Origin of the sequence: Vibrio sp. 10N.261.51.C6, assembly GCF_041471785.1 — a bacterium.
Taxonomy (GTDB): Bacteria; Pseudomonadota; Gammaproteobacteria; order Enterobacterales; family Vibrionaceae; genus Vibrio; species Vibrio crassostreae_C.
The window spans coordinates 1-57,671 of sequence record NZ_JBFRPB010000049.1; the positions used below are offsets into that span (position 1 = coordinate 1).

A 57,671-nucleotide genomic window follows, 5' to 3' on the forward strand; every position below is an offset into this window, starting at 1 on the left:
GATATCAGCTTCGATATCTCTGATGGCGCCAATATCGTTCAAGCATCGGCTGACCTAACGGTTAACCCAGTAAACGACCTACCAGTACCTCAAGATCAACAGTTCAGTATTGCAGAAGACGGTACTTTACAGTTCACAGACGCGGATCTGCTTACAGGCGCGACAGACGTTGAAGGTGATAACCTGACGGTTGAGGGCATCACTTATGAAGGCACTGATGGCGTACTGACTGACTTGGGTGAGGGATCATATAGCTTTGCTCCAAACGAAAACTTCAATGGTGATGTGAGCTTTAGCTTCGATGTGTCGGACGGTACCGATACCGTGTCTGCAAACATTGATGTTAGCGTGACTCCTGAGAACGATCCGCCTGTTGCGGGCTCAACGTCCTACACGGTGAATGAAGATAATTCGATTACCATTTCTGATGCACAACTATTGGCAACATCTTCAGATATTGAAGGTGATGTATCGATAGACAGCGTGACTTACTCTGGTAGCGACGGTGTCCTCGAAATCAATGGTAACGGCACTTACACCTTCTCGCCAAATGAGAACTTCAGCGGTGAAATTGCACTGGATGTGGTTGTTGCTGATGAAGATGGTGCGACCGACTCAACGACCGCGGGCATCAATGTTCTTGAAGTGAACGATCCGCCGGTTGCAGGCCCTACGTCTTACACCATTGATGAAGACTCAGTACTTACCTTCAGTGAGTCTCAAGTGTTGCTTAACGCCTCAGATGTAGAAGGGGATGTTGATCTTGTTGGTATTAGCTACGATGGCCCTGAGGGTATCTTCTCAGTAAATGGTGACGGCACTTGCAGCTTCGCTCCAAATGAGAACTTTAATGGCCAAGTTCAGCTTGATGTCACCATTCGTGATGAAGATGGTGCAGAAGTGGAAACCGTCATCAATGTTGACGTATTACCAATCAATGATGCGCCAGTGTCTGGTGATTTGGCTTACAACGTTAACGAAGATGGTTCAATCACACTGAGCCAAGATCAGCTGTTGTCTCAAGCGTCCGATGTAGAAGGCGAAGATCTAACCGCAAGTGACTTAACAGTTGGTGGTGATGCGACGGTTGTAGCTAACGATGACGGCAGTTTCACCATCACACCAGATGCGAACTTCAATGGTGACATTGATATTCAATTCAACATCACTGACGGTACTGACACGGTTCAAGCAACCGCCGATCTTACTGTTAACCCAGTTAATGACTTGCCGGTTCCTCAAGACCAACAATTCAGTATCGCAGAAGACGGTACGCTTCAATTTACAGACGCCGACTTACTTACCGGTGCCACCGATATTGATGGCGACGACTTAACCGTTGAAGGTATTAGCTATACAGGTGGTGATGGCGTACTGACCGACCACGGTGATGGTACTTATACCTTTGCGCCAAATGAAAACTTCAATGGCGATGTGAACTTCAGTTTCGATGTGTCTGATGGCAAAGAAACCGTTAGCGCTAACATTGATGTGAGTGTGACTCCTGAGAACGATCCGCCAGTTGCGGGTTCAACCTCATACATGGTCAATGAAGACAATGCCATCACAATTTCTGATGAACAGTTGCTAGCTAACTCTTCGGATATTGAAGGTGCGGTGTCGGTTGATACTGTGACTTACAGTGGCACTGATGGTGTGTTCCAAGATAACGGCGATGGCAGCTATACCTTCCTTCCTAATGAAAACTTCAGCGGTGATATCAGCCTTGATGTGATTGTTGCAGATGAAGAAGGTGCAATTGATGAAACCACAGCAGGTATTACCGTTCTTGAAGTGAACGATCCACCAGTTGCGGGTCCAACGTCATACACCATTGACGAAGATTCGGTTCTGACGTTCAGTGAATCTCAGATTCTTGTGAATGCTTCGGATATCGAAGGCGATGTAGAACTTGTTGGCATTAACTACGATGGCTCTGACGGTATCTTCACTGTAAATGGTGATGGTACATGCAGCTTTGCACCCAACGAAAACTTCAATGGTCAGGTTCAACTGGGTGTGACCATTCAAGATGAAGATGGCGCAACGGTTGAAACACACATTAACGTTGATGTATTGCCAATCAATGATGCGCCAGTATCGGGCGATTTGGCTTACACCATCAATGAAGATAGCTCCATCACGCTAAGCCAAGAGCAATTGCTAGCAAGAGCAGGTGATATCGATAGCGATAACTTAGAAGCTATCAATCTATCTACTGATGAAAATGCGACCATCCAACACAATGATGATGGCAGCTACACCATCACACCGAACGCAGATTACAACGGTGACCTAGATCTGAACTTCGATATCATCGATAACGATGGTGGTTCAGTTCAAGTTGGCCTAGACATTACCGTGAATCCGGTTAATGACTTGCCACAAGCGCAAGATCAACAGTTCACGATTGAAGAAGACGGTACGTTACTCTTCACCGATGCTGACCTGCTTGCAGGTGCGTCGGATATTGATGGTGATGAACTGTCGATTGAAAACGTACTTTACACAGGTGCAGATGGTGTTCTTAGCGATAATGGCGACGGCACATATAGCTTTGCTCCAAACGAGAACTTCAATGGTGATGTTCAATTCTCATTCGATGTCTCTGACGGTACTGATTCAACATCAGCTGTTATTGATGTCAGCGTAACGCCTGAGAATGATCCACCAGTAGCGGGCTCAACATCGTACACAGTTCAAGAAGATGGCCAAATCACGATCAGTGATGAGCAATTATTGGCAAACTCTTCCGATGTAGAAGGTGATGTTTCACTGTCTGGAGTATCGTACTCCGGTGATGACGGCTCTTTTGTTGATAATGGCAATGGTACTTACACCTTTACGCCAAATGAAAACTTCGATGGTGATATTTCACTAGACGTTGTTGTCGTTGACGAAGACGGTGCAACCGCAACCACAACCGCTGGCATCGATGTTATCGCTGTGAATGACGGACCTGAAACTTCGGGCATTCAGGCTGAAGTCGATGAAGATAATTCAATCACCATTACTCAAGAGCAGTTACTCGCTAATGCGACCGATGTTGAAGGTGATGAGTTAACGGCATCTAACCTACAAACCAACGATCCAGATGCGACAATTGTTACTAATGACGATGGTTCATTCACTATTACGCACACAGAAAACTTCAATGGCGAGTTGGACTTCACATACAGCATCAGTGATGGTGAGAATGAAGTTCTGACGACACTCGACTTGACGGTTAACCCTGTCAACGATGCGCCAGAAGCGGGCGATGAAATCTTCATCCAAGCGCAAGAAGACCAAACAGTTGGTGTGACACTTCGTGAAGAACCAGCACTACGTTTAGACCAAGCGCCAGAAAACGGCATCATTGAAGCAAATGTGAATGACGAATGGGTGGTACTGGAAGTAGGACAAGAAGTTCCTGCAGATACCGAAGTGCGCTTTGTTCCAAGTGAAGATGCTCTTGCTGAAGGTACACACACCACACAAATCGGTACGTTTGACGATAACGCGAGTGTGGATGATTGGGGTACAGAAGTTGACCCTTATACGCGTGAGTTCTCAGATGGTGACTTAACGGTAACTGTTCAAAGTAACGATGACCCTCTTGGTGCCTGGAATGGCAACACCCACATTGGTCATGGTATCGGTGATACTGACCGCCAAGGCTTAAGTGGTGATGAGAAACTGACGGTTTCAGTTGAAGGTCAAGACATCAATGAAATCAGTTTCCACCTAGATGGTTTGGGTGGCTGGTTCATGGAAGAGTCTCGTCACTTTACAGAAGTAGAAATCAAAGCGTTCAATGAGGATGGCGACCTAATTGACTCGATGACTTACCACAAAGAAGACCGTGGTACTTTCGAGACAGATTACACGCTAACGGTTGATCAACCAGTGTCCTACTTTGAGCTCGGTACCGTGCAAGGTAATGGTACTTACGTCGTTCAAAACATGACAGTGTCACAAACTTGTCATGATGAAGCGGTGTTTACATCGATTGGTGTAGATGGCTCAGAGATTACTGAAACGGTTGAGTTGAATATCCATGCGGGTGACAACGAAATCGAGTTAACGGCTGATCTTCCGAATATTACTGTCGATACCGATGGTTCTGCCCAGTTTGCTTCGGTTGTGATTACCGAAGAGCAACTACTGGCGCAAGCATCTGATATTGATGGCGACGACCTTGATATTGAAAATCTAGAGCTAGTGGGTGAAAACTCAGAGCATGCAACACTCACCGATAATGGTGATGGCACTTGGACGGTAACACCGGATGAAAACTTCCATGGTGAAATCGAACTTGGTTACCAAGTTACCGATGGTGAGCTGACAGACAGCAATATCATCAATATCAATTTCGAATCAGTAAATGATGCGCCAATCGTTTCTGGCCCGATTGTTCTATCGACAGATGAAGATGAAGGTATCACGTTCAGTGCCGATGACTTGCTAGCGAACACCACAGATGTCGAAGGCGATACGCTGTCTATTTCTGACATCACTTACGGTGGTGATAACGGTGAGCTAGTTGATAACGGCGATGGTACGTTTACCTTCATGCCGAATGAAAACTTCAATGGTGAAATCGACATCGACTACAAGGTGTTTGATGGAACTGATGAAGTCGCAACGCATCTAGACCTAACGGTCGTACCAGTCAATGATGTGCCGGTTCCGGGTGAACCATTGCACACCCAAATGCTTGAAAACGGCTCCATGATCATCGAAGCGAAAGACCTATTGTCTGGTGCTACCGATGTTGATGGCGACATTCTTCATGTCGAAAACCTATTACTTGCAGACCAAACGCAAGGTACGTTAACGGATAACGGTGATAATACCTTTACCTTCGAACCTGCAGAAGACTTCTACGGTGAAGTGAATCTGACTTTCGATATCAGTGATGGCCAAGCAAGCGCACCAAGTACAGCAAGAGTTGACGTTGAAATTGTCAATGAAGGCCCAGAGGTTGGTGGTCCAATTGAAGCCGCTGTTGATGAAGATGGTTCAATCACTATCACTCAAGAGGATCTGTTAGCGAATGCGACGGATGTCGATGGCGACAACCTTGAAGCCGTTAACTTAGCGACCAACGATCCAAATGCGGTTGTTGTAGAAAACCCAGACGGTAGCTTCACTATTACACCAAGTGCAGATTTCTTTGGTGAGATTGAGTTTACTTATGATGTCACTGACGCGATCGAAACTGTTGCGGCTGACCTCAACCTAACCGTAAACCCTATCAACGATGCTCCAGACGTGCCTGACATGTCTTTCACTACGGAAGACGGTCAAGCGATTACCATTACCGAAGCTGAACTATTAGCACAAGCGACAGACATTGAAGGCGACGAACTGTCAGTTGTGAATGTGACGAGTGCAAGCGACACGGTAGAAGTCACAGACAATGGCGATGGAACATACACATTAACACCAGAGCAGGGCTTCTTCGGTAACGTTGACTTAGCGTTTGATGTGAGCGATGGCACTGATGTGGTTGCCGCAAACATCGACCTAAAAGTTGAGTTCGTCAACGATGCGCCAGAAGCGACGCCAATGGTGGCAGATGTCGACGAAGATGGTTCAATCCTCGTTACACAAGAAATGTTGTTGGAGAACGCGAGCGACCAAGATGGCGATGAGTTGTTTGCAAGCGCGCTTGAAACTAACGATCCAAATGCCAGCATTGTAGACAATGGTGATGGCACGTACACAGTGACACCTTCAGAGAACTTCAATGGCGATATTGCATTCACTTATGAGGTGAGCGACGGTGAGCTGAGCACGTCTAATGATATGACATTGACCGTTAATCCGGTGAATGACATTCCAATTGTTGCTCCAGGAATGTACCACATCGAAGAGGATGGCAGCATCCTGTTCACTCAAGAAGATCTATTGAGTGCTGCAATTGATATTGATGGCGACGACCTAAGCGTTACCAGCATCAATTACTCTGGTGATGAAGGCACAGTAACCGACAACGGCGATGGCACGTTCAGCTTCGTTCCTGAAGAGCACTTCAGTGGTGATCTGCAGTTCAGCTTTACTGTGACAGACGGTACGGATGAAGTTGAACAAGACATTAATGTTCACATTGAAGCAGTTGCTGATGCGCCTGACTTAGTTATCACGGATGGTGATGGTGTTAACGTCGACGACCAGGCGATTTTGGTTGAGCCAGGCGGTATTGTTGAACTGAACATTGCTGCGGCACTTGTCGACCAAGACTTGTCTGAAACACTCACTGTTACAGTAGATGGTGTGCCAGAAGGTTCGGTTATTCAATACGATAACGAAGGCGTTCTGAATGACCAAGAGAACGGTATCACCAGTTACAACGACACTGAAATCACAGTAACGTTTGAAGGTGAGACGGCTGGCTACCAAAACGCTGCGGGTTACTACAAAGTAGACGAAGACGGCAACATCACAGGTGTTGAAGTTGTTTACGAAAACGCATCACAAGTTGGTGGTGGCGGCGACCTTGTTCCAGGGCAAGATCAATTCAGCTTCCAAGTCGAGGAAGGCGAAAGCTTTAACCTGTTCTTAATTCCAAACGGACATCAGCACAACGACTTTGATGCGATGCAAGACGGTCAGTACGAGTTCCGTGCTGAGGATGGTTCGCCTGCGAACATGGATACGGTTGATCCTCAACTTGTCTTTGTGGCTGCTGATGGAACCGAGACAGTGATTCAAGGCCAGAATGGTGACGCGATCTTCCATGGTGGTTCAAGCTCTCAGCTAAACCAAGATGGTATCGAACATACTCGTACTACGGTTAATGAAGACGGCGAGCTGGTTTACGGATTTGAAGATTTGTATGGCGGCGGAGATGCTGACTATTCTGACTTCAACTTCACAATCGATGTCGGTGAAGTGAACAGCCAAATCTACAGCGGTGAAGTAACGGTTGGCCCTGATGGTACGGTGAACTTACCAACAACGGCTATCGAAAATGCGTTACAAATCCAGTTACCAGAAGACTTCAATGAGCAGCTTGAAGTTCATGTAACCGCAACTGCGACAGAGTTATCGAATGATGATTCTGAAACGGTATCTCAAACCATCTACATTAACGCGACAGGCGCGCACATTGAGCACGCACCTGAAGCACTTCCGGTTTCTGCAACGGTTGAAGAAGATGGTTCAATCATCATTACGCAAGAAGACTTATTGGCTAATGCGCGTGATTTAGATGGCGATCAGTTGACGGCTCTGAATTTAGCAACCGATGATGAGAGCGTTACGATTACCGATAACGGTGATGGTACGTACACATTAACGCCAGATGCTGATTTCAATGGCGATGTGAGCTTTACGTTTGATGTGTCTGATGGTGATGATGTTGTCTCTACCAACCTTGAGTTAACAGTTTCACCAGTAAATGACGGTCCAGAAGCACAAGACCACGCATTCACAGTCGGCGAAGATGGCGTGTTAACGTTCAATGACCAAGACCTATTAACAGGTGCAACGGACATTGAAGGGGACGACCTAAGTGTTGAAGGTGTAACTTACACTGGCGCAGATGGTGTCCTAACCGATAATGGCGATGGCACCTACAGTTTCGCGCCGAATGAAAACTTCAATGGCGATGTGAACTTCTCGTTCAATGTATCAGATGGAACCGATACGGTAACCGCTAACATTGATGTGAGCGTGACGCCAGAGAATGATCCTCCGGTTGCGGGTAGCACGTCTTACACGGTTCATGAAGACAACTCTATTACGATCAGTAACGAACAATTGCTAGCGAACTCTTCGGATATTGAAGGCGAAGTCGCAATTGATAACGTGACTTACAGTGGTAGCGACGGTGTTCTGGAAATCAACGGTGACGGCACATATACCTTCTCTCCAAACGAGAACTTCAATGGCGAAGTTAGCCTAGATGTTGTCGTGACGGATGAAGATGGCGCGACTGAAGCAACAACGGCGGGCATTACAGTCCTTGAGGTGAACGATCCGCCAGTTGCTGGCCCAACGTCATACACCATCGATGAAGATTCAGTACTGACTTTCAATGAGTCTCAAGTTCTGTTGAACGCTTCTGATATTGAAGGTGATGTTGAGCTTGTTGAGATCAACTACGATGGCCCAGACGGTATCTTCTCAATCAATGGTGACGGTACATGTAGCTTCGCTCCGAATGAAAACTTCAACGGCCAAGTGCAGTTGGATGTGACCATTCAAGATGAAGACGGCGCTCAAGTTGATACGTTTATTACGGTTGATGTATTACCAATCAACGACGTGCCAGTATCAGGCGACCTGGCATACAGTGTTGAGGAAGACGGTTCGATTACCTTGAGCCAAGAGCAGCTTCTTTCTCAAGCAAGCGATGTAGACGGAGACGACCTTACTGCTTCTAACTTGATTGTTGATGGAGACGCGACGGTTGTTGCTAACGATGACGGCAGCTTTACCATTACGCCAGATGCGAACTTCAATGGTGACATTGACCTAACGTTCGACATTAGCGACGGTACAGACACGCTCGTTGCGACGGCTGACCTAACCGTTAACCCAGTCAATGACCTTCCACAACCACAAGATCAAACGTTCAGCATCGGCGAAGACGGCATCTTGAACTTCACTGATGAAGACTTGCTGACAGGTGCGACTGACATTGATGGGGATGACCTGTCGGTTGAAGGCGTTACTTACACAGGTGCGGATGGTGTTCTTACTGATAATGGCGATGGAAGCTACAGCTTTGCGCCAAACGAAAACTTCAATGGTGATGTGAACTTCAGTTTTGATGTGTCAGATGGCACGGATACAGTTCAAGCCAACATTGATGTCAGCGTGACACCAGAGAACGATCCACCGGTTGCAGGTAGCACGTCTTACACCGTTCATGAAGACAACTCAATTACCATCAGCGACGAACAGTTACTTGCTAACTCTTCTGACATTGAAGGTGATGTGGCAGTCGATAGCGTGACTTACACTGGCGCTGACGGTGTCTTTGAAGACAACGGTGACGGTACTTACACCTTCTCACCAAACGAAAACTTCAACGGCGAAGTTAGCCTTGATGTTGTCGTAACTGATGAAGAGGGCGCAACTGAAGCGACCACCGCGGGTATTACTGTACTTGAGGTGAACGATCCACCAATCGCAGGCTCAACGAGCTACTCAGTCAACGAGGACGAAGTTATCACCATCAGTTCAGAGCAACTGTTGGCGAACGCTTCTGATATCGAAGGTGAAGTGGCAATTGATAGCGTTAACTACACAGGTTCAGACGGTATCTTTACCGACAATGGTGACGGAACATTCAGCTTCGCACCAAACGCTAACTTCGATGGCGATGTAAGCCTTGATGTTGTCGTTACTGACGAAGAAGGCGCAACCGTAGCAACCAACGCAAGCATTGATGTTCTGCCTGTTAATGATGCTCCAGTATCGGGTGACTTGGCGTACAGCGTGGACGAAGACGGTTCAATTACCTTGAGCCAAGAGCAATTACTTGCTCAAGCGAGCGATGTTGACGGCGATGACTTAACAGCGGCTAATCTAACTGTTGGTGGTGATGCAACAGTTACAGCAAACGATGATGGTAGTTTCACTATCACGCCAGATGCTAACTTCAATGGCGACATTGATTTGAACTTCGACATTACTGATGGCGATGCGACGCTTCAAGCAACAGCTGACCTAACGGTTAACCCAGTTAATGACTTGCCAACAGTCGGTGAGCCACAATTTGTGACTCAAGAAGACACCAGCTTTACCTTCACAGAAGAACAACTGCTGCAAAATGCGGGCGACATTGATGGTGATAACCTATCGGTTGAAAATGTGGCTTCAGATAGCGGTACTTTGGTTGATAACGGCGACGGCACTTACACATTCGCACCGAATGAAAACTTCGACGGCAATGTGAATGTGACGTTCGACGTGAATGACGGTACCGCGACAGTACCAGCAGAAGCGACGATTGATGTTCAATCTGTGGTTGATATGCCAGAGCTGTCGATTGCTTCTGACCTAGTGATTGCTTCAGACAACTTCGAGTCTGGCTCAAACGGTTGGAATACAGGCACAGAAAGCTCTCAAGGCTTCGAGTCGGGTGACATGCTAGGTCGTATTGGTGGAACGGGCGGTGATGAAGCCGTCAGCAAAACTTACGACATTCCAAGTGATGTGAGCGAAGTTAATATCTCGTTCAACTTCTACGAAATTGATTCTTGGGATGGTGAGTCGTTCCAAATCTTTGTCGGCGGTGAAGAGCTAACGACATTAGATAATTCTGCGTTCCGTACTCAAGATGGCACAACAACGCTTTACGATTCAGAAGGAAATGAAGTCGGCGAAGTGGTTCATGGCGTATCGCAAGGTGAAGGTTTCAGTGGTTGGAACGACCAAGCGCACCAAATCAACCTAACGGTACCCGTTGAAGACGGCCAACTTGAGTTAGGCTTCGGTTCAACCTTGAACCAAGGTGTGAGTGATGAGTCGTTTGGCATCGATAACATTGAAATCACAGTGTCTGACGCGGATTACCAAATCATTGGTACCGAAGATACACCTGTACCACTTGATATTGATGCGGCGCTTACTGATACCGATGGTTCAGAAAACCTTGCTATTTTGATTGAAGATGTGCCGGAAGGCAGCTCGCTTTCTGCAGGTACCGATAACGGTGATGGCACATGGTCATTGCAACCAGGCGAGCTAGAAGGGCTAGAGTTTATCCCTTCAGGTGACTTCAATGGTGATGTGGTTCTAACTGTGAATGCAACATCAACAGATGTTGATACCGGTACAACCGCAACAGCTACGCAAGACGTGACGATTCACATCTCACCTGCGAACGATGCTCCAGAAGTTGACGGTGATATTAGTGCCGTTACAGCCGAAGATAACAGCATCACGCTAACTCAAGAGCAGTTGCTAGAGCACGCTGTCGACATTGATGGTGATGACCTATCAGCAATCAACCTAACCACCAATGATGAAAATGCGACCGTTCAAATGAACGACGATGGCAGTTTCACCATTACACCGAGTGAAAACTTCAACGGTAATATCGAATTTAGTTACGATGTAACCGATGGAGAAGACATGGTCGCGGCTGGCCTAGACTTGACGGTAACACCTGTCAATGATGCGCCAGAGCCACAAGACCAAGCATTCACTATTGGTGAAGATGGGGTTCTTAACTTCACTGACGCTGACCTGTTAACGGGTGCGACGGATGTTGAAGGTGATGACCTAACAGTCGAAGGTGTGACATACACTGGTGCTGATGGTGTGCTTACCGACAATGGTGACGGAAGCTACAGCTTTGCGCCAAACGAGAACTTCAATGGTGATGTGAACTTCAGCTTTGATGTGTCAGATGGCACGGATACGGTTCAAGCCAACATTGATGTGAGCGTGACGCCTGAGAACGATCCACCAGTGGCGGGTAGCACGTCTTACACTGTGCATGAAGACAACTCAATCACGATCAGTAACGAACAGCTATTAGCCAACTCTTCAGATATTGAAGGTGAGGTTGCGATTGATAGCGTGACTTACACTGGCAGTGACGGTGTGTTCGAAGACAACGGTGACGGCACTTACACCTTCTCGCCAAACGAGAACTTCAATGGTGATGTGAGCTTAGCGGTTGTTGTTACCGATGAAGAAGGGGCAACAGAAGCGACCACCGCGGGAATCACCGTACTTGAGGTGAACGATCCGCCAATCGCAGGCTCAACCAGTTACTCAGTCAACGAAGATGAAGTTATCACCATCAGTGCAGAGCAACTGTTGGCGAACTCTTCTGATATTGAAGGTGAAGTGGCGATTGATAGCGTTACTTACACCGGCGCTGACGGCATCTTTACTGACAATGGTAACGGTACATTCAGCTTTGCACCGAACGCAAACTTTAACGGTGATGTTAGCCTCGATGTAGTGGTGACAGATGAAGACGGTGCGACAGTAGCCACCAGCGCAAGTATTGATGTTCTTCCAATTAACGATCCACCAGTATCGGGTGACTTGGCTTACTCTGTGGATGAAGATGGTTCAATCACGCTAAGCCAAGAGCAACTGCTTGCTCAAGCATCGGATGTGGACGGCGATGATCTTACCGCTGCCAACCTAACCGCGGGTGATAACGCGACCGTTACGGCAAACGATGATGGTTCATTTACCATTACCCCAGATGCTGACTTCAATGGCGATATTGACCTAAGCTTCGACCTTTCTGATGGTACTGAAACGGTTGTCGCAACGGCCGACCTTACTGTGAATCCAGTGAATGACATCGCAGTTGTAGAAGATGTGGCTTACACCATTGAAGAAGACGGTTCACTTACCTTTACAGACGAGCAACTGCTAGCGGGTGCTTCTGATATTGATGGTGATGAGCTTTCAGTTGCCGACGTGTCTTACACTGGCACAGAGGGTGTGTTCACCGACAATGGCGATGGCACTTACACCTTTGCACCGAACGAGAACTTCAATGGTGACGTAAGCCTAGACTTCTCAGTATCTGACGGCACTGAGACAGTCGATGCAAACATCGACGTAACGGTAACAGACGTTAACGATGCACCTGTGGCAGGCGCAACGTCTTACCAAATGAACGAAGATGGCACCATCACATTGAGCCCTGAGCAGTTGATTGCTAATAGCTCCGATGTGGACGGTGAAGTGTCGCTTGATAGCGTGAGCTACTCAGGTGCAGACGGTATCTTGGTTCAAAATGAAGATGGTTCGGTAACGTTCGCACCAAACGAAAACTTTAACGGCGACATCAACCTTGATGTGACGGTTATTGATGACGACGGTGCGACGGCTCAGACTACCGCTGGTATTGAAGTCATTGCAGTTAATGACGCACCTGTTGCCGGAAACGTGGCTTACTCGGTTGATGAAGACGGTTCAATTACGCTATCTCAAGAGCAGTTGCTGGCTAACGCATCCGATGTTGATGGTGATGCACTAACCGCAAGCAACCTATCTGCAGGTGACAATGCGACAGTAACAGCGAACGAAGATGGTTCATTTACTATCACTCCGGATGCTGATTTCAACGGTGACATTGATTTGAGCTTCGATGTGTCAGATGGCCTTGAAACTGTTCAAGCTGGAGTCGACCTAACGGTTAACCCAGTCAATGACCTACCAACAGCAGAAGACCAAAACTTTACTGTTGAGGAAGATGGAACGCTAATCTTCACGGATGCAGACCTACTAGCAGGTGCTGCAGACATTGACGGCGATGACTTGTCTATCGTTGACGTGTCTTACACGGGCGCAGAAGGTGTGTTCACTGATAACGGTGACGGCACTTATAGCTTTGCTCCGAACGAGAACTTCAATGGCGATGTCAACCTAGGCTTCACAGTGACTGATGGCACTGAGACAGTCGATGCCAATATTGGTGTGACGGTAACGGATGTTAACGATGCGCCGGTAGCGGGTTCTACGTCTTACCAAATGAACGAAGATGGCACCATCACAATCAGCCCTGAGCAGTTAATTGCTAATAGCTCTGACGTTGATGGTGAAGTGTCACTTGAAAGCGTGACTTACTCAGGCTCTGACGGCACCTTGGTTCAAAACGATAATGGGTCTGTGACCTTCACGCCAAACGAGAACTTTAATGGTGATATCAGCCTAGATGTGGTCGTGACCGATGATGACGGTGCAACGGCAACAACAACGGCAGGTATCGAAGTTCTGGCTGTGAACGATGGACCTGAATCTGAGGATGTGAAACTAACCACAGCCGAAGACAGCACCATTCTTATCACACAAGACATGTTGTTAGCTCAAGCTACCGACATCGATAACACCGCAGACGAGCTGTCGGCTTCTGGTCTACAAATCGACCCTAGCTTGGGTGAGTTGCTAGATAACGAAGATGGTACTTGGTCATTTACACCAAACGAAAACTTCAATGGCGATGTGCCAATGACGTTTAACGTTAGCGATGGCCAAGAGACAATTTCAGTCGACGGCAACATCGATGTTACGCCAGTGAATGATGCACCTGAAGCGCCAACCATTGAGATGCAAGGCGAAGAAGATGTGGTCATGGTGATTGACCCTGCTTACATCGCGGGTCAAGTGACAGACCTTGATGGCGACGAGATCAGCATTGAGAGCATCACAGTACGAGCACCAGCGAATGCGACCTTAACTCAGCAACCAGACGGCATGTATCACTTAGTGACTACTCAAGACTTTAATGGCTTAGTAGAACTCGGTTATCAAGCTACTGACGGTGAAGAAGTGGTTGATGGCTCGCTGAATGTGGATGTCATTCCGGTTAACGACGCACCATTCAATGTCGGCAACGCAATGATGACCACCAACGAAGATGGCGCGTTCACCTTCGATGCTGGCGACTTGATGAACTTGTTCGGTGACATTGATACCGCAGACCTTGTTGTTTCTCGCATTATCACCGCAGACGGTGAAGATGGCGGAGAAGTTACAGACAACGGTGATGGTACTTGGACATTCACACCAACAGGCGACTTTGCGGGTGTTTCTGACCTACAAGTTGTCGTGAGTGACGGTGAGTTCGAAACGGTTCTCGATGTTCCTGTGTACGTACGTCCTGTCGCAGATGGCGCGGTTATTTCAACTGACCATGACGGTCCATTAGTCTTCGGCGAAGATGAAACGGGTCACTTGGGACTGAACGTTGGCCTAGTCGATGATTCAGAAACACTAAGTAACTTGGTGATGACAGGTTTCCCTGTTGGATTCGAGGTAACAGATGGTGTGAATACCGTGATGATCACCGAGCCGGGTCAATACATCGACCTGTTCGACTGGGATATCTCAAACATTCAAATGACGCCGCCTGAAGACTTCCATGGTGAGTTCTTCGTAACCGTAAGCGCAACAACGGTTGATTACGGAGATGAGCCGGAAGCGTTTGATGATGGTATCGATTCAGGTGATTTCGAAACTGTGGCGGGTGATTCCATCATCCTAACGGCGGACGACCTAATCGGATTGGCTGAGAATGTGGATGCTGACAGCGATGATGAAGTGAAACTGGTTCATCTTGCTGACCGCAGCCAAGGTGAGATTGTCGATAATGGCGATGGCACTTGGACGTTCACACCAGCACCAGGCTTCACGGGCGAAGCAGACATTGCGTACGTAGTTGATAAAGATGGCGTGCTTCATGATGAGCAAACTGGCGTAGTCGTGAAAGAAGGCGACTCACAAGAGAATGCAGCACCAGAAGTTAACAGCATCACAACGACGGAAATCGCAGCGGATGCCACCTTGTCGTTCACTGATGAAGACATGTTAGCGAACCTGAGCGATGCGGAAGGCGACAGCTTGAGCATTGAGTCAGTAAGCTTGATGGAAGGTCAGGGTGTAATAGAGAGCGATAACCAAGGTAACTATCAATTCACACCTGCTGAAGACTACACCGGAGATGTTCAAGTTGGGTTTATAGCGACCGATGGCGAAAATCGCATCGAAAGCTTCTTCAATGTGGATATCCAAGGCGGAGATGAAGTGGCGGCGAGTGAAGGTTATGCCATAGCTGATGATGGTTCACTAACTATCACGGATGCACAGCTGGTGGATGAGTTGGGCGTGAGTGATTCTGCACAAGTTGTTGATGTTGCAGACGCGAACGATGCTGGCTTCTTTGCTCAATCTGGTGACGGTGAGTGGACTTACTGGCCGAACGAAGACTTCGATGGCAACCTAGCGATGAATGTTGAAGTTAACGACGGCGGTGAAGTATCAAGTCACAGCTTAAGCATCCAAGTTGAAGATGATTCAGTACAAAGTGATGAACCACAAGTCCAAGCTGCTCAAGAAACAGAAGAGCAACAAGTGGAAGTGGCTCAACAAGCTGATGACCAAGCTCAAGATGCTGAAACTGAAGACAGTACAGCCGATGTAACCGCGGCACCGGGCGATACTATCTCTATCTCGATTCCAGATGAGGTGAGTGGTAACGAATCGGTTGATTACGCTGATATGTCTGGCTTACCTGAGGGCGCTACTGTGAGCAACGCACTGGATAACGGTGATGGTAGCTTCACAATCAGTGGCAACCTAGAGCAGCCTGTATCCGTTGAACTTCCAGAAGGTTATGAAGGTACTAGCGAGATCCAATTCCAAGGTTACGACGAATTGGGTAGCTCAATAGACGGTGCTAGCGGTTCTGTTGAAGTTGAGGTCGATGATCAATACACCATGCAAGGTTCTACGCAAGAACAGCAACCGGACATGGCGGGTATGGAATCTGGTGGCAGCGACTGGACAAGTTCAGGTGGTCAAGACCAAGGTGTTGACTTCACGGACGACTCTGGAAGCTTCGATTCAGATTCTCAAACTGGAACTGATCAAGGCAACGACTTCGACCAAAGCTCGATTTAATCGAGAGAGCTTAGTTTTAGTCTAAACCGACATTTAGTCTAAGCCAACAAGGAGATAGGGCAGCGTAAAGTTGCCCTCATTAAAGCCATGTAGAGTTATTGATACATGGCTTTTTTTAATTTTTTTGTTGTTTGTTTCGATAAATAAACTTGAGAACAGGTAAATATGTCCTTAATTATTAGAAGGGTCAGTTAGACAGGAGGGACGACATGTATCGTTATGTCAGTTCACCGCAAGCGTCGAAGTACATAGTGCCACCACCTCAACATCGAGAGTTGTCGAGTGTGGATGTGCCTGAGTCCGAATTAGAGATGCGAGAAATATTGAATAATTGGTTTGCTGATGGTTTAGCGCCCATTATTGAAAGTGAAGATGACTACATCTCTGCGAGCGATCACGTTCGATTTGAAAAGCTTAGCCGCACCGTTGGGATGTTGTTGAGAAACAAAGATTATTATTTTGCGGCTAAACGGATTTTATCAGTGTGGGAACAAGATTGTCTTGAAACCACTTATATCAATTATCTCATTTTGCGCAGTGAGCGAGTCACTTCTTTAAGGTAAGTTAATGGTGTGGCATTTGTCATTTTTCATTAGGCATTAGGGATTAGCGACTTAGGGTTCGTGTGCTTACGATTTTTTTATTTTTCTAACGAATCAGCAAACAAAAAGGGCAAGCTTGGAGGCTCACCCTAAAGGTCTTTGTTTTGGCTTAACGTTATTTTCAACTAATTCTCAACTGGGCTACGACTTACACCCAACCATCAAATTTGAGTCGTTTTTGAATTCTTTCGACCGCTTCTTTCTGCATTTGTCTAACACGTTCATTAGAAACATTCACATCCAACATTTGTCCGACCTCAGACAGCGTTTTCACCTTGTTATCAAAGAAACCAAAACGGTGGATGAGCACCTTTTGTAATTTTGGAGGAAGTGTATAGATGATTTGTTCTAGAGCTTGGGTAAAGGATTGATCCTCACAATCTTGTTGAGGGTCTGGGATATATTCACTTTCGCATTGATCAAGCACCATAGGCGCATGGCTAGTTCCAACCGTTGTCGTCACGTCAATAAACCCGCTTAACGCCACCAGTTGATCGACGCGTTCGGCCTTTACACCTGAACTGTCTGATAGCTCAGAAATTGAAACCTCTTTACTCATTTTTTTGCTTGCATCGAGCTTTTTTGAGGCGAGGCTGTTTATTTCTTTACACACGTGGGCTGGCAATCGAACGGTTCGACCCGTGTTCATGAGTGCGGCTTCAATGTTTTCGCGGATCCACCAAACAGCATAGGTTGAAAAACGATAGCCTGGTTCTGGATCGTATTTGTCGATGGCCTTAATCAAGCCAATGTTGCCTTCCTCGATCAGGTCGAGTAGGGTGAAATTATTGCCTTTACGTTTTAGGTAACTCTTTGCGATTTTCACAACAAGGCGCAGGTTTGATTCGATCATGACATCACGCGCTTTTTTATCACCCGCGCGATTCAATTTTGCGTAATACACCTCATCTTCACGCGACAGCAGATCAATGCCAACAATATCTTTCAGATAATGAGCATAAGGGTCTGCACTGGTAGAAAATGATTCGGTAATGGGTGTTTCATCCGTGAGCCCCTGAAACGCAGCAAAACTATCGTTGTTCATTTCCTTGTCCTTATCTAGCCGACTGAACGTTTTAGTTTTTTTTATTATGCCACCAAGTGATTAACGCTTGGTTTCATTAGAGTGTAGATAACAATTTCTTCTTTACCAATAAATAAAATGCAATTTCGTATGTTTATGTCACAAAAAGATCTACAAATATTTAACTATTTTGCATCTCATCAAGTGTGTTGGTTTTTCGTTTAAAACATTAAGACGGATAGTTTATAAAGCATGTGTTATACATCGGTTTATCTAGATAAATGACGTGAATTTATAGGTGTGGGTTAGAACTATAATTGAGAGGAGAAATGATGAGAAAAATGTTAAGAGTCGAGGTTCAATGTTTCCAAGCACCTCAACTCTTTTAGCTGTGTCGGCTGTTAAGTATCGCCATGCACGTTTTAATTCTATCGACTAATAAGTGCTAAGAACCTCATCGATTTGCTGATTAATGATCTTCATTTCGCTGTAGATAACCGAAAGATCATCATCTTGCGGCGCAAGCTTATTGAGTGTGTTTTGTTCTACTCTTTCCAATGCAACTGTGGCCGTTTCTTCACCAAAGCTGGCTAAAATGCCTTTTAAGGTGTGCACGGTAAAATGAAGCTTGCCCCAATCTTGTTGTTGAACCAACTCTTCGATCTCTTGTAGCGAATTGCCATGGTCTTCTTGATATGTAGACAAAACGGCGTAAATGACGTCTCTGTCATTGTCTAAATAGGCGTTTAAAGCATCAAAGTCTAGCATGTGGACTCCTGTCGGCTGAATGTTGAAAATGGGCTAGGCGGCTTAGTGGAATAACCATACCTTGATGAATCACTAATCCATTGATTCCATTTTGGAGGAAGTTCTAACTGTAAGATTTCTTCTAGATAGTCGTCGCTAAGTTTCTCATCTATATGAGCTTTATTGACGGCGTATATATAGTCAAGTTTGGCGGCAACTGAATATGGGTAACTGTGAATGTAGTCCTTTATTTCTTGGATCGAACCCAAATTTTCAATGTTTATACACGTTGAAGGGTCGACATTTTTGGACTCAAGTTGGTGATTTATGGCTTCTCCACGAGATTTGAGACATTCCACTGTTAAATGATAAAGAGAGTACTCACCAAAGTGGGCGAGCATGGGTAATAACTGAGTGAGCAAATAAGTCGGTTGGCTGTGGAAATTGTTCGCTAACAGTGTCGAAGCTCTAATCACTTTTTTGTGGGCAATCTGAGGGCTATTTTCGATGAGCAATATGCTGCTCTGAAATAGGGCAAGGCTGGCCAAAACTTGCTGCTGTTGTTTTACCGGAAGTTTCAGGTTTACCAACTCGGTGAATTGATTGGCGTGCTCAAGCAAAATACGTTTGTACTTTAGTTGCGTCTCGCGCTGATACGTTGCTTTTAAGGAATTAAAGTGCGCACCAATGGAATGGATGACATCAATGTCAGCAGCTGAAATGTGGGTTGCATACATCTCACCTAACTTTATGATCATATGTGTGTTATCTGCGTTCTCAGCTAAGTCGATGGCCCTGATTGCACGATGGCTGATGCTGGGAGTCATCTCAAATGCACGAATCGCTAATTTAAGAGCAGGCAGCAGCATTTTATGTTTTTCATAGATACAGCTTAAGCAGTCAATCACGCTCAATGAGAGTGGCTGTGCTATTAGAAAATTGTGGAGCTTATCTATGGCTAAATTTGGCTTGCCTAAGCTGTCGAGAATCAGCGCCTCAGCCACCAATTTGGTTGGGTGCATGTTGGTTTTGGAGTTGTTAATGACGCTAGAGAGTAACTGCCATTTCTTACCTGCAATTAAATGTTCAATCAATGTCGCTTCGAACTGAACGCTAGTACCATTAGGGGAGATCGCCAAAGCTTGAGCTAATCTCTCTTGACTGGCAATGGGATACAAATCATTCAGTTGGGTGAGTTTCTTTGAAACGGACACGGCACTTTGGATCTTTTTACCCAACGTTTGAGTATTAATCGGTTTAGAAACGAAGTGGTGTGCTTCACCTGAAAGGGCGGTTAATACTGTTTCCTGACGCATATCCCCAGAGAGCAAGATTGTCGCCACAGTATGATCGATGAGGCGGTTTCGATACAGAATGCCCAACAGCTCAAAGCCAGTAAAAGACTGTTCTAAGTGGTAGTCAATGAGGAGTACATGAAAAGAGTGTGTCTCGACCGCTTTAATGGCTTTTCGATAGTCGGTCGCAATAAAAATACAGTCGCGCGAAACTCCCAAACTAGCCAGTTGCTGCTTAATAAGTATTGTTGCGCTTTTAGAGTCGTCGACGATCAAAATTCGAAGGTCTGTTGGTAAGGTCAAATCCATTTTCCTTAATACCAAATGTTATTTTTTAATTTAGGAGTCAAGTTGCACATTGTCAAGGTGCCTATATCACATACAAACACTCAATAAACTATTGGTAATTAAAGAGTATTAGATAACATTTATGAAAGCCTTCAAACGCAGGTGACTTTTACCTGATTTTAGTGGGGTTATACGTGTTTTAGAAATAAAAAAGAGGCAAGCCGATAAGCTCACCTCTCTGTTTATTATTCGATTTTTTATTCGAAATGTTGTTCTTTGCTTGAAGCTTTATTTACCGAAAATCCTGCGCTAATCACGCATGTTTAGAATCAATACTGCAGCTAAAGCCAAGAACGCCGTCATCATTAAGAACACATCGTTGTAAGCCATGATGGCAGCGTCACGTTGCATTGTGCCAAGTAAACTTGCTTGTGCTTGTTGCATCGCAGTTGCGGCATCACTTCCTGACTGAATGAAAAACGCTTGTTGTTGCTGAAGCGTCTGCCAACCAAGTTGACTCACTGAAGGTAGCGACTCCTTGATGTGTGCTAAGTGCTCACGGGTTTTGTTATCCAATAGCGTAGCGATAATCGCGATGCTGAAAGCGCCCCCTAAGTTCCGCATTACGTTGGTTAACGTTGATGCGTCTGGCGTGTCCATTTTGCTGATGTTCTTCATGGCAACCAAAGACAGCGGAACCATGATGAACGGACTACCAATAGCACGCAGAACCATAGATAAAATCAGCTGTTGCCCGCCAAAATCGATTGTCATGTGTGTATTTACGTAACAACTAAAACCGAACATCGCGAAGCCAAAGGTAACCAAGTACTTAGGCTTAATGATCTGTGTTAGCTTTGGCACAATTGGGAATATCAGAAGCTGTGGGAAACCCATCCACATTAGCACTTCACCAATTTCCATCGCGTTATATTGCTGAATTTGAGTGAGATACATCGGTAGAACATAGATAGAGCCGAGCAATGCCATTCCTAGAATCAAATAGGCGATACAAGACATCGCAAATTGCCCATCCCGCAATAGCCGCAGGTTAACCAATGGCTTCTTGTGTTGGAGTTCGTTTATCACGAAGTAAACCAAACTCACCGCCGACACGATACTCAAGCCAATAATAAAGCTCGAACTGAACCACTCTTCACGGTTACCTTCTTCTAACACCACTTCCAAACAACCTAGCCCTAATGCCATGGTGGCGATACCAAACCAATCGGCTTTTTTCAGCGTGCCAAGGTCGAGCTTTTCATCGTCCAAGCCATATCGGATCATGGTGATCACAAGCAAAGCTGGCGGAATATTGATGTAGAAAATATAGTGCCACGAGAAGTTCTCCGTCAGCCAGCCACCAAAGGTAGGGCCAATCGATGGAGCAAAGGTCGCGGTTACACCAAACAGTGCCATACCCACAGCACGCTTGTTGACCGGCAATAACTGAATCACCAGCGAGAAAGCAAGCGGGATTAGAGCACCACCACTGAAGCCTTGCATCGCGCGGAACATGATCATCGAGATCATGTTCCAAGAGAACGAACACAACAAAGATGAAATGGTGAAAATGGCTGTCGTCCACGTGATATAACGGCGTTTACCGAGCGCTTTAGAAAGCCAACCACTGAGTGGGATAGCGATCATCTCTGCGACTAGGTAAGACGTAGAGATCCACGAGCTTTCATCCAAGGTGGCTGATAGCGCACCTTGAATATCTTTGAGAGACGAGTTGGTGATCTGAATATCCAAGATCGCCATAAACGCGCCAATCAAGCCGCCAAATAGGGCGATCCAATGGCGTCTCGAAACCTCGTCATCATCATTTGTTTGGGTGACAACACCAGCGTTACTCATGGTCTAGCCTCGTTTATCGATGGTCGCTACCACAGACAAACCAGGAAGCAGTCGACCTTTCAACTCTTGCTGATCTGGAATAGTAATTTTAACCGGTACACGTTGAACGATTTTAGTGAAGTTACCGGTCGCGTTTTCTGGTGGTAGGAGCGCAAATTTAGCGCCAGTCGCAGGGGAGAAACTGTCTACCACACCTTCAAGAGGCTGCCCCGGGAACGCATCCAACTCTACTTCAACCGTCTGACCTTTGTGAATACCACTTAGCTGTGTCTCTTTGAAGTTGGCTTCAATCCACACTTGGTTGTTTGGTACCAAGCTCATCAGTGGTGCGCCTGCTTGAATCAGCAAGCCTTCACGTACGCTGCGTTTACCAATCACGCCATCTGCTGGCGCGTAAATTTTGGTGTAATCAAGGTTAAGCTGTGCTTGATCTCTTTGTGCTTGAGCTTCAGTCACGGATGCGTTTGCTTGTTCGATTTCACTCGCAATCACGATTAGCTGATCATTACTTGCGACGAGGTTTGCTTTTGCTTCTTCAAGTTCTGCTTGGGTGACTTTTTGTTGTGCAACCATGCTATCGACTTCATCTTGAGACGCGTAGTTACGCTTTAGTAAGCTACGAGAACGTACCACTTGTTGAATCGCGCGTTCGTATTCAGCTTGTGCAGAATCAACGCGGCTTTCTGCTTGATTGATCTTGCTACGTTGTAACGTTTGTTGTGCCACTAGATTTTTGACGTCTGATTGCACGACGCTTAAATGGGCGTTTGCTTGAGCGAGTGCTGACTGGTAATCACGGTCATCGATTTGAACCAGCAAATCACCTTCTTTAACCGATTGGTTATCACTCACATAAGACTTAACAATATAGCCAGAGACCTTAGGGCTAATATTCGTGATGTCGCCTTGTAGGTAGGCATTGTCGGTAGATTCAAAGTACTGGCCATAGCCGTACCAGTATCCAGCACCGGCTAAACCCAATGACAGCATGATCGCAGTAGCAATAAGCGGAGCTTTTTTACGTTTTTTTGTGCTTACTGTTTGCGAAGCGTTGTTGTTCTCTGTCATTTTTTCTTTCTCATTTTGTTTTTATTTAGATGTAACGAATTGTAAATGAATTCGATTGGTTGATAAGGTAGGAAAAAAGGGAAACACTGTTGCAAAAATCTAACTAATGGCGCTTTGGGAGAAGTACGATGGACTTAAATGCTGTGACTGTTTTTACACAAGTTGTTGATTGTGGGAGTTTCACGCACGCAGCTGAAGCATTGAACATGACCAAGTCGACCGTCAGCCGAAAGCTAGACGAGCTGGAACAGCATCTAGGTGTGAGGTTGATCACTCGTTCGACACGAAGTTTAGTCTTAACGCCAGAGGGTGAGCGCTTTTATCAGTCGAGCATGCAGATGCAAGAGATCATGAACCAAGCTGAGCTAGAGGTTTCAGCCAATCAGGATTTGATCCGAGGGCAGTTAAATGTTGTGTTGCCTGTCGAATTGGGGCATCAAGTATTAGCTAAATACATCCACAGCTTCCTAAAAGAGCACCCAAACGTGACTTTGAACTTAGAACTGTCGAATCGAGAAGTCGACATCATTGCGGAGGGGATCGATCTTTACGCACAAATTGGTGAGCTAGTGGACTCGAGCTTGGTTTCTCGCTACCTCACAACATCAAAGCGTGTATTGGCAGCCAGCCCGGAGTATTTAGAGCAGTTCGATGACGTCTCTTCACCCGATGATCTTGAACCGCCATTCAGAATGATTGAGGTGGTGAACAAGGCCGTGCGTCTACCCAAGTGGCATTTACAATTAGAAGGCGGAGAGTCGATTTTGATCGATCTGCCGTGTCAGTTGCGGGTGAATACCATCACGGCATGCCTAACAGCGTGTGTGGATGGGCTCGGCTTGGCGGTGCTTCCTGAATTCATTTGTCGGGAACACTTTAAGACAGGTAAGCTGATTCGTCTGTTACCTGAATATGAGATGCCAGAAGTTTCAGTAAGCCTAGTGTATGCAGACAGGCAGTTGATGCCGAAACGTAAAAAGGTCTTTATCGACTATCTACTGACTGCTTTTCAAAATAGAGCCAATCAAATAACGAAATAAAGGCATATTGTATTGGGAGCAACAGAAGGAATCGGCTGCCTAACTGTTGATTAGTTGTAATTCATTGACAATGACCAATAACATTGAAAAGAGAAAAACGAACTTGTTAACAAGTTCGTTTTTTTCTGATTGCTAATGTAGTTGTAGGCTAAGTACCGAACTAGCTCTTTTTCTCTGTGTACTCTAGATACTCATTATTGGAAGCGAGTTGTCCATCGAGAAGGACTTTACCTTTAGGCGATACCAAAGAAAGAGTTTGAGTTTCTGAGCCTTTGCTGAGTTGCTCGGCAGAGACTTTGATTTGATAACCGTGCGACGACAGGCCATAGCGTCGAATGAAGCTGACTTGGATGTGGTGTTTTGGCTCAGCACTTTGTTTGAGTAAGGTTCCACATTGAGTCTGGCTCAGGATCTCTTGTTTGACTGGCAGCCAAAGCTCACTATCGAGTGATTTGTGATCGAGTGCGATTTGCAGCTCTTGCCACGCAACTTGAGGTTGGTCATCAAGTAGAGATTGATAGGTGTGCTGCAATGGCGTGTCGGTAAACCATGCCGCATGACTTGCGAGCGGCAATGTGTAGATCAGTGCGGTTAACGAAGTAACTTTCATTATGATTCCCCGGCCAAGCGGTAATCAACGCCACGATGTGTTTCTATATTCAATGTTGGCAGCTTCTGGCGTAAGCGCAGTATGTGATTATCAATAGTTCGGGTACTAGGAAAAGCCTGATATCCCCAAATCTTATTGAGTAATTCATCTCGGTGAAACACACGACTTTGGTTCTGAACAAACAGTACCAATAGCTGAAACTCTTTAGGTTTTAGTGTTACAGGGCTTTCATCCAGATAAGCGATCCGTTCCGACAAGTTGATTTGGATATTTGCGTAAGTTAAGAGGCTCACACCTAACGGACGTAGCTGGGTAATGACTCGAGCGAGTAATTCGTCGTTCGAAAATGGTTTAGTCACATAGTCTTTGGCACCCGCCATTAAACCTTCAACACGTTGTTGAACTTCTACTTTAGCGGTCAACACAATCACAGGCAGCGCTTTGAGGAGCAACCAGTTTGGAAGGTGTTGCAAGCTGTCGATCCAGTATCACAAGATCGGCTCGAAACCATTTCTTACTGGCATTCTCTGAATCCTTCGCCCAAAGGCATGGGTAACCATTGGATTCAAAGAAGCTGACGAGGCCTTGTCCAAGCAGTTGGTCGTCTTCAATCAGCAGTAGGGTGTTCATAAGCAATTTCCAAAATACATCGGGTTGGGTTACGAAGAATAATGAGACGGCCATTCGCTTGTTTCATCAAGTGTTCGACAATAGTGAGGCCAATGCCCATGTTGTCTTGTCTGTGATTGATATTCGGTGTTGCTCGAGATACAAACCGTTGCAGAAAAGAAGGGAAGTGACCTTCGTCTTGCACCTCAATCCTGAGCTTATCAGCGAGTTCGACCTTTACCAAAACCTCACCTTTACCATGTTGTTTGGCATTCTTGATTAGATTATCCAAGCAGATGGTTAGCCAGTAATAGGGAAGGTTCAGTTCAACTTCACGCGCTTCACATTGATAAGAAATATTGTGCTTTTCACAGACATGATCGAGCCACTCTTCTAATGAAGCGTTTTGCTTCAACAAAGGCTCTGACTGATCCGAACTTAGGTACACTTTGCTGTTTTCGGTGAGCTGAGAAAGCCTTTGATAGTCAGATATTAAACGCCAAACCGCACTTTGAGTTTCATCAGAAAAGTCATCGTAGCGATTTCTAAACATTTCGACGGTTAAGCCTAGGCTAGTAATAGGCGTGCGCAGTTCATGAGTAAGAAGCTGTAAAACGAACTGCCTCTCTTTTCGTTGTTTTGTTCTTAGGTATAAGACTCTAGCGAGCCCGGAAAGCAACGTTAGCAGCAATGTAAAGATCAAGGTTTTCATGATCAGATTGTCATTGCTAGGCTCGTTTAAGCACACGTTACTGTAACGAAAAGTACAGGTTTCACCTGCCAAAGATACCTCTTGTTGCTCTGCGATAGGTTGCCAAACATCTAAGGGAATAGCTTTCCAGCCTTGTTCGCCACTTAACCAAAGCACATCATCTTGTTGCCAAGCGCGGTATCCATTGAGCAGTGCTTCTCTGCCTTGTGCACTTAGGCTTTCTAGTTTGTTATATAAAGGGTGCTGAGGGTTGGTAAGACTCAAAAATGGGCGTATCTGCTCGGTCACATCTGGGTAAGCGGCTAAATAACGACCAGCAAAGCTGCCACCGGCAGGGTGACGTTTGGAGTGTGCTGCAAACCAAATCGAATCCAATGTTTGTTGCTGACACAGAGCGAGCTCGAACTCGATGGCTTCATGTAATGAAGGGTTACTGCTTTCAATCGCTTGGCAGTGATCTTGTATTGACGCTAACACTGCGATGTCGTCCCAACTGAATTGGTTGAAATCAGGATAGCGGCTATTTTCATGGAGCAGAACTTTCGGATACTGAGCCAACTCTTGTTGAGATACTAAGAGTGGGGATGATTGCCAGCTCAGTTGATACAGAGTTTGCCACTTATCTTGCAAACTTTGGGCATTGACTAGGGTTGGGAGCCAAAAGATCAAGCAAAGAGCTAATGTAAACCTGCGCATCCAATCATTCTCGTTAAAAGTCGTGGGGCGAGTCTAAAGAGTTTTGGGCGCGATTTGTAACCTGAATGTCAACAAGTGTTCTTTTAACAACAAATTGTCGAGTGGGTCATGCTTTTAAATAATAAAGTACAAATACAGTAAGTATCATTTATTTGAAATAAAATAGATAATTGTGTACTTACTGTCATTATTGGGCGAAATGAGGGGACTATACTGGGCTCATACCTAATAAGAGGAACCATCATGAAACTCATCATCAAATCAGTATTGGCAATCAGTATTTTGGCTACAGGCTCTGCTCATGCGTTCGAATTAACCAGCAACGATATTCAAGAAGGTCACCCAATGGCAAAGACTTTTGAATACTCTAGTTGGGGTTGTGACGGCGATAATCAATCACCACAATTGATGTGGAAAGATGCACCAGCAGGTACCAAAAGCTTTGCTATCACAGCTTATGATCCAGATGCACCGACTGAAAGTGGCTTCTGGCATTGGGTTGCGTTTGATATCCCTGCAACTGTGAACGAGCTACCTCGCGGTGTCGACATCTCTAAAGTCGGTGGCAAAGAAGGTCGCATTGATTACGGTACAGTTGGCTACGGTGGCGTTTGTCCTCCAGAAAAAGATGGTATGCACCGTTACCAGTTCACGGTTTGGGCATTACCAACGGACAAACTTAACCTCGACGAAAATACGCCGTCGGCTGTGGTTGGATTCACGTTGAACAGCATGGCTTTAGACAAAGCTAAACTGACCGCAACTTATACACGTTAATAGCTTATGTACGTTAAAGCTTATACACGTACATAATAAGTAAACAAGGGGATGAGATGAATCATCAATATCAAGTGACGATCTTTCGTGCAGAGCAGTTACAAAAACTGCGTAATGTGAGGATTCTATCCCCTAGTATCATTCAGATTATTACAGGCAGTAAGCGCCTGTTTTGGAAAGATTCAGCGGCAGAGCTCTCACATTCTGAGCTGTTGTTTTGTGAGGCATCAGCTTCACTAAGTTTTGAGAACATGCCCCACAAAGGGCGCTTCTTGTCGCGAGTGTTCAGCTTTCAATTCCAACCTTCTCAGGCGATGCTTGATTTAAGTGAGGAACGGTCGAATGATCTGGGACTGCCTACAGTAAAAGTGGATCGAAACTTACAAGACTCACTCAATGCTCTGTTCTCTTTTGATACACAGAGCATGAGCAAAGAGACTCAACAGTTTTGGTTGCAGGGCTTGTACCAGCAATTAGCTGAAAAAGGGGTGTTGCATCTATTGTTTGTCAGTGCCAACGTCTCGTTTAGCCAAAAGCTCAGCCATTACCTTTCACATTCACCAGATGAGAAACATCCATTAGAGTCGGTGGCGGAGCGTTTTGCGATGAGCCGAGCCACATTGATTCGGAAGCTCAAACTGGAAGGCATGCAATATCGAGAGGTACTGGCTGAAGTTCGCTTGAGTCACGCGCTTTATCTGATGCAAAACGGACAGCAGAATGTGGCGATGTTGGCTCAGTCTTGCGGTTACCAATCGGAAGGGCGTTTTAGTCAGCGCTTTAAAGGCAAATTTGGTTTGTCGCCAAGTGAATACATCAAAACCGTCGTCAGCCATAGAGTCGCGACGCCATAGTCATTATGTTTGGCTTAAACGCTCACTTTCTTATCTCGTGCTGCCAATGCCGCGAAAATCGTGCACGCAAAGGCAACAGATGCGATCAACAGAATCGGCACACTCCAAGAATCTGTCTGAGCATGAAGCTTACCCACCAGCGTTGGACCAGTCGCTGCCAACGCATAACCGATTCCCTGAGCCATACCCGACAATGATGCGGCTTGGCTGCTATTCGATGTACGCAAGCCAACAAAAGAGATCGCGATAATAAATGTCGAGCAGTTGGCTAATCCAAACAGTCCCACCCAAAAGATCGCAAACTCAGGCAAATACAGAAGACCAATCAATCCAACAAATACACTCGATGCACATAGAGTGATGAGCCATTGTTGATTGTCACTTTTGGCTAAGAACGGCAGTAACAGCAGCCCCGGAACCATAGTCGAAAATTGCAGAAATCCATAAATGTAGCCCGCGTCGATTTCGCTGTAGCCAAGATCGTTCAATATCTGTGGCAACCAGCCAGCCAAAGAGTAGAAGGTAAATGAGTTAAGCCCAAGCGCTAACGTTACTTGCCACGCTACGCCGCTTTTAATCATCTGTTTCATCGGCAGAGGTTTGTCTTGTTGCTTGTTATTGCTGGCCGAAGATGAGCGTTTTCTGATTTTAGGCAACCAGATCATCAAAGCTAATATTGGATATACCAAGTTCATTAACAGCGCTAATTGCCAACCCGTGATCGTAAATAAGGTTAGATTTGAAAACGGCACCATCAAACTTGAGCCTAACGTCGACCCGATGCCCATCGTAAAGATGTACAGAGAAGTCACAGTAGCGATGCGTGTCGGGAAGCTAACTTTCACTACTACAGGCAACAACACATTACCAATCGCGATACCAAGCCCGATCATCACCGTGCCGATATACAAGGTTGGGGTTAACCCAGCAGAGCGCAGTGTAATACCCGTAGTGATCAGAACTAAGCCTAATAACAGGCTAGGATCTAGACCAATTCGTTGGGATATCTTGGTGACTAATGGTGAGAATAAGGCAAAAGTTAACAGTGGCAAAGCTGTTAAGAAGCCTGCAGCCGACGACGTAAGGTTGAGGCCTTCCATAACCTGAGAAAGCACAGGAGCCAAGCTCGTAAAAGGCCCACGAAGGTTAAGTGCTAGGAATAGAATCCCTAACATCACGAAAATGCTATTACGAAGAGAGGCGCTCATAGGTTGTTCTACTGTTTGCTTATGAGAAGACAGGCTAGCCTACAGATCATTGAATGATTACACAAATACCGTTTAAATAGGTTTACTAATGACTGAACCAGCGTCGCGCGCGCTTTACCAAAAAAGGTAATCCATGACCATATTGAATGTCCATAAACTCATCTCAGATTTCCCATTACTTCAACAATTGATTGCATTGGAAGAGGTGGTTTGGTTTAACCCAAATGTGACGACTCTGGAGCGCGGTTTGCCTTATGGGGATTAAGCGAACAAGATATTCATGATGCGAGTTTGAGGTTACAAAGGTTTGCCCCTTATCTGGTGAAGGCATTCCCTGAAACTCAAGCGACCAATGGCATCATCGAGTCTGAGCTTATTGACATTCCATCTATGAAATCAGTATTGGAAGCGCATTATCAGCAGTCTATAAAAGGGCGTTTGATGATGAAGAAAGACAGCCATTTACCGATTTCAGGTTCAATCAAAGCGCGCGGTGGTATCTATGAAGTACTAACGCATGCCGAGAAGCTAGCGATTGAAGCGGGGTTACTGTGTGAGAGCGATGACTACAGTAAGCTGCTCGAACCTGAGTTTCGTAACTTCTTCCAACAATACAGCATTGCGGTAGGCTCAACGGGTAACCTAGGTATGTCGATCGGTATCATGAGTGCAAAATTAGGCTTTACGGTCTCTGTTCATATGTCGGCAGACGCGAGATCTTGGAAGAAAAGCAAACTTCGTGAGCATGGCGTCAACGTTGTTGCAAATATGAGCTGCTAAAAAGATAAGTCATGATAGAAGAGTGTTGTTTATAGCTTGTACACACTCTTTCTCACCTCTAAATCCCACCTTAATTCAAACAATAACTTGCGCAGATCGTTATCCAAAACACACATTTTATAAATTAAGCTTCTTAGATGTTCTAACTATCAGTTAGGTTGAGTGGCATTCAACTTGATAGGGATTGAGCAATGCAGACGGACAAAGTGATACAGACAAGACACATAAACACACCAGAAAAATTACTCCAGCGTTTAGATGCGATTGGGGAGTCTTTGGAAGCATCGGGTAAGGCTCATGCTTTGCTGGGATTGGGCTCAGTAGGTATTGAAACAGAACAACTTGATCAGTATTCAGATGTCGATTTTTTCGCGATAGTACAAACGGGGCACAAGCAATATTTCTTAGACAGTTTACATTGGCTGTCTGATATTCACCCAATCGACTACGCGGTGAGAAATACCGTCGATGGCTATAAAGTCTTATACGCTGACGGAATCTTTTGCGAATTTGCGGTGTTTGAATCCCACGAGTTAGCGCATATTCCATTTGCTGAAGGGCGCATTGTTTGGCAGCAACCTGAATTTGATACTCAGTGCTGTATCCCACCACAAAAAAGGGCGGAAGAAGCTAATTCGCAAGAGTGGATCATAGGCGAAGCATTAACCAATCTTTATGTGGGTATGTCTCGTTATAATCGAGGCGAAAAGCTGTCGGGCAGTCGGTTCGTTCAATCTTACGCACTTGATCGTTTGATCGATCTTGTGGATCAAACTGAACATTCTGAGCCTGAATTTGTCGATGAGTTTATGTCGGATAGAAGACTAGAAGCGCGCTTTCCTAAGTTTGCTCAATTGCTACCAACCTTTACCCAAGGTTACGAGCGCACGGCTGAATCGGCACTTGCCCAACTAGTGTTTCTCAACACCCACTTCACAGTCAACCAAGCCATGTGTGACCGAATCACTGAACTGTGTTCCAGTAAAGATTAAGCCTATAAACTGTTAATCTTAAACCTATTTTCTTGGTGTGCGTAAATAACAGTTGTCGCTCGTCTGTATTGTTGATAGGTTTTAACCATGAAATTTAATTCTGCTTCAACTTCAACTTCAATTTTCTTTTGGTGGTGCTCTCAATAGAGCAGCACGGAATACTTACATTCTTTAGCTGCTGGACGGTAGCTAAGAATGTCATCAAAAATGTCGCCTCTTTTTATCTCCAGTAGCCTTTTTAACTTGGAGATACACCATGAATACCAACTCAAACAGCCATACCGACAGCAATAATATTGGCAGTAAGAACAATACCAACAAGCCTGAAATCATTCTGACTGGCGATAGAGCTACTGGGCCTTTGCACTTGGGTCATTACGTCGGTTCACTTAAACAAAGAGTCTCTTTGCAGCATATTCACGACCAAACGATATTGGTCGCTGACATGCAAGGGCTTACCGACAACGCCCATAATCCTTCGAAGGTTTCTTCCAACATTCTCAATGTAGTCGCTGACTATCTTGCGGTGGGTATCGACCCGACCAAGACCACGATTTGTCTGCAATCACAGTTGCCGGTGTTAGCTGAGCTCACCATGTTCTACAGCAATCTTGTTTCTATCGCTCGCTTGGAACGCAACCCAACGGTCAAAAGCGAAATTCAGAACAAGGAGTTTGGTCGCTCTATTCCAGCAGGCTTCCTCACTTATCCAATCTCACAGGCGGCAGACATCACTGCTTTTAACGCGACTTTAGTGCCTGTTGGCGATGATCAATTGCCGATGTTGGAACAAACCAATGAGATAGTAAGAAAGGTTAACTCGCTTGCTGGTAAACCAATCTTAAATGAATGTAGGCCGCTTCTCAGCAATGCATCTCGCCTCCCTAGTACTGATGGTAAAAGTAAGATGTCTAAATCGATGGGCAACGCCATTAATTTGGGTGCAACAGAGAAAGAGATCAGAGCTGCAGTCAAATCCATGTATACCGACCCAAATCATCTACGAATTGAAGACCCAGGCAAGGTAGAAGGGAATATCGTGTTCACTTATCTTGATGCTTTTCACACAGACGCTAACTATGTCAGTCAACTAAAAGAGCATTACCAAAGAGGTGGGCTAGGCGATGGACAAACTAAGAAAGTGTTGGAAGAGTGCCTGCAAGAGATGATTCGTCCTATTCGTGAAAGAAGAACTGAGTTGCTGGATGACAAAGCGCAGCTCATCGATATTTTGCGAAATGGTAGCGAAGTCGGTAGGGAAAGAACGCAAAAGGTATTGTTCGACGTAAAAGGCGTCTTTGGTTTGAATATTATCTAGCACTGGGTGCATGTAAATAAAGTCAATTAATTTGAATGCCGAGTACGATTGATTTATAAAATTAATTTTGTGAATGGAAATGAGGTTGTATGGCAACGCCTGATCTCAAATTCCAGCTTTCAATTTATGGTAATTAAATGAAAATTAACGTTTTATTCTCTATCTTATTTTCGGCTTTGGTTCTAATGTCTGGCTGTTCAGATGTTGTTAGCGATGAGTACTCGACTTATGCGCAAGCCAAACAAGAGCGATTGTTTGACAGAGGTTGGTTACCCGACATTTTGCCTAAATCTACCGTGAAGATTGAAGTGAATAACGATCTGGATGCGAATACTTCAGAAGGAAGCTTCATCATCAACAAGCCAGCATTGTCTGAATTTATTGGGAAACTAAAGCTGACTGAATCAACCAATCAATTTCAGTTTGTGGATGGCGAGAATGTTTGGGTGTTCAAGATTGGTGATGATAGTCTAGTTTCCTACACGCTCAGTAAGCGCAAAGGCTAAGTTCAGTAATTCCAACCTACATTTCTGTTATGAGTTATGTGGGTTGTCGAATGACATTGTTCACCTAACTGTGCCTAGTCACCGCCAATAAGCCCTTACCACTCTTAGTTACAGGAAGGTAATGATGGAAATCAGTCAGTTGGATCATTTGGTATTAACCGTGAAAGATTTACAAGTTACGGTCGACTTTTACCAACGGGTACTTGGAATGAAGCCTATCGAATTTGGCGAGGGCAGGTTGGCGTTGTCATTTGGAACGCAGAAGATCAATTTACACCTCAGAGGTAGCGAGTTCGAGCCAAAGGCAAGGCGTGTGCAGGTCGGTAGTGCAGATCTCTGCTTTATTACCAATATGCCAATTGCTGAAGCCACTGAACATATCAAAGCACAAGGCGTCGTGATAGAAGAGGGACCAGTACAGCGAACCGGTGCGACGGGAAAAATTGTCTCTGTTTATATTCGAGATCCTGATGGCAACCTAATTGAGCTCTCGAATTATTATTCTTAAGCACTAAACCCGTACGCTTTTGTTTACTCTTCAAGACCGTGACTGTTCGTGTTTACTCCGCTTATCACTGGATGTCGTCAGCCAAATAAAATACAATCGAACAATGTTTTATTAATTCGTGCTTTATCATTATGATGAGAAACTTACTCATATTCATCGTTAGCCTGTTCTTCTTAACAGCCTGTTCTTCAACGAGTAATCATCAGCTAGACGACGAGACATTGAGCAACGAAGACGCTATGTCGAAAAGTATAGAGGGAGAGAGTAATCTCGAGACTTCAAAGGATACAAACGCTGAGACCAGCGTTGATTCTTCCCATGATTCAATCGTTAATCATCAACCACTCACTAACCTTGATTCAAATAAAGACACGATAGCTCACGCCAATGCAGAGCCAGAATCAGTGGAGCCTTCTCAAATAGAAGCGACAGAAACAACTGAAAGCGATGCTAAGAGTGGCGGTGAAAAAGGCATCGGAAGCTATTTTATTCGTCATAATAAACCGACTAAGACGGTGATTAAATCATTAGAGGGCGTGACAGATGCATTGAACGTCATGACGTTTGGGATATTTGCCACCGGTAACGGTTAAATCGTTAACTTAGAACCACAACCTAATAGATAGAATGAAACGTGAAGGCGAGCCAGATGGTTCGCCTTTTTTGATCTTCTAAATCTGGCCACCGTTCTTCCTAAGAATCGTGCTCACTTATCTGAGCGCTGAGTCAGGCGACGGTTAACATAAATAGGAAATTATTCGTTCTGGAAGGGACTCGCCGAATTTACCCTGTTTGACTTGTTATATGCATCAAGGGTTCTAATACTCATCCCAAAGTAAGTAATGAAATCTAATCTTACAAAGACAAGTCTTATATTCACTTACGAGCATAGTAAGATGTTTGCTGTTATGTCGGTTTAGGTTTAGTTATCAATATTCTAGGGAAGAAAAATGAAGAATAAGAGTGTGTTTTTAAGTGCCGCATTGGTGATGTTGTCAGCTCATGCAAATGCATCAGACGCGAGCCATGAGTCTGTATCAGATGGTGTTATCGCAGAACAAAGAGCTAAGCTTTCTGAAAATACCCAAGGACAAGGTTTTGGCCCGCAAGCCCCACGAGATTTGGGTTCATTAGAAGGAACCAATATCAGGCTGTTCTCGGATGCCCCTGATTCAACAGCAATGAACTTATGTAATATTCACTTCCATAAAAATGCTGAGCATAAAGGCGGCGAGTTTACTCAATACGCTGGTAACGGTGATGGTAAGGGATTCCAGAGTGGCTTTAAATACACAGGCAAGCTGAGTTCTGCTGAGCTGAAACCATTTGAGAGCAAGGTTTGTCCGAGCGAGCATGGTTCTTTGCATTCGGGTGACACCATTGAAGTTCACTATGTTTATTCAACGGCGCAAGTTGAACCGGGTGTAACATTGGGTGCTTGTTTTAACGACGCAATTACCAACCCGCAACTGCGTGTAGAAACCCAAGTTTACGTATTAGTGAATGACGACAGAGCACTCGACTTTGAAGCGCTCGCTAAACATTCAAAAGTGAACGGCTTACACCAAGCACCAAACATCCCACAAGATACTGGCTCAGCGATCCAATACGCAGGCTCTACAACGGGCCCTGGTTACAATGAGCAAGGTTCACCTTTCCAAGTAACATGGAGCGTTAGACCACAAGTCGCGAAAGTAAATATCGCTACAGTAGGTAGCTGGTGTGAAGGCAATGACTTTAACGAAGATCACGCCCACGGTGTGAGAAACTTGGTGGTTAACCCTGAGCTGTTATCACCTATTCGTAATGACTAAACGGTTCTGACGAATAAAATGATCAAGGCGAGCCAATAGGTTCGCCTTTTTTATGCCCTAACGAAAAGCACTTAGGTTTTAGGTTTAATTAAGTCTGGTGGGTAAATTACGTGCGACACTTATTCAAAACATGAGTTGTGTAAATAGAACTTAGTCAAAAACGTTCTTTACCAGAATCGAAGCTCCATGATACGTTCATGATCAATTATGTTGGGTTATAGAAAAGGACAGTCCAATGTCATTAGAAAGTGCGATTACATTCTTTATTGCCATGTTTGTATTTGGTATTACTCCGGGGCCTGGCGTCTTTGCCATTTTAGCTCGTGCTATGGTTCAAGGATGGCGAAAGTGCGTCACGCTTTCGTTAGGTATGATATGCAGTGATCTTATTTACCTTGCGCTTGCCTGTTTCGGTCTAGCAACGATTGCCGAGAATTGGTCGATTGCGTTTGAGGTGATTCGCTACGTTGGTGCAGCTTATTTGATTTACTTGGGCTATAAGATGTTTAAGATCTTACCTGAAGTGCAAGGCTCAGCTGAACTCGCCGCCAAACAGAGTCAGAAATCCGAACTCGCGAGTTTCGCGCAAGGCTTTTTGATTTCAGCATCGAACCCTAAAGTGATTCTGTTTTATATTTCGTTCTTGCCGACTTTTATTGATCTGACTGTTCTGCGCTCACAAGATATCGTATTAGTTTCTGCTTTAGCATCTGTTGCTCTGATGTCAGGCTTAATACTTATCGCTGTGGGCGCGGGCAGAATGGCAGGTTTGTTAAAAACGCCACGCGCACATAAAAGGTTAAACCAAAGTGCTGGTGGAATAATGATTGCGGCTGGATCATATTTGGCGATAAATCGATAAAAAAGATTCTTTAAGCAGAAAGGCGAACCGATGGGTTCGTCTTTTTAGTTGGATATAAGTGACATCGTTTAAACAGAGACTTGTTTGTTAGTCACAATGGTGCAATTATTTAACGAGTGATATTACTCGAATGCATGTCTTATGATGACTATCGAACAACAGCTTTCTCGGCTGGATCTAAACTTATTGGTGTCGTTAAGTGTTTTAATCAAAGAGAGGAACGTAACGCGAGCTAACGCCAACAGATGAACAGGATGTGGTTCGAATGAACCGAGACACTTACTACTCAATGGCTGTAATTAACGTTTCACAAGGCGCGACGATTACGTTGCCTGAGATTCCTGAAGGCAAATACATGTCGATGGAGGTGATTACAGAAGATCACCGCATTCAGCCAATGCAATACGGTTCTGGTACGTTTGATCTTTCTACTCACAGTGGTGACCACGTGTATGTCATCGTTCGTACTGATGCGACGTTCACCAAAGATGAAGTTCATAAAATCCAAGATCAGATGAGTATTGATGCAAAAGCAGACGGCGAATTCATGGCAATGCAAGTGGATGAGAAATCATTCGATGAGGTAGAGAAAAACCTTAAGATGGAAATGCCGAAACTACTGAAACGCGATGGTGCTCAGGCGACGTTTGGTATGTTTACCAGCCCTGAAGATGCTTCAAAAGAGATGTTTACCAAAGAGAAGTACGCAGTGGGTGCGGCTATCGGTTGGGGTGGCGCGCAGTTAGATGACAATATTTACGAAGTCTCAGGTAACTTCCTAGCAGACACTTGTCATCAGGCGACCTTTGATTACCCTAAAAACCAAGCGTTTTGGTCGGTAACGGTCTACAACAAGCAAGGTTTCATGTTTGGTGAAGTGGCGAACGTTAGCTCAAACACGGCTGAGAAAAATGCAGACGGCACTTACACCGTAAGCTTTGGTTGTGGTGATGATGCAGTAAACAACATCAAAACAGAGAACGATTCTGGTGTGTTTAACTTAGCTTTCCGCCATTACATTCCAAGCCAAAAAGTACGCGATGGATTCCGAGTGCTTCCTTACGTGAAAGCAGTGAACTAATGTTGCGATAGTCGTACAACGATTGATAGATACGCGCTATTACCCGTGGTAGTAGCGCGTTTTTTATGGGTTCTATTTCATTTCTTGCTTTCTTAAGTGTAGAAACACAAAGGGCGACTCAAAAATGGTCTAACTTTGATTATACGCAGCGAGCCTCAGTTCAAATAAATCAATTAAACCTTTTTCCATCGATACTTTCAGTTGCACCACGCATTTGATCGAATTTAAACCCGCTGACACCTTATGTGATAACGCTTCCAGTTATCTTTTCAGCCTCTAAAGGGAACAAATACCACAACCAGCGTTATAAAAAGCGATAGCCGTGGAGTGTTATGAGTCCTATTTGAGGTGTATAGTTATAGGTAATTCATTGGATTATTGAATATTTAAGTTATCAAAAGATGCGGGTGTTATGAAGAAAAACGGCTTTACGTTAATGGAACTAATCGTTGTGATCGTGATAATCGGTATTATTGCTGTAACGGCAGCGCCGAGGTTTCTTAATATCCAAGAATCAGCGAGAGAAGCGGTGCTTGAAGGTGTTGCGGGTGCAATGGAAGGGGTGATCACACAAGTAACCTCTAAAGCTATTATCGCTGGGCTTAATCCCGATGCATCAAACCCAGGTGATCAGAGCAACTATGTAATCGATTTTGGTATCGGTAGTGTTGAGGTCGACTGGGGAACCCTTTGCCCAGAGAGCAGAGGCGAGTCGGGCGACAAATTAACGATGATCGACTTTATGACCTTATCAGATGATGACAGCTTAACCTCTGATTTTGGTAATCGACACACTGTGATCGGGTATGACTACGACTTTACCCAAGCTGAATTAGATAGCACGAACATAACGGATGCGGATCTAGAGACGCGCCAAGGTTGCTTTGTGCTTTATGACTCTTTTGGCCGAACAAATGGCAGCCAATGTCCTGATGAAGGATGTGAGTGTACAGTCCGTATTGTGAACAACAACTGTTAAGCGAACTCATCATTAGATTTTAGAGACAGAATAAAAAAGCGCGTTATTGCCGAGTAGCAATAACGCGCTTTTTTTGTATTAGTTTGATGATTTTTCTTAGTTTGCTATTGCTGCATCTGCTGGCGGCAAGTCACGCTTCTTAATCACGTATCGTAAGCGAAGTAGCATCAGAGCTGCTGAAACACTCAAGCCCGTTAGAATACCAATCCAAAAGCCTTCTTCACCCATTGCAGGAACAATGTGGTCTGTTAAGCCCAGTACCATGCCCAGTGGCAGTGCTAAGCCCCAGTATGAAGCGATAGCTAAGATCATCGGGATCTTAGTGTCTTTATAGCCACGCAGAGCACCGTTAGCAGACGTTTGCAATGCATCACTGAATTGGTACATAGCGGTAAAGGTCAACAATACTGCTGCTGTCGCGCTTATTGTAGGGTCGGTTGTGTAAAGCCTAATGATCCACTCAGGGAACAGAAGGAACATCGCAACCGAAAGCAATGAAATTAACGCTGCAACCAAGATACCGACTTTGCTGCGCTCAATCGCTCCGAGTTCGTCTTTTTCACCCAAAGCGTGTCCAACACGAATCGTAATGCCAAACGAGATACTCATTGGAATAACGTAAGTCAGACTCGAGATGTTAAGTGCAATTTGTGCTGCTGCTACGTTCTCTGCACCAATACGGCCGATCATAAGAGCGATTACCGCAAAGATACTGCCACACACCGCGATGTTCATCCCGATAGGCAAACCTAATCTTAGAAGGTGAAGCATCTCTTTTGCTTTTGGCTTCGCGTCTGCAAAGCTGATAATGGTTTTGTAGTGATGATGGCCTTTGATGTAGGAATACAGCATTCCCGACATTAACCAGTACACCAAGCTTGTCGCCCAGCCACAACCAACAGCACCCATTTCAGGGAAGCCAAACTTACCGTAAATAAGCACGTAGTTGACGGGAATATTAATCAACAAACCAATTACCGAAATGATCATCGGTACTTTGGTGTTGTTCATACCTTCACAAAAACCATTTAACGTGTAGAACAGGGCAATACCCGGCACACCAAAGGCTAGGGCAAACGCATAGTCACTGCCGATAGGAATGATCTCAGCGGCAACCCCAATCCATTCTAAGATCGGTTTCGCACTCACCAAGTAAGCGATAAGCAGTACGCTAGCAATTAATGCCAACCAAACCATCTGGAAGAATTCAACAGAGATGCTCTGAAAGTCACGAGCGCCGCGGTGGTAAGCGACAACAGGCGTTAACGCCATAATCACTCCACGTAGCAACAGCAACACCGGAATCCAAAGGCTAGTGCCAAGTGCAATAGCGGCGAGATCGGCAGGGCTTACTTGGCCAGCCATAGTCGTATCGACAAATCCCATCGCTTGGGTAGCTATTTGAGTCAAAATGATTGGAACCGAAAGATGCATAAGTGCACCCGATTCACGAGTAAAAGGACGAAGTTTCGTTAGCATGGAAGTTCAAAACACCAATATAAATGCACCAGTGATGGCAGGATGGCCGGTGTGCATTTTAGGATGTGCCCCTTTTGGGCGGCGACAATATAAACACCTTACCGTATAGGGTCAAGCATTGGATTTATAGAGTTTCACTTGCTCGGAGGTAAGGGTTGGTAGTGATGGTTACAACATGGATATAACGCACGTAAGCTCATGATTTAGTGGGAATCATACGAGGCAGTTAAATTATATATTTGCTACGCTAATCACTAAGGTGACGATATAGCTGATTGTTATGGATAGACGAAGGCTAGTACAATTGATGGCATAAGAAACTAGATAGAAAAATTAGAAGGTAGGAGATCTATTGGAACTGAGTGACTTTATAGATGAGCTAGTTAAGCTTGATACACCGGATAAGATTTTCGACTTCAGTAGGAAACATGTTCTTCATGGTACTCCATATGTTTTTAAAGAGAGAGAGAATGACTTCTATGAATTCAGAAAAAAAATAGCTAGCAAGTTTGATATTTCATTTCATGAAATATATATAACTGGCTCTGGGAAGTTGGGGTTTAGCCCTTTCAAGAGAAAGGTATTTGACTATGACTCAGATATTGATGTGGCGGTTATCTCACCAAGCCTATTTGAGAATATCATGTGGGATATCTCAAAGTATCAAATGCGCTTCAGAAAAGCCCGGGCGACTGTGCAAGAACATGAGCTAGAGATGTATCACGAATTTCTGGAGTATGTAGCTTTAGGTTGGGTAAGACCTGACAAATTGCCTCTCTCTTTCCAGATGAGTAGCGTCAAATCAGATTGGTTTGATTTTTTTAATACTTTGTCATACGGTCGTTCCGAGGTCGGAAATTACAAAGTTAGTGCTGGTGTATTTAAGAGTTATCAGCATCTCGAAAATTATATTGTTAGTGGTCTTATTGACGTTCAAAAAAGAGCCAAACTTAGGAAGTAATTATCATGGGACATCAAATTAAACCTTCAGTTACAAACCCGACCATTGCAGACTTGTACGAGAAAATCGAAGATAACAAGTTAGATATATCTCCCGACTTCCAACGTAAGTTTGTATGGACGCAAGAACACCAAGAGCAGTTCCTAGACACCATTATTAATGGTTACCCGTTCCCTGAAATATATGTTTGTCAGGGAAAAATTGACACCAAGAAGTTAAGAACTTCTCAAAAAGTGATTGATGGACAGCAGCGCTTGACTACTATTCGCAATTATATCGATGATACATTTGAAAAGCCTTTGAGCTTAGTTAAGAGATTTGAAGATCTTACAGAAGACGAGAGAATTAACTTCTTGGAGTATCAGGTGGTCGTACGTGATATTGGTAAAGTTGAAGAATCGTTAGTTAGAGAAATTTTCAGACGTATCAATCTGACGAAGTTCAAGCTTGAAGATATTGAAATTCAGAATGCGATCTATGACGGTAAGTTTATTCAAGTGGCTAAGGAGCTCTCACACGAGATTGAACTTGGCGAATTCGGAGTGTTCCATGATTCCGAATTTACGAGAATGGCTGATGTACATTTCTTCTTACAAGTAATGTCGACTATAGAACGAGGTGGCTACTATCATAGGGATAATGAGCTAGAAAAGTGTGTTGCGGAGTTCAATGAAGAATATATTAACGCTCATAAAACGAAGTCTCTTATTCTAGAGGCTATTAGTGTAGTCAAAACATTGGAACTCGAACTGGATTCAATCTGGTTTAGAAAATCAAACTTTTTCACTTTAGTAGTTGAGATTTGTCTCGCCTATAGCATTCCGACAGACTTTAAATCTAAGTTGCTAGAGTTAGAGGGGTATGTAATGGCTAACCGACATACTAAAGACAATGATTTTGGCGTTTATTATGGCTATATGTACGCTGGAACAAATAATAGGAAGTCTCGCGTCACTCGCTCAGAAATCTTTAGAAATTTCGTATTCGGCTAGAACCTTCTAACAAACTGTTCAAGAGTAATTCGCAACGTGTGGCATTTTCGCTGTGCGTTGCGTTTAGTGTTTAAGATGGCATGCTGAGGCTTTCGTATTGCGTTTCTCACCCCTTAAAGGGGCTATATGGATTCCCCCGGTTGTCAAATATCCGCTAAACTTATGTCGATCGGTTTTGGATCGTCGCTCCATATTCGGCCTACTTGGCGCTATCTATCATGACCATGCCATCATTGCTTAGTTTCAAACCTATCTTTGTATTAGCCTCTTACTGCCACAACGCCAGCAGAAAAACAAAAAGACCAATCCCAAGCGTTACCTTCAGAAGCAAGCCAAGAGGGGCTCCACCTTTTGGCGCTTTGTTACAACATCCCATAATTATTTCCTAATTTGTCGTGATTGTCATTCCACCTTAACCCTTTCCCTTACGGTAAGGTCAATGCATTTGTTTTTCTCGAATTTCAGAAAACAAAAAGGCGAACCATTTGGTTCGCCTTTTGTTATGTTTTGCTGCTTAGCGCCGCTACGAATTAGTCTTCGTAGTTATCGATGCTTGGGCAAGAACAGATTAGGTTACGGTCGCCGTATACGTTGTCTACACGGTTAACTGTTGGCCAGTACTTCGAGTTCTTCGTTGCTTTCGATGGGAAACAACCAAGTTCACGAGAGTAAGGGCGATCCCATTCTGCGCCAGCTAGATCAACTTGTGTGTGCGGTGCGTTCACTAGAGGGTTGTTGTCTAGTGGCCATTCACCGTTTTTCACTGCTGCCATTTCGTGACGGATTGCGATCATCGCTTCACAGAAACGGTCTAGCTCTTCTAAATCTTCTGATTCAGTTGGTTCTACCATTAGCGTGCCAGCTACTGGGAAAGACATCGTAGGCGCGTGGAAACCGAAGTCCATTAGACGCTTAGCAATATCTTCTTCGCTGATGCCTGTTTCTTCTTTTAGTGGACGAATATCGATAATACATTCGTGCGCTACGCGGCCATTAGTACCACGGTAAAGAACAGGGTAGTGAGGACGCAGTTTTTCCATCACGTAGTTCGCGTTCAGAATCGCAACTTTAGTCGCATCTGTTAGGCCAGGTTCGCCCATCATCGCGATGTAAGCCCAAGAGATAGGTAGAATTGAAGCACTGCCTAAATCTGCTGCTGATACCGCGTAGTCAGAACCTTGTACACCGTTTTCGATGTGACCTGGTAGGAAAGGCGCTAGGTGCGATTTAACACCGATAGGACCCATACCCGGACCGCCACCACCGTGTGGGATACAGAATGTTTTGTGTAGGTTCAAGTGAGATACGTCTGAACCGATGAAGCCAGGTGAAGTTAGACCTACTTGAGCGTTCATGTTCGCGCCGTCTAGATAAACCTGACCGCCCGCTGCGTGTACTTGTTCACACACTTCTTTCACTTGCTCTTCGTATACGCCGTGCGTAGAAGGGTAAGTGATCATGATGCTTGATAGGTTTTCTTTGTGCTTCTCGATTTTCGCTGCTAGGTCTGTCATGTCGATGTTGCCATCTTCATCACACTTAACAACCACTACCTTCATAGAAACCATTGATGCTGTTGCAGGGTTAGTACCGTGCGCCGAGCTTGGAATCAGACAAACGTTACGGTGACCTTCACCGCGGCTTGCGTGGTAGCGTTGAATCGCGATTAGACCTGCGTATTCGCCAGATGCTCCAGAGTTAGGCTGTAGTGAGAAATCGTCGTAACCGGTGATTTCACATAGCTTCTCTTTAAGATCTTTTGCTAGTGCTGTGTAACCCGCCGCTTGCTCTAGAGGTGCGAATGGGTGAATTGAACCAAACTCAGGCCATGTTACTGGAATCATCTCAGCAGCAGCGTTCAGCTTCATCGTACAGCTGCCCAGTGGGATCATGCCGTGCGTTAGTGAGAAGTCTTTGTTCTCAAGCTGTTTTAGGTAACGCATCATTTGCGTTTCGCTGTGGTGCGTGTTGAACACTGGGTGAGTTAGGAACTCTGATTCACGACGACAGTTTTCTGGAATTGCCGCAAACTCATTTGATGCAATGTCAGAAGATAGCGCTTGAACGTCTTCTTTTACGTCGAAGATAGCGAATAGGGCATTCACGTCGTCGACTGTGGTTGTTTCATCTAAGCTGATACCGATCTTACCTTTAAGAAGGCGCAAGTTGATGTCTGCTGCTTGTGCTTTCGCGTACAGTGCATCTGTCTTCTCTTCAGAGTTGATTGTGATGGTATCGAAGAAGCTGTTGTTTGTTAGCTCGTAACCCGCTTTAGTCAGGCCAGCCGCTAGGATAGCTGTCATGTGGTGTGTACGACGAGCGATAGTACGTAGGCCTTCTGCACCGTGGTAAACCGCGTAGAAAGACGCCATGTTTGCTAGAAGTGCTTGAGCTGTACAGATGTTTGATGTCGCTTTCTCACGGCGGATATGTTGCTCACGAGTTTGCATTGCCATACGTAGCGCTTGGTTACCGTGAGTATCGATAGAAACACCGATTACACGACCTGGCATTGTACGCTTATGCTTTTCACGAGTACCCATGAATGCAGCGTGTGGACCGCCGTACCCCATAGGAACGCCGAAACGTTGTGCTGAACCGATTACTACGTCTGCGCCCATTTCGCCAGCTGGCTTAAGTAGAGCAGAAGCAAGTAGGTCAGTTGCAACCGTTACAAGAGTCTTGTTTGCTTGAGCTTTCGCAATGATGTCTGTTAGGTCACGAACTTCGCCCGTTGTACCAGGGTATTGAACTAATGCACCAAATACGTCTTGCTCTGGAAGTGTTTCAAGAGCACCAACCATTACTTCAAAACCGATGTACTCAGCACGAGTTTTAACAACTTCTAGTGTTTGAGGGTGAACATCGTCAGCAACGAAGAATACTTTGCTCTTGCTTTTGCCTGCACGCTTACACAGTGTCATAGCTTCGCCAGCCGCTGTCGCTTCATCAAGAAGAGACGCGTTCGCGATTTCCATACCAGTTAAGTCCATTACCATTTGTTGGTAATTGAGTAGAGCTTCAAGACGACCTTGAGAGATCTCTGGTTGGTATGGTGTGTAAGCTGTGTACCAGCCTGGGTTCTCTAAAACGTTACGTAGAATAACGTTTGGAGTGAATGTGTTGTAGTAGCCTTGGCCAATGAAAGTACGTTTCACTTGGTTTAGGTTAGCGATCTCTTTAAGAGAGGTCAGCATGTCCATTTCGCTTAGTGGCGCAGCAAGTGTCATTGGTTTTTCAAGACGGATTTGTGCAGGAACCGTTTCGTCGATCAGTGCGTCTAGGCTAGTCGCGTTGATCGCTTCAAGCATTTTTTGCTGGTCTGCTTTATTTGGGCCGTTATGACGAGCAACAAACTCGTTTTGAGTACCCAGGTCTTTCAGTAATTGGCTTTGAAGTAATTCAGTCATGATATGTTCTACTTTCTCTCTGGAGCCGTGAGCTAGCCCCTAAAATTAAGCTGCTCAAAAGAGCAGCTTTATCGTAATGAGGTTACCTATTAGTCTTCTTCGATAGAGCTTAGGTATTCTTCCGCATCTTTAAGGTTGTTTAGTTCAGACGCATCAGACATCTTCACTTTAACAATCCAACCACCTTCATAAGGTTCTTCGTTGATTAGCTCTGGGCTATCTTCTAATTCTTCGTTGATTTCTACGATTTCGCCAGAGATTGGTGCGTAGATATCAGAAGCAGCTTTCACTGATTCAACTAGAGAGAAGCTTTCGCCAGCTTCAATTTCGTCGTCAGTGTCAGGCAGGTCAACAAACACAACGTCACCTAGCATCTCTTGAGCGTGCTCAGAAATACCGATAGTCACAGTACCGTCACCGTTGTCTTTTACCCACTCGTGGCTGTCTGCAAACTTTAGTGTATTGTCCATTGCTTATTCTCCAAAAATTTATGAGGTTTTAATTTAAATCTTAAAAACGGTTTAACGGTAAAGAGGGAAGCGTTTGCAAAGCTCTTTAACTTGCTTGCGAACACGTTGCTCAACTTCAGCGTTGCCTACAGGGCTTTCAACTAAGCCGTCAAGAACATCGCCGATCCATTCACCGATAAGTTTGAATTCTTCAGTGCCAAAACCACGACTGGTTCCAGCTGGCGTACCTAAACGAATGCCAGAGGTAATCATAGGCTTCTCTGAGTCGAATGGTATGCCATTTTTGTTACATGTGATCCCTGCACGCTCTAATGCTTCTTCAGTTACGTTACCTTTCAAGCCCTTAGGACGAAGGTCAACCAGCATTAGGTGCGTGTCTGTTCCGCCAGTCACAATGTCACAACCGCGAGTTTGCAACACTTCAGCAAGAACTTTTGCGTTGTCGATCACTGAATCAATATAAGTATTAAATTCTGGGCCAAGTGCTTCGCCAAACGCCACTGCTTTAGCCGCGATAACGTGCATGAGTGGGCCGCCTTGTAGGCCAGGGAACACTGCAGAGTTGATCTTTTTGTTGATGTCTTCGTGGTTCGTCAGAATCATACCGCCGCGTGGGCCACGAAGTGTTTTGTGCGTTGTTGTTGTAACAACGTGTGCGTGTGGTAGTGGGCTAGGGTGAGCACCTGTCGCGATAAGACCCGCGATGTGTGCCATATCTACCATAAGGATAGCGCCAACTTCGTCAGCGATTTCGCGGAATTTAGCGAAGTCGATAACGCGTGGGATAGCACTACCACCTGCAATAATCATTTTAGGTTGGCATTCGATAGCGAGAGCGCGTACCGCTTCGTAATCGATTTCAAGAGTGTCGCGGTCTACGCCGTATTGAACTGCGTTGAACCATTTGCCTGAAAGCGCAGGGCGTGCACCGTGCGTAAGGTGACCACCAGCGTCAAGAGACATACCTAGGATAGTGTCGCCAGGTTGAAGTAGGGCAAGTTTAACTGCGCCGTTCGCTTGAGCACCTGAGTGAGGTTGTACGTTCGCGTATTCACACTTGAATAGCTGTTTAGCACGTTCAATCGCAATAGCTTCTACTGTATCTACGTGCTCACAACCACCGTAGTAACGACGGCCTGGGTAGCCTTCTGCGTATTTGTTGGTAAGGCAAGTGCCTTGAGCTTGCATTACTGCTTTAGAAACGATGTTCTCAGAAGCAATAAGTTCGATTTGTTCGTTTTGACGAGTGTTCTCTGCTTGGATTCCAGCAAATACTGCGTCGTCAGTCGCAGATAGGTTCGTAGAGAAAAAACTGTCTAAGCTATGGTTTTGATAAGCGTTCATTGTCGAGACCTTTCATTAAGCTAATGGTGATTGTTTTTATAGTCCATTAGGTCTTACGTTGATTTCTGCATCGGTATCGTTTGCGTTATATAGGTGTATAAATAGTGCGTTGCTTCTTATTTATACGACCATAGCGTCAAAGCGATCGTTGTAGGGTCAATGCAGCACGAATTGGTTCCCAAAAATTTCGGGTAAAAAACAGCTCTTACAAATGTTAAATCTATCACTTGCTGCAAGCTGAAGTAGCATCCCTTCATCTAACAAGTCGATAACATAGCTCCGATAAAATCAATTTTCAACAAAAATTTCCAATAGGAAACAGATTTTCTCGTTTTGCTACAGGGAGCACGCTTTATTTCCCTGTGTGCTCTTTAATCAACAAAGCGCTTCATGCAACAATGAAATCAATAGACAGGAAGTAAGAAATGAATGAGGGACCTATGTCAGAAGACATTTATGATGAGTACCCATCTTTAACGTTGGCGAAAGAGACGTTAGATCAGAATATCGAACCACTTAGGCTCGGCCAGCGTATTAAAGATATCCGCAGCAAGCTGGGCATTACGTTAGAAGAGGCGAGCCAACGTACTGGTTTGGCGCGCTCTACGCTGAGTAAAATCGAGAACGAACAAATCTCACCGACGTTCCAAGCGATGCAGAAATTGGCTATGGGTTTGCAAATTGATATGCCGCAACTCTTTGAGCCACCAAGAAAAAAGGTTGCCACAGGACGTCGTGACTTAACTAAAGCAGGTCAGGGCAAACCTCACCCAACTCCGACTTACGAGCATGAACTGCTCGCGACAGAACTTTCGAATAAGAAGATGATGCCGTTCAAGAGCCGAGTGAGAGCACGCACCTTTGAAGAGTATAACGATTGGGTTCGCCACGATGGTGAGGAGTTCTTGATGGTGATCTCTGGTGATGTGATGTTCTACTCAGAATTCTATGAGCCGGTACCCATGAGCGAAGGTGACAGCATGTATTACGACGCCAACATGGGGCATATGTTGATTTCTACTAGTACAGAAGATGCACTGATTTTGTGGGTGACTGCAAAATAAGTTAACAAAGTTAGAATTTCTTATAGTGAATGCAAACGTTTGCTTTTGTTTCTAACGTTTGCCAAAAGACGCGATGTTGGTGTGAAAAGCATCAATATCGCGTTTTTGTATGCGACTGAAAGTTGTTTTTAAATTGTTAAATATCACATTTTGAGCTGTTTTAATCTTGTTAAGGGTGTAAAACTGACTCAGGCTTGTTTACTATAGTGAACACGGTTTACTCATGTTGATTGAAGTTTACTGAAGTGAATTCTTAGAAAGTGAGTCGTATAGCTTTTATACAGAAGCCTCTTTTTATATCGCTAGTAATAAAAGCCTATATAGAAGACATCACTTTTTACTATCTACTGTTTCTAACGTTAACCCATATCGTTAGAGGCGACTCTAAATAGAGATATAAGCGGCAGATTCGATTTGGAAAGCCTGCAACGCTTCATGGAGAATAAAATGACTCAAGAACACGCTAATCAAGACCTACTAAAAACACCTCTGCATGCACTTCACGTTGAAGTCGGCGCAAAAATGGTTCCTTTTGCTGGCTACGACATGCCAGTTCAGTATCCACTAGGTGTAAAGAAAGAGCACTTACACACTCGTGACGCTGCTGGTCTTTTTGATGTTTCTCACATGGGGCAACTGCGTCTACACGGTGAAAATGCAGCCGCTGTTTTAGAATCTCTGGTTCCAGTAGATATTATCGACCTGCCTTCTGGTAAGCAGCGCTACGCCTTCTTTACTAATGAACAGGGCGGCATCATGGATGATCTTATGGTTGCTAACCTTGGCGATCACCTATTTGTTGTTGTGAACGCGGCGTGTAAAACACAAGATATCGACCACCTAACGGCTCACCTTCCTGCAGACGTAAAAATGGAAGTGATTGATGACCGCGCTCTATTAGCACTTCAAGGTCCGAAAGCGTCTGAAGTTCTGGCTCGTTTCCAACCAAGCGTTGCAGACATGCTGTTCATGGATGTTCAAAAAGTCGATATCGACGGCGTAGAGTGCATCGTAAGCCGCAGTGGTTATACCGGTGAAGATGGCTACGAAATCTCAGTACCGAACGATCACGCTGAAGCACTTGCTCGTAAACTAACATCAGAAGCAGAAGTAGAGTGGATTGGCCTTGGTGCTCGTGACTCACTTCGTCTTGAGTGTGGTCTATGTCTGTACGGTCACGATCTAGATACAACAACAACGCCGGTAGAAGCTAGCCTTTTATGGGGTATCCAAAAAGTGCGTCGTACTGACGGTGAACGTGCAGGCGGTTTCCCTGGCGCTGATATCATCCTTGAGCAAATCGCGACTAAAGACGTTCAACGCAAGCGTGTTGGTCTTGTTGGTCAGACTAAAGCACCAGTACGTGAAGGCGCTGAGCTGTTCGATGCTGAAGACAACAAGATTGGCGTTGTAACAAGTGGTACTGCGGGTCCTAACGCGGGCAAGCCTGTTTCTATGGCTTACGTTCGTACTGACCTAGCGGTTATTGGCACTGAAGTATTCGCTGAAGTTCGTGGCAAGAAGCTACCAATGACAGTAGAAAAAATGCCATTCGTACCTCAGCGTTACTATCGTGGCTAATCTCTTTTAAGAGAAACCACTAAGCTAAATGAAAGCCTATTGTTTGCTTCTCTTTATTGGGAAGCCTAACGGTAGGCTTTTTTGATTTTGGTAGCGTATGTCTTTGGTAACGTATTGCTTTTAACGTTACCCACTAACAACGGTTACTTAAAATTCGTTTATAAAATGAGATATGTGGCGATATCGTTACAAATACTTACTATAATCACGATTGTGACGTGTTATGGTGACGATTCATCATTTTTGTAAATAAGTAGTAGGGGTTACAAGGAGTTAACTATGAACGTAAACCATACAATGAGGCCGGTTCGTAAAGCCGTTTTAGGGCTTTTAGCGCCATTAATTTACACATCAAGTGTTATGGCAACGGAAAACACGGACGAAAGTACTCCTGATTTGGGTGTAACACCCTATATTGTGAATGGTAGCGACGCTTCAGTCACGGAATTTCCTTCGATGGCAAGCTTGTTCATTGATCGTATTGATTATGACGGTGTTTACTCAACAGGCCCTTACTGTGGTGCGACAATTTTAGATAACTATCATGTACTGACTGCTGCACACTGTATTTATGGTGATGAGAATGCTCAACTTTTCACGGTAGTTGTTCCTCAATTGGAAGACTCTTCCCAATTTCCAAATGGAAGCATTGAAAAGGTTCGAGTCTCTGAGGTGTTTTATCCTAGTAATTACTCAAATAGCTTGAACGATTTATTACGTAATGACGTAGCCATTTTAAAACTTGAAAGTGCGCTCAACATAGATTCCGTTAATGATATTGTGAAGCGACCAACTTCTGAGGGCTATCGTAGTTCTTTAGAGACGTTTACTGCTGTGGGTCACGGTGATACACGTTCTGAATTTGACGGCACTACCTTATTACAAAAAGCAGATCTTAATTATGTAGATAATGCGACTTGTGCAACGGCCGATTTTATTAATGAAGCAGCTTTAACTAACAACCAGATCTGCTTTAACGGCAACTACAGCTCATCTACCGGACTATTCAATGGCACATGCCAAGGTGATTCAGGTGGTCCAGTTTACTGGAGAGATGGTGTTGACTATAGGCAGGTTGGAATAACTAGCTTCGGTCCAGGTACATGTGGTGGCACCTCCACCATAACTTCTGTATTCACAGAAATCTATGACTATAAAGATTGGATCGACAGTGTTATGGCTGGAACTGAAACTGCTAAGTTTGTTTCAACAGACGCGAAACGTACTGCTTCTGCTGGTAGAAGCTCATCTGGCTCAGGAGGCAGTGTGTCATTTGGCTTACTAGGCGCGTTGATGTTACTCGGTAGGTTTAGAAGAGCGATGTCTTGTTAGATACCCACGTCTTCATGTTAGCTAAACAAACGGCCAGTCATTCAACTATGACTGGCCGTTTTTGTTTTGTTTGTTTAAGCCGTTCAGAGGATTAGGCACAGAATTCAGTAGACGCTTTTCTACTGTACCTTTCGACAATCACATCCATCTCTTTAACTGCGTCGTTGATGCTTTGAATACCGCCTTGTGCGACACCTTTTTCATTTTGGTTCAGAGCAGAAAAGGCCTGCTTCAATTCTTTCTCTTCCAACATACTTCCGTGCAGCAGCACTTCTTTGTAAGTGAGTAGCCTATGCTGCACTGCAATAATTTCTGGGCGGGCATTGTCCGTTTCTAATGCGTGCTTAATGCAAGGAAATGCCAATTTATAACGATTCGCAATTTCCAATTTGACGTCTTTCTTATTCGCAATATGCAATTTTTATTATTTCCCAACACTTGAATACTCAAGTTACCTAGCCTGTACGTTCACAACTGATATCAGTGTGAAGGTTTATGAAACGTAACGGTTTTATCAAGCGAATAATATGCCTTTGATGGCTTATGTAAACCATCACAAGTCAATATGGTCTGCTTCTTGCTGAATTTAGGACATAACTGTCTTTTGAGGATGAGCTTATGTCACAAGAACCCATAATATTGGCGCTGATTGAGCGTAGGAAACAAGCCAACTTGTCTCAAGAAAAGTTAGCCTCGAGTGCAGGAATGAGCTTAAAAACCTATCAAAGGATTGAACGCGGAGAGGCGGACATCAAGATGTCTCAGTATCGTTCAATCACTAGAACCTTAAAAGTGACGGATTTGGATGTGGTGCTTGATATTGTTGGCGCATCACAAGTAACAGCGGAAGATGTAGCTGCGGTCAGTCGTCTGCTGACCAGCGAAGAGCGCCTGTTGTTGATCAAGCTGATTTTGTCGGTCAAAAAGAAGCAGTAGTCTTTCTTTCAAATAAACAGCGTAATAGATCGATTCGTTAGTCAAATTGACAGATACTTCTAGGGTAATGTGTTCTCTGAGGGCATGAAGCCATCAGCTCACTCTTCCACGCAGCTGTTTGGTGGTGCTTCTTTGTTTTTTGCTTTCTAAACGTCTTTTCTGAGAGCCACGCGTCGGCTTAGTTGCTCGTCTTACTTTTTGAACCTTTGTCGCTTCCAAGATCAATTCTTTCAAGCGCACTAAAGCATCATCTCGGTTTTGTTCCTGAGTTCTATACTGTTGCGCTTTAATGATAATCACACCGTCTTTGGTGATGCGGCTATCTTTGTATGCGAGGAGCTTTTCTTTATAGAAGTCAGGTAGGGTAGAGTGCTTGATATCAAAACGTAAATGTATCGCGCTCGATACTTTATTGACGTTCTGACCGCCGGCTCCTTGTGCTCTGATCGCTGTTAACTGGAGTTCCCAGTCTTGAATCGAAACAGAGTTAGATATTTGTAACATAAACATCCATTTTGAACGGTAATATGGCGCCATGATACTGAATATTGGTTATGGTATCAGTAACTTTATTTAAGAGTGGTAGTAGTGATGAAAATAGATTTAACGGCATATGAAGGATTAATCTTTGATATGGACGGTACGTTGATCGATACAATGCCTGCACATGTAAAGGCGTGGGAGCGAACGGCTGAAGAGTTTGGCTTTCATTTTGAAGCGTCTTGGCTGCATAGCTTAGGTGGCATGCCGAGTTATAAGATAGCCGGTGAGGTGAACAGCAAATACGGTTTATCGCTCGACCCACAAGCGGTTTCTACGTTTAAAATGGCGTCGTTTGCGGCTATCGAAGAAAAAGGAGACGTTATCCCTTGTACTCACTCTCTGTTGTTAGAGCATCTGGGTAACAAGAAGATTGCAGTCGGAACGGGCAGTCAACGTCAAAGTGCCGAACAGTTACTGGATAAGACAGAGATCTTGAGTAAGCTCGATATTCTCGTGACAGCAACAGACGTTAAGAATCACAAACCAAATCCGGATACTTTCTTAGATGCGTGTTTTGGTATGGGTTTGCAGCCAAAGCAGTGTGTTGTGTTTGAAGATACGAACCTAGGTAAGCAGGCTGCTCATGCTGCGAACATGGATTGTATTCTAGTGGTAGAGGGGAACAAACTAGAGTTCTATCCTGCACCAAGCTGATTGCAAGGATTGGGTTGTTAAACCGCCAAACTAATAGCCTAGCGGAACAATACTGATTTTCTGTTAGGCGATTTCGCTCATTTCGCTGTCTAGGAACAGGCACACACTGTTTCGACCTGCTGCTTTGGCTTCATAAAGTGCTAAATCGGCGCACTTGTAGTTAAGAGCAGGGTCGTTGGTCAGGTTGGTAATTCCACCACTGACCGTCACCACGTTATCGAGCTCAATACTGACTGCGATTCTCAATCTGTTAAGTACATACTCAGCTTCTTCTGTTGTGGTATGAGGCAGAATAACGCCAAACTCTTCGCCACCAATACGAGCCACAAAATCAGTTTCTCGGCACTCTCGTTGTAATACTTGAGCAACGGTTTGAATGACGCGATCTCCATAATCGTGACCAAATCTGTCGTTGATGCGTTTGAAGTGGTCTATGTCCAAAATCGCTAAACAAGACTGTTCGCGAGTAGGGTAACGATTAACACGAGAGCACTCATCTCGCAGCTCAAGATCGAATTTACGGCGGTTCCAACACCCAGCTAAGGCATCTTTTTCACTCAGGTTTCTCAGTTTGTTTTCTAGCTCTTTGTGTTTACTTATATCCACAAATGAAGCGACATAAAACTGAATCACGTCTTTCGAGTCTTTAATGGTTTGGATTCGCAATATTTCCGTGATCAAAGACCCGTCTTTACGACGATTAACCACTTCGCCTTCCCACATGCCTTTCTCTTTGATGATGCTCCACATCTTGATGTAGAACTCTTCGTTGTAGCGACCAGAGGCAAACATGGACGGTTGGCGGCCTTTTACGTCTTCTAACTCGTAGCCACTCACACGGGTGAACTCTTGGTTTACTTTGATGATTCGGTTGTTTCTGTCGGTAATCACCAAGGCAGACATGCCATTCATTGCGGCCTTAGCAAGTTGGCTCTCGATACTGTTCTTCTTGTGGTTGCTGTTCCACAATACGAAGCCAGCGGAGATCATCGAAATCAAGAAAGACAAGGTGATGATCTGAACGACGATCGCTTGTTTTTCTTCTCGGTATTGACTGCTGAACTGCTGATTTTCAATGTGAAGAACCATGTAAATAGGGCCTTCAAACTGTTTGATTTTAGGGCTGATGTCGGAATGAAAATACCAGTTCTCACCATCGAAATAGCTCGAAGATGTCTTGTCTTGAATCGCAGTCCAAAGCTCAGGGTATAACTTTGCGTAAGTCTGCTCTGAACGTGATTCAATTACATGTCCGAAAGATTCCGTAGGATCCGGCCCCATGATTATGTGTCCGGTTTTGTTGAGAATAATAGGAACAGCAGAAGATGCACCAATTTGATAGTGAAGGCGCTTATAAATCTCAAGCATGTTCAGGTTTGCGATGAAGTAACCAATAATGCGGTTGTTTTCAGCGACTGGCGTCATAATGCGTAGCGCTGGAATCAAAGGGCGAACGATCTCTCCGTTTTCGACTTCAAGATCAATACCGCGAGAGCTAATCTCACCAATCTTTAATTGCTGTAGTACCTCATAGTAATCACGCGAAGACTTGTTCTGCAGTTCACTATCTGGAACCACGATTGCTTGATTGTCTTTATAATTAACGCGAAACACTTCGTTGCCAGCTAGATCGAGGTAACGAAGCTGGGAATAGTATTTTTGGCCACGAGCTAACATCACCCAAAGATCTTGCAGGGTTTCTTTATGGATAATAGAAGGTTCTCGAATCGCTCGGAGTAGTGTTTGAGAGTCGGCGATTGAAGGAACAGAGTTAGAGATTTGCTCAACAATAATAGCGAGTTCATGAAAGCTGTATTCGATTTGATTTTGGCTAGACTGCTTAATATTTAGAGTGTGCTGAGCATCAATTCTGTCAAGTTCAGAATTGATGTAGAGGGCAGGGACTAGTCCTAGGGCAAAGATGGTACATAGAAATTGGCTGACTAGTTTTTTTATACTTGTATTCATCACTGTCCTCAAAGAATCAGCGCAATACTATATATTTTATAGGGTTTTTAATGTGATCTTGACCGAGAAGTTAAGACAAGATTCGCATATAACTACGATTTAAGTGCAACTTTTTGCAGTTAAGCTTGATTGTTGAGCAATCATTTCGTTAGTAAATGATTGCTCAATATAGAACACTGCTCCGAAACCTAAGCTAAATTAATCGCGATTAATTGCCGATTATCTAACTAAGGGCAGCTAGCTTAGGCCTACGATATTTCCATTACTATCAATATCTAACGACATGAACGCCGGTTTGTCAGGCAAGCCTGGCATGGTCATCACATTGCCGCACAACGCGTAAATAAAACCAGCACCAGCACACAATTTTAGTTCTCTAACGGGCACGTCAAATTGGATTGGTGCACCTTTTACGTGTGCTTCTGTCGAGATCGATAATGGTGTTTTTGCTAAACAAACCGATAGGTCGTTATAGCCATGCAGTTTGAATTCAGCCAGTTGTTTTTTAGCCAGTGGAGATAGCGAAATACTTGCCGCGCCATAACCAACTTCAGCAACTGCCATCAGCTTTTCTTCTAGGCTTTGCTCTGAGTGATACAAAGGCTTAAATTCACTCTGTTTTTGGCAAGCTTTGACTACAGCGTGAGCCAGTTGAGTCGCGCCTTCGCCACCTTGACCAAATGCTTCGCTTACTTCAACGCTAACGCTTGGATCGAAGTCGGTGATCATCTGTTTCAAAGCATCGAGCTCTTGAGCTGAGTCTTGTGGGAATCGGTTAATCGCAACAACTGTAGGCACTTGGTATTGCTTAACGTTAGTGATGTGCCATTTTAGGTTCTCAAACCCTGCAACAAGCGCGTCTTGGTCATCATTAAAGATTGAATCAGGTAACGGAGTGCCGGGTCTCAAATCGTATAAACCAGAGTTAGCCTTTAATCCACGTAAGGTTGCGACAACCACAGCGCAATCGGGCTTCTTGTTCGACGCTTTCGCTTTTATGTTGCACGCTTTCTCAAAGCCCATGTCTGAGCCGAAACCACCTTCAGTTACCACAAAGTCACTCAGCTTTAACGCTATTTTATCGGCAATAATTGAAGAGTTACCATGTGCGATGTTCGCGAAAGGCCCGGCGTGAATTAGGGTAGGAACGCCTTCAAGGGTTTGCATCAATGTTGGTTCAATAGAATCCTTCATGGTCACGGTCATTGCGCCTGCAACGTTGAAGTCATCTGCGGTTAGCGGCAAGCCTTGTTTGTTGTAAGCAAGTACCACCCGTCCGATACGCTTTCTTAAATCTTGAAGGTCATCAGCTAGAGCAAGAATGGCCATTAGCTCAGAAGCGGCTGAGATATCAAATCCATCTTCGCGCTCAAAGCCATTAATTGTTTTGTCTGCTTCGTTCTTGCCAACCGTGATCATGCGTAATGCGCGATCATTATGGTCAAGTACACGTCGCCAAACGATTCTGCTTGGGTCGATATTCAATGCTTTTAAGCCTGAGCGCGTTTCAAAGGCGTCTAACCCTTCACGCTGTTCATGATACAAACGTGCATCAATGGCGGCAGAGGCGAGGTTGTGAGCGGCCGTAACAGCATGAATATCGCCCGTCAGGTGCAGGTTTAATTGTTCCATAGGGGCAACTTGAGAGTAACCACCACCCGCAGCGCCACCTTTTACACCAAATACCGGACCCATTGAAGGCTGGCGAATGCAGGCCATTGCAGATTGGTTAATCTTTGCGAGGCCTTGTGCTAATCCGATAGTAGTGACGGTTTTGCCTTCACCAAGAGGTGTCGGTGTGATAGCCGTTACCACGACCAATTTACCATCTTGTTGGTTGACGAGGCGTTCAAGTGATGTGAGAGACACTTTAGACTTGTATTGCCCTAATGGCTGATGTTCGTTCTGGTGCAGGCCTGCTTGCTTGGCAACCTCACTGATGTTTTTAAGGTGAGTAGAGCGACAAATATCAATATCAGACAGCATATTTGATCCTTATATCAGAACCGAAAGGTGGTACGTAAACGTTTGCGTGGCGATGGTACTGTATAAATTTGCCAAGTAAAGGCAAACCACACGAATTATGTGCTGGAAGATGACAGATCTCAAGAGTCATTGCGCGAGATCAAATCTTAAACGAGCAAAATATTCGAACAGATTACCCTCAGCTGCAGTTATATTAGTGTCGAATACAAAAAGGGCTGCATATGGCAGCCCTTTAGGAAAAGGTAATCTAGTTAGGCGCTAACCTCAATCAGTCAGCAATCCAATATGGTCGATTAACGATCCCAATATGTTTCTTCTAAGCTATCTTCGCGTTCAGGTAATGC

At 44.8% G+C, this 57,671-nt stretch carries 36 protein-coding genes and 4 pseudogenes (1 of these 40 running past the window's edge); 22 read left to right on the forward strand and 18 right to left on the reverse strand.

The genetic code is table 11. The features are described 5' to 3' along the window. Both AB4375_RS12985 and AB4375_RS12990 read left to right on the forward strand, forming a co-directional pair. Window positions 1-16,377, forward strand: a 16,377-nt coding sequence (locus tag AB4375_RS12985; protein ID WP_372051742.1) for a tandem-95 repeat protein, incomplete at its 5' end; no start/stop codon positions are given. 209 nt (window positions 16,378-16,586) lie between these two features. Then, window positions 16,587-16,940: a hypothetical protein gene (locus AB4375_RS12990; protein WP_017072193.1), complete on the forward strand. Its 354-nt coding sequence runs from the start codon at window positions 16,587-16,589 to the stop codon at window positions 16,938-16,940. 187 nt (window positions 16,941-17,127) lie between these two features. Here the strand turns inward: AB4375_RS12990 and AB4375_RS12995 are convergent, their stop codons facing one another. The 5 genes from AB4375_RS12995 to AB4375_RS13015 all read right to left on the reverse strand — a co-directional run bounded on the left by AB4375_RS12995 (window position 17,128) and on the right by AB4375_RS13015 (window position 23,261). Next, complete coding sequence (locus AB4375_RS12995) at window positions 17,128-18,024, reverse strand: RNA polymerase sigma factor RpoD/SigA (protein WP_017060509.1); 897 nt, start codon at window positions 18,022-18,024, stop codon at window positions 17,128-17,130. 414 nt (window positions 18,025-18,438) lie between these two features. Next, window positions 18,439-18,771 carry an Hpt domain-containing protein gene (locus AB4375_RS13000; protein WP_017060508.1) on the reverse strand — a complete coding sequence of 111 codons (333 nt, stop codon included), beginning with the start codon at window positions 18,769-18,771 and terminating at the stop codon, window positions 18,439-18,441. Continuing rightward, window positions 18,765-20,354 carry a response regulator gene (locus tag AB4375_RS13005; RefSeq protein ID WP_017068683.1) on the reverse strand — a complete coding sequence of 530 codons (1,590 nt, stop codon included), beginning with the start codon at window positions 20,352-20,354 and terminating at the stop codon, window positions 18,765-18,767. Before AB4375_RS13005 ends, AB4375_RS13000 begins: the two co-directional genes overlap by 7 nt. A 288-nt stretch (window positions 20,355-20,642) precedes the next feature. Continuing rightward, window positions 20,643-22,193, reverse strand: a complete 1,551-nt coding sequence (locus tag AB4375_RS13010) for a DHA2 family efflux MFS transporter permease subunit (RefSeq protein ID WP_372051743.1) — start codon at window positions 22,191-22,193, stop codon at window positions 20,643-20,645. A 3-nt stretch (window positions 22,194-22,196) separates the two neighbouring features. Further along, window positions 22,197-23,261, reverse strand: a complete 1,065-nt coding sequence (locus AB4375_RS13015) for an HlyD family secretion protein (protein ID WP_372051745.1) — start codon at window positions 23,259-23,261, stop codon at window positions 22,197-22,199. 128 nt (window positions 23,262-23,389) lie between these two features. Here AB4375_RS13015 and AB4375_RS13020 point away from each other — a divergent pair, with 128 nt between their 5' ends. Further along, on the forward strand, window positions 23,390-24,301 hold the full coding sequence (locus tag AB4375_RS13020) for a LysR family transcriptional regulator (RefSeq protein WP_017068682.1): 912 nt from the start codon (window positions 23,390-23,392) through the stop codon (window positions 24,299-24,301). Window positions 24,302-24,482: 181 nt separating this feature from the next. Here AB4375_RS13020 and AB4375_RS13025 read toward each other — a convergent pair. The 3 genes and pseudogenes from AB4375_RS13025 to AB4375_RS13035 all read right to left on the reverse strand — a co-directional run. Continuing rightward, window positions 24,483-24,911 (reverse strand): annotated as a pseudogene (locus AB4375_RS13025) (DUF2861 family protein); the annotation flags it as partial. Next, a pseudogene (locus AB4375_RS13030) lies at window positions 24,911-25,541 on the reverse strand (response regulator transcription factor). The pseudogenes AB4375_RS13030 and AB4375_RS13025, both read right to left, overlap by 1 nt. After that, window positions 25,519-26,928: a DUF3404 domain-containing protein gene (locus AB4375_RS13035; protein ID WP_017068679.1), complete on the reverse strand. Its 1,410-nt coding sequence runs from the start codon at window positions 26,926-26,928 to the stop codon at window positions 25,519-25,521. The pseudogene AB4375_RS13030 and the gene AB4375_RS13035 overlap by 23 nt, the downstream one beginning before the upstream one ends. Window positions 26,929-27,171: 243 nt before the next feature. On the opposite strand from AB4375_RS13035, the gene AB4375_RS13040 reads away from it, so the two are divergent. Continuing rightward, window positions 27,172-27,705: a YbhB/YbcL family Raf kinase inhibitor-like protein gene (locus AB4375_RS13040; protein WP_017060498.1), complete on the forward strand. Its 534-nt coding sequence runs from the start codon at window positions 27,172-27,174 to the stop codon at window positions 27,703-27,705. 56 nt (window positions 27,706-27,761) lie between these two features. Further along, window positions 27,762-28,559 (forward strand): helix-turn-helix transcriptional regulator, encoded by a 798-nt coding sequence (locus AB4375_RS13045; protein WP_102320430.1) that lies wholly within the window; start codon window positions 27,762-27,764, stop codon window positions 28,557-28,559. Window positions 28,560-28,573: 14 nt separating this feature from the next. Here the strand turns inward: AB4375_RS13045 and AB4375_RS13050 are convergent, their stop codons facing one another. After that, entirely contained in the window at window positions 28,574-29,767 is a 1,194-nt protein-coding gene (locus AB4375_RS13050; RefSeq protein WP_017068677.1) for an MFS transporter, read from the reverse strand. A gap of 133 nt (window positions 29,768-29,900) precedes the next feature. Between AB4375_RS13050 and AB4375_RS13055 the strand changes: the two are divergent. The 10 genes and pseudogenes from AB4375_RS13055 to AB4375_RS13100 all read left to right on the forward strand — a co-directional run. After that, a pseudogene (locus AB4375_RS13055) lies at window positions 29,901-30,529 on the forward strand (D-serine ammonia-lyase); the annotation flags it as partial. A gap of 209 nt (window positions 30,530-30,738) precedes the next feature. After that, window positions 30,739-31,539: a hypothetical protein gene (locus AB4375_RS13060; RefSeq protein ID WP_372051747.1), complete on the forward strand. Its 801-nt coding sequence runs from the start codon at window positions 30,739-30,741 to the stop codon at window positions 31,537-31,539. 256 nt (window positions 31,540-31,795) lie between these two features. Next, entirely contained in the window at window positions 31,796-32,857 is a 1,062-nt protein-coding gene (trpS, locus tag AB4375_RS13065; protein ID WP_017068674.1) for a tryptophan--tRNA ligase, read from the forward strand. A 137-nt stretch (window positions 32,858-32,994) separates the two neighbouring features. Then, window positions 32,995-33,363 carry a hypothetical protein gene (locus AB4375_RS13070; RefSeq protein WP_017068673.1) on the forward strand — a complete coding sequence of 123 codons (369 nt, stop codon included), beginning with the start codon at window positions 32,995-32,997 and terminating at the stop codon, window positions 33,361-33,363. Between the two features lie 124 nt (window positions 33,364-33,487). Continuing rightward, the gene (locus AB4375_RS13075) at window positions 33,488-33,871 is read left to right on the forward strand and encodes a VOC family protein (RefSeq protein WP_017068672.1); all 384 of its coding nucleotides are present in this window, start codon (window positions 33,488-33,490) and stop codon (window positions 33,869-33,871) included. A gap of 131 nt (window positions 33,872-34,002) precedes the next feature. Further along, a complete protein-coding gene (locus AB4375_RS13080) occupies window positions 34,003-34,464 on the forward strand; it encodes a hypothetical protein (protein ID WP_029235242.1) in 462 nt (153 codons plus the stop codon). Between the two features lie 357 nt (window positions 34,465-34,821). Beyond that, complete coding sequence (locus AB4375_RS13085) at window positions 34,822-35,685, forward strand: delta-class carbonic anhydrase (RefSeq protein WP_017068671.1); 864 nt, start codon at window positions 34,822-34,824, stop codon at window positions 35,683-35,685. A 235-nt stretch (window positions 35,686-35,920) separates the two neighbouring features. Further along, window positions 35,921-36,547, forward strand: coding sequence for a LysE family translocator (locus tag AB4375_RS13090; protein ID WP_017068670.1), 627 nt, complete (start codon window positions 35,921-35,923; stop codon window positions 36,545-36,547). A 226-nt stretch (window positions 36,548-36,773) separates the two neighbouring features. Continuing rightward, a pseudogene (locus tag AB4375_RS13095) lies at window positions 36,774-37,628 on the forward strand (DUF1254 domain-containing protein); the annotation flags it as partial. A gap of 436 nt (window positions 37,629-38,064) precedes the next feature. After that, the gene (locus tag AB4375_RS13100; protein WP_248366773.1) at window positions 38,065-38,607 is read left to right on the forward strand and encodes an MSHA biogenesis protein MshA; all 543 of its coding nucleotides are present in this window, start codon (window positions 38,065-38,067) and stop codon (window positions 38,605-38,607) included. Window positions 38,608-38,703: 96 nt separating this feature from the next. Here the strand turns inward: AB4375_RS13100 and AB4375_RS13105 are convergent, their stop codons facing one another. Continuing rightward, a complete protein-coding gene (locus AB4375_RS13105) occupies window positions 38,704-40,086 on the reverse strand; it encodes an MATE family efflux transporter (RefSeq protein ID WP_372051750.1) in 1,383 nt (460 codons plus the stop codon). Window positions 40,087-40,438: 352 nt separating this feature from the next. Here AB4375_RS13105 and AB4375_RS13110 point away from each other — a divergent pair, with 352 nt between their 5' ends. Together AB4375_RS13110 and AB4375_RS13115 are read left to right on the forward strand one after the other, a co-directional pair. Next, window positions 40,439-41,047 (forward strand): hypothetical protein, encoded by a 609-nt coding sequence (locus AB4375_RS13110; protein ID WP_372051752.1) that lies wholly within the window; start codon window positions 40,439-40,441, stop codon window positions 41,045-41,047. Window positions 41,048-41,052: 5 nt separating this feature from the next. Beyond that, window positions 41,053-42,039 carry a DUF262 domain-containing protein gene (locus AB4375_RS13115; RefSeq protein WP_372051754.1) on the forward strand — a complete coding sequence of 329 codons (987 nt, stop codon included), beginning with the start codon at window positions 41,053-41,055 and terminating at the stop codon, window positions 42,037-42,039. A 530-nt stretch (window positions 42,040-42,569) separates the two neighbouring features. On the opposite strand, the gene gcvP is transcribed toward AB4375_RS13115, so the two are convergent. The 3 genes from gcvP to AB4375_RS13130 all read right to left on the reverse strand — a co-directional run bounded on the left by gcvP (window position 42,570) and on the right by AB4375_RS13130 (window position 47,263). Beyond that, the gene (gene gcvP / locus AB4375_RS13120) at window positions 42,570-45,449 is read right to left on the reverse strand and encodes an aminomethyl-transferring glycine dehydrogenase (protein WP_372051756.1); all 2,880 of its coding nucleotides are present in this window, start codon (window positions 45,447-45,449) and stop codon (window positions 42,570-42,572) included. Window positions 45,450-45,538: 89 nt separating this feature from the next. Continuing rightward, the gene (gcvH, locus tag AB4375_RS13125; protein ID WP_017064654.1) at window positions 45,539-45,919 is read right to left on the reverse strand and encodes a glycine cleavage system protein GcvH; all 381 of its coding nucleotides are present in this window, start codon (window positions 45,917-45,919) and stop codon (window positions 45,539-45,541) included. 51 nt (window positions 45,920-45,970) lie between these two features. Further along, complete coding sequence (locus AB4375_RS13130; protein WP_017069879.1) at window positions 45,971-47,263, reverse strand: serine hydroxymethyltransferase; 1,293 nt, start codon at window positions 47,261-47,263, stop codon at window positions 45,971-45,973. Between the two features lie 440 nt (window positions 47,264-47,703). Here AB4375_RS13130 and AB4375_RS13135 point away from each other — a divergent pair, with 440 nt between their 5' ends. From AB4375_RS13135 to AB4375_RS13145, 3 genes are all read left to right on the forward strand, one after another. Beyond that, a complete protein-coding gene (locus AB4375_RS13135) occupies window positions 47,704-48,327 on the forward strand; it encodes a helix-turn-helix domain-containing protein (protein ID WP_017059847.1) in 624 nt (207 codons plus the stop codon). 447 nt (window positions 48,328-48,774) lie between these two features. After that, entirely contained in the window at window positions 48,775-49,908 is a 1,134-nt protein-coding gene (gene gcvT, locus AB4375_RS13140) for a glycine cleavage system aminomethyltransferase GcvT (RefSeq protein ID WP_017059846.1), read from the forward strand. 279 nt (window positions 49,909-50,187) lie between these two features. Then, window positions 50,188-51,240 carry a trypsin-like serine protease gene (locus AB4375_RS13145; protein WP_017069880.1) on the forward strand — a complete coding sequence of 351 codons (1,053 nt, stop codon included), beginning with the start codon at window positions 50,188-50,190 and terminating at the stop codon, window positions 51,238-51,240. A 91-nt stretch (window positions 51,241-51,331) separates the two neighbouring features. Here the strand turns inward: AB4375_RS13145 and AB4375_RS13150 are convergent, their stop codons facing one another. Then, window positions 51,332-51,658, reverse strand: coding sequence for a hypothetical protein (locus tag AB4375_RS13150; protein WP_017069881.1), 327 nt, complete (start codon window positions 51,656-51,658; stop codon window positions 51,332-51,334). 200 nt (window positions 51,659-51,858) lie between these two features. On the opposite strand from AB4375_RS13150, the gene AB4375_RS13155 reads away from it, so the two are divergent. Then, a complete protein-coding gene (locus tag AB4375_RS13155; RefSeq protein WP_017059843.1) occupies window positions 51,859-52,176 on the forward strand; it encodes a helix-turn-helix transcriptional regulator in 318 nt (105 codons plus the stop codon). 93 nt (window positions 52,177-52,269) lie between these two features. Here the strand turns inward: AB4375_RS13155 and arfB are convergent, their stop codons facing one another. Then, window positions 52,270-52,680, reverse strand: a complete 411-nt coding sequence (gene arfB / locus AB4375_RS13160) for an alternative ribosome rescue aminoacyl-tRNA hydrolase ArfB (RefSeq protein WP_372051759.1) — start codon at window positions 52,678-52,680, stop codon at window positions 52,270-52,272. Between the two features lie 87 nt (window positions 52,681-52,767). Between arfB and AB4375_RS13165 the strand changes: the two genes are divergently transcribed. Further along, window positions 52,768-53,373: a beta-phosphoglucomutase family hydrolase gene (locus AB4375_RS13165; RefSeq protein ID WP_372051761.1), complete on the forward strand. Its 606-nt coding sequence runs from the start codon at window positions 52,768-52,770 to the stop codon at window positions 53,371-53,373. 63 nt (window positions 53,374-53,436) lie between these two features. On the opposite strand, the gene AB4375_RS13170 is transcribed toward AB4375_RS13165, so the two are convergent. The 3 genes from AB4375_RS13170 to AB4375_RS13180 form a co-directional block, all read right to left on the reverse strand. Next, window positions 53,437-55,341 carry a diguanylate cyclase gene (locus tag AB4375_RS13170; protein ID WP_372051762.1) on the reverse strand — a complete coding sequence of 635 codons (1,905 nt, stop codon included), beginning with the start codon at window positions 55,339-55,341 and terminating at the stop codon, window positions 53,437-53,439. 237 nt (window positions 55,342-55,578) lie between these two features. Beyond that, on the reverse strand, window positions 55,579-57,327 hold the full coding sequence (locus tag AB4375_RS13175; RefSeq protein WP_372051764.1) for a formate--tetrahydrofolate ligase: 1,749 nt from the start codon (window positions 57,325-57,327) through the stop codon (window positions 55,579-55,581). 293 nt (window positions 57,328-57,620) lie between these two features. After that, window positions 57,621-57,671: the 3' end of an inosine/guanosine kinase gene (locus AB4375_RS13180; protein WP_017064646.1), read on the reverse strand. It continues 1,254 nt past the right edge of the window; the window shows 51 of its 1,305 coding nt (coding positions 1,255-1,305); its start codon lies off the right edge, out of view; it ends in the stop codon at window positions 57,621-57,623.

What these genes read in the sequence shown, in the direction of transcription:
- AB4375_RS13135 (WP_017059847.1), top strand. Translation starts at nt 47,704, where the DNA reads ATGTCAGAAGACATTTATGATGAGTACCCATCTTTAACGTTGGCGAAA.
- AB4375_RS13090 (WP_017068670.1), top strand. Translation starts at nt 35,921, where the DNA reads ATGTCATTAGAAAGTGCGATTACATTCTTTATTGCCATGTTTGTATTT.
- gcvP (WP_372051756.1), bottom strand. Translation starts at nt 45,449, where the DNA reads ATGACTGAATTACTTCAAAGCCAATTACTGAAAGACCTGGGTACTCAA.
- AB4375_RS13085 (WP_017068671.1), top strand. Translation starts at nt 34,822, where the DNA reads ATGAAGAATAAGAGTGTGTTTTTAAGTGCCGCATTGGTGATGTTGTCA.
- AB4375_RS13060 (WP_372051747.1), top strand. Translation starts at nt 30,739, where the DNA reads ATGCAGACGGACAAAGTGATACAGACAAGACACATAAACACACCAGAA.
- AB4375_RS12990 (WP_017072193.1), top strand. Translation starts at nt 16,587, where the DNA reads ATGTATCGTTATGTCAGTTCACCGCAAGCGTCGAAGTACATAGTGCCA.
- AB4375_RS13015 (WP_372051745.1), bottom strand. Translation starts at nt 23,261, where the DNA reads ATGACAGAGAACAACAACGCTTCGCAAACAGTAAGCACAAAAAAACGT.
- AB4375_RS13040 (WP_017060498.1), top strand. Translation starts at nt 27,172, where the DNA reads ATGAAACTCATCATCAAATCAGTATTGGCAATCAGTATTTTGGCTACA.
- AB4375_RS13070 (WP_017068673.1), top strand. Translation starts at nt 32,995, where the DNA reads ATGAAAATTAACGTTTTATTCTCTATCTTATTTTCGGCTTTGGTTCTA.
- arfB (WP_372051759.1), bottom strand. Translation starts at nt 52,680, where the DNA reads ATGTTACAAATATCTAACTCTGTTTCGATTCAAGACTGGGAACTCCAG.
- AB4375_RS13145 (WP_017069880.1), top strand. Translation starts at nt 50,188, where the DNA reads ATGAACGTAAACCATACAATGAGGCCGGTTCGTAAAGCCGTTTTAGGG.
- AB4375_RS13005 (WP_017068683.1), bottom strand. Translation starts at nt 20,354, where the DNA reads ATGGATTTGACCTTACCAACAGACCTTCGAATTTTGATCGTCGACGAC.
- AB4375_RS13170 (WP_372051762.1), bottom strand. Translation starts at nt 55,341, where the DNA reads ATGAATACAAGTATAAAAAAACTAGTCAGCCAATTTCTATGTACCATC.
- trpS (WP_017068674.1), top strand. Translation starts at nt 31,796, where the DNA reads ATGAATACCAACTCAAACAGCCATACCGACAGCAATAATATTGGCAGT.
- AB4375_RS13045 (WP_102320430.1), top strand. Translation starts at nt 27,762, where the DNA reads ATGAATCATCAATATCAAGTGACGATCTTTCGTGCAGAGCAGTTACAA.
- AB4375_RS13050 (WP_017068677.1), bottom strand. Translation starts at nt 29,767, where the DNA reads ATGAGCGCCTCTCTTCGTAATAGCATTTTCGTGATGTTAGGGATTCTA.
- AB4375_RS13165 (WP_372051761.1), top strand. Translation starts at nt 52,768, where the DNA reads ATGAAAATAGATTTAACGGCATATGAAGGATTAATCTTTGATATGGAC.
- AB4375_RS13155 (WP_017059843.1), top strand. Translation starts at nt 51,859, where the DNA reads ATGTCACAAGAACCCATAATATTGGCGCTGATTGAGCGTAGGAAACAA.
- AB4375_RS13010 (WP_372051743.1), bottom strand. Translation starts at nt 22,193, where the DNA reads ATGAGTAACGCTGGTGTTGTCACCCAAACAAATGATGATGACGAGGTT.
- AB4375_RS13175 (WP_372051764.1), bottom strand. Translation starts at nt 57,327, where the DNA reads ATGCTGTCTGATATTGATATTTGTCGCTCTACTCACCTTAAAAACATC.
- gcvH (WP_017064654.1), bottom strand. Translation starts at nt 45,919, where the DNA reads ATGGACAATACACTAAAGTTTGCAGACAGCCACGAGTGGGTAAAAGAC.
- gcvT (WP_017059846.1), top strand. Translation starts at nt 48,775, where the DNA reads ATGACTCAAGAACACGCTAATCAAGACCTACTAAAAACACCTCTGCAT.
- AB4375_RS13100 (WP_248366773.1), top strand. Translation starts at nt 38,065, where the DNA reads ATGGAACTAATCGTTGTGATCGTGATAATCGGTATTATTGCTGTAACG.
- AB4375_RS13035 (WP_017068679.1), bottom strand. Translation starts at nt 26,928, where the DNA reads ATGCGCAGGTTTACATTAGCTCTTTGCTTGATCTTTTGGCTCCCAACC.
- AB4375_RS13130 (WP_017069879.1), bottom strand. Translation starts at nt 47,263, where the DNA reads ATGAACGCTTATCAAAACCATAGCTTAGACAGTTTTTTCTCTACGAAC.
- AB4375_RS13080 (WP_029235242.1), top strand. Translation starts at nt 34,003, where the DNA reads ATGATGAGAAACTTACTCATATTCATCGTTAGCCTGTTCTTCTTAACA.
- AB4375_RS13075 (WP_017068672.1), top strand. Translation starts at nt 33,488, where the DNA reads ATGGAAATCAGTCAGTTGGATCATTTGGTATTAACCGTGAAAGATTTA.
- AB4375_RS13105 (WP_372051750.1), bottom strand. Translation starts at nt 40,086, where the DNA reads ATGCTAACGAAACTTCGTCCTTTTACTCGTGAATCGGGTGCACTTATG.
- AB4375_RS13020 (WP_017068682.1), top strand. Translation starts at nt 23,390, where the DNA reads ATGGACTTAAATGCTGTGACTGTTTTTACACAAGTTGTTGATTGTGGG.
- AB4375_RS13115 (WP_372051754.1), top strand. Translation starts at nt 41,053, where the DNA reads ATGGGACATCAAATTAAACCTTCAGTTACAAACCCGACCATTGCAGAC.
- AB4375_RS13000 (WP_017060508.1), bottom strand. Translation starts at nt 18,771, where the DNA reads ATGCTAGACTTTGATGCTTTAAACGCCTATTTAGACAATGACAGAGAC.
- AB4375_RS12995 (WP_017060509.1), bottom strand. Translation starts at nt 18,024, where the DNA reads ATGAACAACGATAGTTTTGCTGCGTTTCAGGGGCTCACGGATGAAACA.